This window comes from Streptomyces sp. NPDC025833, from assembly GCF_055558055.1.
On sequence record NZ_JBVHNF010000027.1, the window covers coordinates 1 to 55,555 of the forward strand.

Annotated in this window: 49 protein-coding genes and 1 pseudogene (1 of these 50 cut by a window edge); 21 read left to right on the plus strand and 29 right to left on the minus strand. The window is 73.8% G+C overall.

Translation table 11 applies throughout. The annotated features are described in order from the left end of the window. Nucleotides 1–612 precede the first annotated feature (612 nt). On the plus strand, nt 613–1,641 hold the full coding sequence (gene trpS, locus ACZ4K2_RS34075) for a tryptophan--tRNA ligase (protein WP_467467771.1): 1,029 nt from the start codon (nt 613–615) through the stop codon (nt 1,639–1,641). Between the two features lie 109 nt (nt 1,642–1,750). Here trpS and proC read toward each other — a convergent pair whose 3' ends face one another. The 4 genes from proC to ACZ4K2_RS34095 all read right to left on the minus strand — a co-directional run bounded on the left by proC (nt 1,751) and on the right by ACZ4K2_RS34095 (nt 5,011). Then, nucleotides 1,751–2,563: a pyrroline-5-carboxylate reductase gene (gene proC, locus ACZ4K2_RS34080; RefSeq protein ID WP_467467773.1), complete on the minus strand. Its 813-nt coding sequence runs from the start codon at nt 2,561–2,563 to the stop codon at nt 1,751–1,753. Between the two features lie 109 nt (nt 2,564–2,672). Then, nucleotides 2,673–3,467, minus strand: a complete 795-nt coding sequence (locus ACZ4K2_RS34085) for a class I SAM-dependent methyltransferase (protein ID WP_467467775.1) — start codon at nt 3,465–3,467, stop codon at nt 2,673–2,675. A gap of 584 nt (nt 3,468–4,051) precedes the next feature. Continuing rightward, the gene (locus tag ACZ4K2_RS34090) at nt 4,052–4,576 is read right to left on the minus strand and encodes an EamA/RhaT family transporter (protein WP_467467777.1); all 525 of its coding nucleotides are present in this window, start codon (nt 4,574–4,576) and stop codon (nt 4,052–4,054) included. 96 nt (nt 4,577–4,672) lie between these two features. Beyond that, nucleotides 4,673–5,011 carry an SH3 domain-containing protein gene (locus ACZ4K2_RS34095; RefSeq protein WP_467467779.1) on the minus strand — a complete coding sequence of 113 codons (339 nt, stop codon included), beginning with the start codon at nt 5,009–5,011 and terminating at the stop codon, nt 4,673–4,675. 165 nt (nt 5,012–5,176) lie between these two features. Here ACZ4K2_RS34095 and ACZ4K2_RS34100 point away from each other — a divergent pair, with 165 nt between their 5' ends. Continuing rightward, nucleotides 5,177–7,378, plus strand: a complete 2,202-nt coding sequence (locus ACZ4K2_RS34100; RefSeq protein ID WP_467467781.1) for a protein kinase domain-containing protein — start codon at nt 5,177–5,179, stop codon at nt 7,376–7,378. Nucleotides 7,379–7,439: 61 nt separating this feature from the next. Here ACZ4K2_RS34100 and ilvD read toward each other — a convergent pair whose 3' ends face one another. The 4 genes from ilvD to ACZ4K2_RS34120 all read right to left on the minus strand — a co-directional run bounded on the left by ilvD (nt 7,440) and on the right by ACZ4K2_RS34120 (nt 12,213). Then, entirely contained in the window at nt 7,440–9,293 is a 1,854-nt protein-coding gene (gene ilvD / locus ACZ4K2_RS34105; RefSeq protein ID WP_467467783.1) for a dihydroxy-acid dehydratase, read from the minus strand. Nucleotides 9,294–9,430: 137 nt separating this feature from the next. After that, the gene (locus tag ACZ4K2_RS34110; RefSeq protein WP_467468793.1) at nt 9,431–10,132 is read right to left on the minus strand and encodes a TetR/AcrR family transcriptional regulator; all 702 of its coding nucleotides are present in this window, start codon (nt 10,130–10,132) and stop codon (nt 9,431–9,433) included. A gap of 218 nt (nt 10,133–10,350) precedes the next feature. Next, a complete protein-coding gene (locus tag ACZ4K2_RS34115) occupies nt 10,351–11,175 on the minus strand; it encodes a sugar phosphate isomerase/epimerase family protein (RefSeq protein WP_467467785.1) in 825 nt (274 codons plus the stop codon). Between the two features lie 96 nt (nt 11,176–11,271). Next, on the minus strand, nt 11,272–12,213 hold the full coding sequence (locus ACZ4K2_RS34120) for a Ppx/GppA family phosphatase (protein ID WP_467467787.1): 942 nt from the start codon (nt 12,211–12,213) through the stop codon (nt 11,272–11,274). Nucleotides 12,214–12,284: 71 nt separating this feature from the next. Here ACZ4K2_RS34120 and ACZ4K2_RS34125 point away from each other — a divergent pair, with 71 nt between their 5' ends. Continuing rightward, complete coding sequence (locus ACZ4K2_RS34125) at nt 12,285–13,115, plus strand: DUF3109 family protein (RefSeq protein WP_467467789.1); 831 nt, start codon at nt 12,285–12,287, stop codon at nt 13,113–13,115. 90 nt (nt 13,116–13,205) lie between these two features. Here the strand turns inward: ACZ4K2_RS34125 and ACZ4K2_RS34130 are convergent, their stop codons facing one another. Next, nucleotides 13,206–14,936 carry a hypothetical protein gene (locus ACZ4K2_RS34130; RefSeq protein WP_467467791.1) on the minus strand — a complete coding sequence of 577 codons (1,731 nt, stop codon included), beginning with the start codon at nt 14,934–14,936 and terminating at the stop codon, nt 13,206–13,208. A 220-nt stretch (nt 14,937–15,156) separates the two neighbouring features. Between ACZ4K2_RS34130 and radA the strand changes: the two genes are divergently transcribed. Both radA and disA read left to right on the plus strand, forming a co-directional pair. Beyond that, entirely contained in the window at nt 15,157–16,566 is a 1,410-nt protein-coding gene (radA, locus tag ACZ4K2_RS34135) for a DNA repair protein RadA (protein WP_467467793.1), read from the plus strand. An 80-nt stretch (nt 16,567–16,646) separates the two neighbouring features. Continuing rightward, complete coding sequence (gene disA / locus ACZ4K2_RS34140; protein ID WP_467467795.1) at nt 16,647–17,771, plus strand: DNA integrity scanning diadenylate cyclase DisA; 1,125 nt, start codon at nt 16,647–16,649, stop codon at nt 17,769–17,771. Between the two features lie 154 nt (nt 17,772–17,925). Here the strand turns inward: disA and ACZ4K2_RS34145 are convergent, their stop codons facing one another. Next, on the minus strand, nt 17,926–18,792 hold the full coding sequence (locus ACZ4K2_RS34145; RefSeq protein WP_467467797.1) for a hypothetical protein: 867 nt from the start codon (nt 18,790–18,792) through the stop codon (nt 17,926–17,928). Nucleotides 18,793–18,972: 180 nt separating this feature from the next. On the opposite strand from ACZ4K2_RS34145, the gene ACZ4K2_RS34150 reads away from it, so the two are divergent. From ACZ4K2_RS34150 to cseC, 5 genes are all read left to right on the plus strand, one after another. Next, nucleotides 18,973–19,848, plus strand: a complete 876-nt coding sequence (locus tag ACZ4K2_RS34150; RefSeq protein WP_467467799.1) for an HhH-GPD family protein — start codon at nt 18,973–18,975, stop codon at nt 19,846–19,848. Between the two features lie 273 nt (nt 19,849–20,121). Next, the gene (locus ACZ4K2_RS34155) at nt 20,122–20,661 is read left to right on the plus strand and encodes a SigE family RNA polymerase sigma factor (protein ID WP_030781607.1); all 540 of its coding nucleotides are present in this window, start codon (nt 20,122–20,124) and stop codon (nt 20,659–20,661) included. Beyond that, the gene (locus ACZ4K2_RS34160) at nt 20,649–21,302 is read left to right on the plus strand and encodes a hypothetical protein (RefSeq protein ID WP_467467802.1); all 654 of its coding nucleotides are present in this window, start codon (nt 20,649–20,651) and stop codon (nt 21,300–21,302) included. The genes ACZ4K2_RS34155 and ACZ4K2_RS34160 overlap by 13 nt, the downstream gene beginning before the upstream one ends. A 39-nt stretch (nt 21,303–21,341) precedes the next feature. Beyond that, on the plus strand, nt 21,342–22,046 hold the full coding sequence (cseB, locus tag ACZ4K2_RS34165; protein ID WP_467467804.1) for a two-component system response regulator CseB: 705 nt from the start codon (nt 21,342–21,344) through the stop codon (nt 22,044–22,046). 13 nt (nt 22,047–22,059) lie between these two features. Then, nucleotides 22,060–23,412 carry a two-component system sensor histidine kinase CseC gene (gene cseC / locus ACZ4K2_RS34170; RefSeq protein ID WP_467467806.1) on the plus strand — a complete coding sequence of 451 codons (1,353 nt, stop codon included), beginning with the start codon at nt 22,060–22,062 and terminating at the stop codon, nt 23,410–23,412. Nucleotides 23,413–23,665: 253 nt separating this feature from the next. Here cseC and ACZ4K2_RS34175 read toward each other — a convergent pair whose 3' ends face one another. Further along, complete coding sequence (locus ACZ4K2_RS34175) at nt 23,666–25,237, minus strand: MDR family MFS transporter (protein WP_467467808.1); 1,572 nt, start codon at nt 25,235–25,237, stop codon at nt 23,666–23,668. Between the two features lie 126 nt (nt 25,238–25,363). Between ACZ4K2_RS34175 and ACZ4K2_RS34180 the strand changes: the two genes are divergently transcribed. Further along, complete coding sequence (locus ACZ4K2_RS34180) at nt 25,364–25,963, plus strand: TetR/AcrR family transcriptional regulator (RefSeq protein WP_467467810.1); 600 nt, start codon at nt 25,364–25,366, stop codon at nt 25,961–25,963. Nucleotides 25,964–26,009: 46 nt separating this feature from the next. Here the strand turns inward: ACZ4K2_RS34180 and ACZ4K2_RS34185 are convergent, their stop codons facing one another. After that, nucleotides 26,010–26,561, minus strand: a complete 552-nt coding sequence (locus ACZ4K2_RS34185; RefSeq protein WP_467467812.1) for a M23 family metallopeptidase — start codon at nt 26,559–26,561, stop codon at nt 26,010–26,012. 469 nt (nt 26,562–27,030) lie between these two features. Here ACZ4K2_RS34185 and ACZ4K2_RS34190 point away from each other — a divergent pair. Next, a pseudogene (locus ACZ4K2_RS34190) lies at nt 27,031–27,536 on the plus strand (HAD family acid phosphatase); the annotation flags it as partial. Nucleotides 27,537–27,725: 189 nt separating this feature from the next. On the opposite strand, the gene ACZ4K2_RS34195 reads toward ACZ4K2_RS34190, so the two are convergent. Beyond that, nucleotides 27,726–30,251: an ATP-dependent Clp protease ATP-binding subunit gene (locus tag ACZ4K2_RS34195; protein ID WP_467467814.1), complete on the minus strand. Its 2,526-nt coding sequence runs from the start codon at nt 30,249–30,251 to the stop codon at nt 27,726–27,728. Nucleotides 30,252–30,700: 449 nt separating this feature from the next. Here ACZ4K2_RS34195 and ACZ4K2_RS34200 point away from each other — a divergent pair, with 449 nt between their 5' ends. Continuing rightward, entirely contained in the window at nt 30,701–31,501 is an 801-nt protein-coding gene (locus ACZ4K2_RS34200; protein ID WP_467467816.1) for an SCO3374 family protein, read from the plus strand. Here ACZ4K2_RS34200 and ACZ4K2_RS34205 read toward each other — a convergent pair. The 10 genes from ACZ4K2_RS34205 to ACZ4K2_RS34250 form a co-directional block, all read right to left on the minus strand. Next, complete coding sequence (locus tag ACZ4K2_RS34205; protein WP_201820681.1) at nt 31,480–31,815, minus strand: histone-like nucleoid-structuring protein Lsr2; 336 nt, start codon at nt 31,813–31,815, stop codon at nt 31,480–31,482. The genes ACZ4K2_RS34200 and ACZ4K2_RS34205 overlap by 22 nt on opposite strands. A 204-nt stretch (nt 31,816–32,019) precedes the next feature. Further along, complete coding sequence (locus ACZ4K2_RS34210) at nt 32,020–32,553, minus strand: amino-acid N-acetyltransferase (RefSeq protein WP_467467819.1); 534 nt, start codon at nt 32,551–32,553, stop codon at nt 32,020–32,022. Nucleotides 32,554–32,562: 9 nt separating this feature from the next. Next, nucleotides 32,563–33,009 (minus strand): BlaI/MecI/CopY family transcriptional regulator, encoded by a 447-nt coding sequence (locus tag ACZ4K2_RS34215; protein WP_467468795.1) that lies wholly within the window; start codon nt 33,007–33,009, stop codon nt 32,563–32,565. Between the two features lie 194 nt (nt 33,010–33,203). After that, the gene (locus tag ACZ4K2_RS34220; RefSeq protein WP_467467821.1) at nt 33,204–33,380 is read right to left on the minus strand and encodes a hypothetical protein; all 177 of its coding nucleotides are present in this window, start codon (nt 33,378–33,380) and stop codon (nt 33,204–33,206) included. A gap of 235 nt (nt 33,381–33,615) precedes the next feature. Continuing rightward, on the minus strand, nt 33,616–34,266 hold the full coding sequence (locus ACZ4K2_RS34225) for a hypothetical protein (RefSeq protein ID WP_467468797.1): 651 nt from the start codon (nt 34,264–34,266) through the stop codon (nt 33,616–33,618). 131 nt (nt 34,267–34,397) lie between these two features. Next, nucleotides 34,398–35,195, minus strand: coding sequence for a type III pantothenate kinase (locus ACZ4K2_RS34230; protein WP_467467823.1), 798 nt, complete (start codon nt 35,193–35,195; stop codon nt 34,398–34,400). 5 nt (nt 35,196–35,200) lie between these two features. After that, entirely contained in the window at nt 35,201–36,178 is a 978-nt protein-coding gene (gene nadC, locus ACZ4K2_RS34235) for a carboxylating nicotinate-nucleotide diphosphorylase (RefSeq protein ID WP_467467825.1), read from the minus strand. Between the two features lie 29 nt (nt 36,179–36,207). Then, nucleotides 36,208–37,905, minus strand: coding sequence for an L-aspartate oxidase (locus ACZ4K2_RS34240; protein WP_467467827.1), 1,698 nt, complete (start codon nt 37,903–37,905; stop codon nt 36,208–36,210). Next, entirely contained in the window at nt 37,902–38,894 is a 993-nt protein-coding gene (panC, locus tag ACZ4K2_RS34245) for a pantoate--beta-alanine ligase (protein ID WP_467467829.1), read from the minus strand. The genes ACZ4K2_RS34240 and panC overlap by 4 nt, the downstream gene beginning before the upstream one ends. Then, entirely contained in the window at nt 38,891–39,952 is a 1,062-nt protein-coding gene (locus tag ACZ4K2_RS34250) for a Rossmann-like and DUF2520 domain-containing protein (protein WP_467467832.1), read from the minus strand. The genes panC and ACZ4K2_RS34250 overlap by 4 nt, the downstream gene beginning before the upstream one ends. Nucleotides 39,953–40,144: 192 nt before the next feature. Here ACZ4K2_RS34250 and ACZ4K2_RS34255 point away from each other — a divergent pair, with 192 nt between their 5' ends. Continuing rightward, on the plus strand, nt 40,145–41,410 hold the full coding sequence (locus tag ACZ4K2_RS34255) for a threonine aldolase family protein (RefSeq protein ID WP_467467834.1): 1,266 nt from the start codon (nt 40,145–40,147) through the stop codon (nt 41,408–41,410). Here ACZ4K2_RS34255 and ACZ4K2_RS34260 read toward each other — a convergent pair. Beyond that, nucleotides 41,407–41,634, minus strand: a complete 228-nt coding sequence (locus ACZ4K2_RS34260) for a hypothetical protein (RefSeq protein ID WP_467467836.1) — start codon at nt 41,632–41,634, stop codon at nt 41,407–41,409. The two genes, ACZ4K2_RS34255 and ACZ4K2_RS34260, sit on opposite strands and share 4 nt — an antisense overlap. A 327-nt stretch (nt 41,635–41,961) precedes the next feature. Here ACZ4K2_RS34260 and ACZ4K2_RS34265 point away from each other — a divergent pair, with 327 nt between their 5' ends. After that, entirely contained in the window at nt 41,962–43,068 is a 1,107-nt protein-coding gene (locus ACZ4K2_RS34265; protein WP_467467838.1) for a DUF5937 family protein, read from the plus strand. Nucleotides 43,069–43,088: 20 nt separating this feature from the next. On the opposite strand, the gene ACZ4K2_RS34270 is transcribed toward ACZ4K2_RS34265, so the two are convergent. Continuing rightward, on the minus strand, nt 43,089–43,760 hold the full coding sequence (locus ACZ4K2_RS34270; protein WP_467467840.1) for a response regulator: 672 nt from the start codon (nt 43,758–43,760) through the stop codon (nt 43,089–43,091). A gap of 116 nt (nt 43,761–43,876) precedes the next feature. After that, entirely contained in the window at nt 43,877–45,082 is a 1,206-nt protein-coding gene (locus ACZ4K2_RS34275; RefSeq protein WP_467467842.1) for a sensor histidine kinase, read from the minus strand. 118 nt (nt 45,083–45,200) lie between these two features. Between ACZ4K2_RS34275 and ACZ4K2_RS34280 the strand changes: the two genes are divergently transcribed. After that, entirely contained in the window at nt 45,201–46,418 is a 1,218-nt protein-coding gene (locus tag ACZ4K2_RS34280; protein ID WP_467467844.1) for an SAM-dependent methyltransferase, read from the plus strand. A 40-nt stretch (nt 46,419–46,458) separates the two neighbouring features. Here the strand turns inward: ACZ4K2_RS34280 and ACZ4K2_RS34285 are convergent, their stop codons facing one another. Then, the gene (locus ACZ4K2_RS34285; RefSeq protein ID WP_467467846.1) at nt 46,459–47,610 is read right to left on the minus strand and encodes an NADH-quinone oxidoreductase subunit D; all 1,152 of its coding nucleotides are present in this window, start codon (nt 47,608–47,610) and stop codon (nt 46,459–46,461) included. A 31-nt stretch (nt 47,611–47,641) separates the two neighbouring features. Here ACZ4K2_RS34285 and ACZ4K2_RS34290 point away from each other — a divergent pair, with 31 nt between their 5' ends. Next, the gene (locus ACZ4K2_RS34290; RefSeq protein ID WP_467467848.1) at nt 47,642–48,145 is read left to right on the plus strand and encodes a PH domain-containing protein; all 504 of its coding nucleotides are present in this window, start codon (nt 47,642–47,644) and stop codon (nt 48,143–48,145) included. Between the two features lie 107 nt (nt 48,146–48,252). Next, nucleotides 48,253–49,560 (plus strand): PH domain-containing protein, encoded by a 1,308-nt coding sequence (locus ACZ4K2_RS34295; RefSeq protein ID WP_467468799.1) that lies wholly within the window; start codon nt 48,253–48,255, stop codon nt 49,558–49,560. A 138-nt stretch (nt 49,561–49,698) separates the two neighbouring features. Here the strand turns inward: ACZ4K2_RS34295 and ACZ4K2_RS34300 are convergent, their stop codons facing one another. Both ACZ4K2_RS34300 and ACZ4K2_RS34305 read right to left on the minus strand, forming a co-directional pair. Beyond that, nucleotides 49,699–51,147 (minus strand): hypothetical protein, encoded by a 1,449-nt coding sequence (locus ACZ4K2_RS34300; protein ID WP_467467850.1) that lies wholly within the window; start codon nt 51,145–51,147, stop codon nt 49,699–49,701. Between the two features lie 97 nt (nt 51,148–51,244). Then, nucleotides 51,245–52,372 (minus strand): alpha/beta hydrolase, encoded by a 1,128-nt coding sequence (locus ACZ4K2_RS34305; protein ID WP_467467852.1) that lies wholly within the window; start codon nt 52,370–52,372, stop codon nt 51,245–51,247. A gap of 225 nt (nt 52,373–52,597) precedes the next feature. Between ACZ4K2_RS34305 and ACZ4K2_RS34310 the strand changes: the two genes are divergently transcribed. From ACZ4K2_RS34310 to ACZ4K2_RS34320, 3 genes are all read left to right on the plus strand, one after another. Beyond that, entirely contained in the window at nt 52,598–54,412 is a 1,815-nt protein-coding gene (locus tag ACZ4K2_RS34310) for a phosphatidylglycerol lysyltransferase domain-containing protein (RefSeq protein WP_467467854.1), read from the plus strand. Nucleotides 54,413–54,630: 218 nt separating this feature from the next. Beyond that, on the plus strand, nt 54,631–55,545 hold the full coding sequence (gene folP, locus ACZ4K2_RS34315; protein WP_467467856.1) for a dihydropteroate synthase: 915 nt from the start codon (nt 54,631–54,633) through the stop codon (nt 55,543–55,545). Further along, nucleotides 55,542–55,555: the start of a nuclear transport factor 2 family protein gene (locus tag ACZ4K2_RS34320; protein ID WP_467467858.1), read on the plus strand. The gene runs 523 nt beyond the window's last position; 14 of the gene's 537 nt are visible here — the first part of the coding sequence; it begins with the start codon at nt 55,542–55,544; its stop codon lies off the right edge, out of view. Before folP ends, ACZ4K2_RS34320 begins: the two co-directional genes overlap by 4 nt.

A 55,555-nucleotide genomic window follows, 5' to 3' on the forward strand; every position in this document is an offset into this window, starting at 1 on the left:
CTTTCCTCCGGGCTTCCCTTCGGTGTTTCCGACTCTATCAGATCTTTTTCCGATCCGATTTCCTCGGCGCTTTCCAGGTTCCCGCTTTCGCGTTTCCCCTTCCGGCGGTTCCGACTCTATCAGATCCTTTCGGCGTCCGATCCCCGGTCGGCGGGATTTGTCTGCCCGGCCGCTGGGCCGTTCCGACGAGTGAGACTTTAGCGGATTCCCGGCCCCCGAGCTAATCGGCGGTCCGTCGCTCTTTCGAACGTGGATTCCTCATTTCGCAAATACGCGCGCCAAAGCAGTCGACACCGGAGTGTCGAATGAGTTCGCGGTACTTGCGGAATGGCTGTCCGGGGACCGACCGGGGTCGGCGCTCACGTCGGACAACTCGGAGAACAGTACGGACGGGCCCGGGGTGTGTCAACTCCCGCCCCGGGAGCACCCCGGAGGCGTACTGTGGACGGCGTGATGACGCGTACGTGCACCCAGTACTGGTGGGCCGCCTGACGGCGGCCGGCTCACGTATGCACTCGACGGCCGCCGCTTCGGCGGCCGTTCTCGTATCTCCCTCCACCTGAGGGGGCCGGCCGCAGGGGCGGCGGCCCCCGACCGGAAGGTGGAGTGGAAATGACTCGGGTCTTCAGTGGGATCCAGCCGACGGGGCACCTGACCCTGGGCAACTACCTGGGAGCCATGCGGCGCTGGGCCGAGGTGGACCAGCACCGGGCAGACTCGCTGTTCTGCGTGGTGGATCTGCACGCGCTGACCGTGGACCACGATCCGGCGCGGGTCCGCAGGCTCAGCAGGCAGACGGCGTCGCTGCTGCTGGCGGCCGGCCTCGACCCCGACGTGTGCACGGTGTTCCTCCAGAGCCACGTGGACGAGCACACGCGGCTGTCGTACCTGCTGGAGTGCGTGGCCTCCGACGGCGAGATGCGGCGGATGATCCAGTACAAGGAGAAGGCCGCGAAGGAGCAGGAGCGCGGGGGCGGTGTGCGCCTGTCCCTGCTGACGTACCCGGTCCTGATGGCGGCCGACATCCTCGCGTACGGCACCGACGAGGTGCCGGTCGGCGAGGACCAGGCGCAGCACGTGGAGCTGACCCGGGATCTGGCGGTGCGGTTCAACCAGCGCTACGGGCACGCGTTCGTGGTGCCGAAGGCGACGCTCCCGCAGGTGGGGGCGCGGGTGATGAACCTCCAGGACCCGACGAGGAAGATGGGGAAGTCCGACGAGTCGGGGGCCGGGGTCGTCTATTTGCTGGACGAGCCGGACGTGGTACGGAAGAAGGTGATGCGGGCGGTCACCGACAGCGGCCGGGACGTCGTGTACGACCCGGCGGCCCGGACGGGGGTCACGAACCTGCTCGACATCCTCGCCGCGTGCACCGGCGGGAAGCCGGAGGAGCTGGCCGGCGGCTACGACTCGTACGGCTCGTTGAAGAAGGACACCGCGGAGGCGGTGGTGGAGGTGCTGCGCCCGCTCCAGGCCAGGCACCGCGAACTGTGCGCCGACCCGGCCCAGGTGGAGGGGGTGCTGCGGGACGGCGCCGAGAAGGCGCGGGCGCTGGCCCGGCCGACGGTGGACGGGGCCTACCGGGCGATCGGGCTGCTGCCACCCGTGGCGCAGCCCGCGCTGACCGCTGCTGCTCCCTAGCGGCCGGCCTGCCCTGCCGGCGGCGGTGGGCCGCCGGCAGGGTGGCGCGGGGCGGGCGGGTCGGCGCCTTCCTGCGCCGGTCCCCTTGCTGAGGTCCGTCCCTTTCGGGTCAGTCCTTCTTGCCGGAGGCGAGTTCGCGGCTGCGGTCGCGGGCGGCTTCGAGGGCGGCGATGAGGGCGGCCCGTACGCCGTGGTTCTCCAGCTCGCGGATGGCGTTGATCGTGGTGCCGGCCGGGGAGGTCACGTTCTCCCGGAGCTTCACGGGGTGCTCGCCGCTGTCGCGGAGCATCACGGCGGCGCCGATCGCCGACTGGACGATGAGGTCGTGGGCCTTGTCGCGCGGCAGGCCGAGCAGGATGCCCGCGTCGGTCATGGCCTCGACCAGGTAGAAGAAGTAAGCCGGGCCCGAGCCGGACAGGGCGGTGCAGGCGTCCTGCTGGCTCTCGGGGACACGGAGGGTCTTGCCGACGCCGCCGAAGATCTCCTCGGCGTGCGCGAGGTGCTGCTCGGTGGCGTGGCTGCCCGCGGAGATGACCGACATGGCCTCGTCGACGAGGGCGGGGGTGTTGGTCATGACCCGGACGACCGGGGTGCCGGCGGCCAGGCGCTCCTCGAAGAAGGAGGTGGGGATACCGGCCGCACCGCTGATGATCAGGCGGTCGGCGGGCACGTGCGGGGCGAGTTCGTCCAGGAGGGTGCCCATGTCCTGCGGCTTGACCGTGAGGATCAGGGTGTCGGCGGTCTTGGCGGCCTCGGTGTTGGTGACCGCGCTGACTCCGTGGCGGGTGCGGAGTTCTTCGGCGCGTTCCGGGCGGCGTGCGGTGACCAGGAGGTCGGCGGGGGCCCAGCCGGCCCGGATCATTCCGCTGAGCAGGGCTTCGCCGATCTTGCCGGTGCCGAGGACTGCGACTTTCTGGCTCATGCGGATCAGTCTCGCACCGGGGTGGGGTGTGCGGGGTGGTTGTCCGCTGGGCGGAACAGGGCCGCGGCGGCTCCGGTGCGGGGCCGGGCCGCCACGGGCGGGGACGGGGTCAGGACTTGGCCGCGACGAGGAGGAGCACGTCGTACGTCTCCTCGACGACACCGTCCGGGAAGACCTCCCGCAGGTGGTCGCGCTCCGCCTCCAGGAAGGCGTTCGTGCGCTCCGCGGGCGTGACCAGGAAGCCCGAGTGGCTGCCGATGTTGGCGAGGTGGGTGTCGATGGGGACGCGGCGGCTCCAGCGGACCTCGCGGCGGGTGAAGCGGAGGCGGCCGGTGGGGTCGGCCAGGTCCGTGCGGTCCGCGACCTTGCGCTTCTCCGCGGCGTCGATGCCGAAGAAGCGGTTGATGCGGCCGGCGGCCGCGGCGATCCACTCGACGTCGAGTGCGTCGGCGTTCCACCACAGGGCCAGCGCGCCGCCCGGCCGCAGCACGCGCAGCACCTCCGGCACGGAGCGCGCGGAGTCGGTCCAGTGCCACGCCTGGGCGTAGGTGACGAGGTCGGCGTGGGCGTCGGCCACGGGGAGGGCGTTGCCGTCGCCGCGGACGATCGGGACGTGGGGCAGGGCGCGGCGGAACTCGGCGGCCATGCCCTCTCCGGGTTCGACCGCGAGGACGTCGGCGCCCCGGGCCGCCAGCAGCGCGGTGGCGATTCCGGTCCCGGCGCCGACGTCCACGACCCGGGCGCCGGTGAGCGGCCGGCCGGCCAGTTCCTCGACGGTGTCGAGGAGGGCGGGCGGGTAGGAGGGGCGGTTCGCGGCGTACTGGGCGGCGGCGGCGTCGAAGGAGCGGGCGCGGAGGGCGGCCGTCGGCGGGGGCGGCTCCGGCGAGGCTGAGGTCGTGGTCATGCCGCCATGGTGCCCATGCCGCGCCGGCGGACGGAACGGCGCGGGTGGCGGCGGCGAGCCGCGGCCGATGACGGCCCGCGGCGCCACTCGTCCTCCGGACGCGCGGGCCTTCCCGCACGGGGCGCCCTGGTGGCCGTACCCGCCCTCGCCCCGCAGACCCGCCCCGGCCCGCGGTTCGGCCGCTCCGCGATCCCCGAAGCGCAGGGCTCCGTGCCCGGGGGCCCGGGGCGCGGGCCTCCGCGCCCTGTCTCCCGCCGCGGCCGGGTGCGGCCGGTGCCCGGCCATCAGGGCGTGGGACTCGGCGCCCGGCCTCCGTGGCACAGGGCCCGGACCGGTAGCGGGTGCCGGCCTGGAGCGGACGCCTCGCAAGGGCGGCACCGAGCACGGCCGGTCCGCAGGTCACGGGCGGGTTCGCGGGGAGCGGCCGACCGCGGCCTTCGACGAGGTGCGGGCCCTCGTGGCCGCGGCTCCGGGCACGAGCCTCCGGCCGGACGGGGCATCACGGCCGGCGCCGGCCCCCGGGCCGGAGCGAGCGCTGCCGCCGGTCACGGCCGGGTGCGCCGCGAGGGGGCGGGGCGGGGTGGTCAGCGGTGGTGTCTGCGCTTCGACGGGTTGCCCGTGCGGCGGGCGGTGCGGCGCGTGTGCTCCTGGCGTGCCCGCTCGTACTCCTCGCGGTGCAGCTTCTCGCCCGGGGCCTCGGTGAAGGAGCGGACGAAGTAGGCGAGGAGGGAGCCGACGAAGCCGATGGCGAGCAGGCCGCGCAGGGACGCCTGGCGCTGCGGGTCGGGCCGGCTGCCGAACCCCTCCCAGGTGTTGCGGAAGGCGAGCGCGCTGCAGATCGCGAACATGGCGACGACCAGGACGGTTACGAAGGAGCCGGTGCCGGCGATCCGGATGCCGTCGAAGGCGAAGCGGAGCACCAGACAGGAGGCGGCGGCAGCGGCGAGGGAGCCGACGGCCACACCGGCCCGGCGGGCCGCGTAGCCGCTGTCGTGGTCCACCCAGGACGTGCCGAAGAAGCGCAGGGGCTCGGGGCGGGGGCCGTCGCTCCGGGCCGTGCCGCCGGTGGAGCCCGCCGGGGTGTCCGGGGTGCCGGTTTCGTCGCTCACGGGACGATTATGGCTCCGGGGCCGGGCGGGCTCCCCGGCGGGCCGGTGTCCGGGGGCGCCGTGGCCCCCGGGACGCCGTCGCGGGGCGGTGCCGGATCAGCCGCAGCGGGCGGCGATGTAGCCGTCGCTGCCCGTGTGGACGTACGCGTCCGAGACGTACTCGCCGTTGTCGATGAGGTCCCAGATGCTGGACGTGCCGTAGGTGCCGGACACCGTGGTGCCGGGCGACTGGCAGTAGATCGGTACGCGGACGTCCTCCGGCAGGACGCGGACCAGGTTGTACCCGGTGCCCGGGCCGCTGCGGACGTTCAGCCGGACGCCCGGGGCGACGGCGTAGGTGCGGATGGCCGCGGCCGCCCGCGCCGTGCCGCCGTCGGCGCCGCCCTCCTGTGCGAGGTCTGCACGATCTGTGTGGTCTGCACGGTCAATGGACATGAACGTGGTCCTCCCCCGTCGGTTGCCTGGAACTCGGCGAAACTCGGCGCGAAACGCATGCGCGCGACTCGCCCCCAGACGCTAGCAAGCCGCCTCCGTCCCGTTCGAGTCATCGACTAGGCTCCGTGCGTCGCGCGCGCGGACGAACAGCACGGGGGTGGGTCCATGGCGCCACAGCGCAGCACCGGGGCGGGCGCGGAAGCGGAGCTTCCCGCCTACGCCGGTCACTATCGGCTGGAGTCCCGCCTGGGTTCCGGTGGCATGGGGGTCGTGCACCTCGCCCGGAGCACCTCGGGGATGAAGCTCGCGGTGAAGGTCGTCCATGCCGAGTTCGCCAGGGATCCCGAGTTCAGGGGTCGGTTCCGGCAGGAGGTGGCCGCGGCCCGCAGGGTCAGCGGTGCCTTCACGGCGTCCGTCGTCGACGCCGATCCCGAGGCCGGACGGCCGTGGATGGCCACCCTGTTCATCCCCGGCCCGACCCTGTCCGAGGAGGTGAAGCGGAAGGGCGCACTGGCTCCCGAGCAACTGCGCCGGCTGATGGCCGGGCTCGCCGAGGCGCTGCGGGACATCCACCGGGTGGGCGTGGTGCACCGGGATCTCAAGCCGGGCAACGTGCTGCTCGCCGAGGACGGTCCGAAGGTCATCGACTTCGGCATCTCCCGGCCGAAGGACAGCGAACTGCGCACCGAGACCGGTAAGCTGATCGGCACACCGCCGTTCATGGCGCCCGAGCAGTTCCGCCGGCCCCGGGAGGTGGGGCCGGCCGCCGACGTCTTCGCGCTCGGCTCGGTCATGGTGCACGCGGCCACCGGGCGCGGGCCGTTCGACTCCGACAGCCCGTACGTCGTCGCCTACCAGGTGGTCCACGACGAGCCGGACCTGACCGGTGTCCCGGCCGGCCTCGTGCCGCTGGTGCGCCGGTGCCTGGCCAAGGAGCCCGCGGACCGGCCCACGCCGGACGAGCTGATGCGGGAGCTGCGCTCGGTCGCCGCGTCGTACGACACCCAGGCGTTCATACCGGCGCAGCGCGCGAGCGCGGAGGCACCCGCGGCCGCCCCCGCCTGCGCACCCGAGCCCGTGGCTCCCGGCCCCGCGGAGGCATCCGCCTGCGCACCCGAGCCCGTGGCTCCCGGCCCCGCGGAGGCGTCCGGTCCGCGGCCCGCGGGGCGCCCGCGCCGCGGGCGGCGGGTGGTGCTGACGGTCGCGGCGGTGGGACTGGCGCTGGCCGGCGTCCTCGTCCCGGCGGCGCTGGGCGGGCTGCCGGGGCTGTCCGGCGTGTTCGGCGGGGACGCGGCGGGGAAGGGGAGCGTGCCGGCCCTGGCGGCGGCGGCCGGCGGCTGGACGGCCCGGCCGCCGGCCGCCGGCCCGGGCATGCCGCAATGCGCCTACGGCACGGGGAAGTTGTTCTGCGCGCGGCCCGGCACCGTCTACGCGCTCTCCGCGTCCGACGGCCGGCTGCTGTGGCGGCGCGCGGTGGACACCCGGTCCGCGAGCGGGCCCCCGGTCCTCTCCGGCGGGCTGGTGCAGCCGTACACGGACGGCGGCTCGCGGCTGGCGGGGCTCGACCCGGCCACGGGCGAGGAGGTGTGGGGGCGCCGGCTGCCCGCGGGCACGACGGTGCGGTACGCCGGCGGTACGGCCCTGCTCGCCGCCGCCGACGGCACGGTCACCGGGGTGGACGGCGCGACGGGAGCCGCCCGGTGGCGGCGGCCGGTCCCCGGGCAGGGGGTGCCGTCGCTCGCCGCGTTCCCCGGCGCCGACGGGACCGCGTACGCGACGCGCACGTCGGCCGACGGGGCGAGCACCCGGGTGAGCGCGGTGGATCCGCGTACCGGCGGGGTGCGGTGGGAGGTCCGGCTGCGGGGCTGGCTGAAGCCGTTCGCCGCGCGGGGCGACGGTTCGGTGTTCTTCCTGGCCGTGGACAGCGGCTACGGCGCGAAGGAGGTCGTCCGCTACTCCCCGGGGACGGGGGCCACGCGGCGGGTCGCGCTGCCCGGCGTCCTGGACGGCGCGCACGCCACCGTGCGGGGCGAGGTCGTCTACGTGCTGGCCACCGGCGGTTCCCTGGACGCCGTGGACCTGGGGTCCGGCCGGCACCTGTGGCATCTGGAGACGTCGGTGAGCCGCGGTTCGCTCCCCGTCGCGCGGGGCGGGCGGGTGTACTTCACCGCGAGCGACGGCAGGCTGCTCGCCGTCGACGCCCGCGCGGGGCGGCTCGTCGGGCAGACGCCGGCCCGTCTGGGCGCCGCGTCGGCCCGGGTCATGAGCACACCGCCCGCTCCGGTGCCGGTCGGCGCGCGGGTCTACGCGACGGCGCCGGACGGCACCGTCTTCGCCGTGGACGCCGGCTCGCCCGGGACCTGGTGAGCGGGCGCGGACATGCGCGAGGGGCCGCCTCCACCCGGGAGGCGGCCCCTCGTGCGAAAGGTCAGCCGAGCAGGGACACGTCGCGGACGGCGCCCTTGTCCGCGCTCGTCGCCATCGCCGCGTAGGCGCGCAGGGCGGCGGAGACCTTGCGTTCGCGGTTCTTCGGGGCGTACACGCCGTCGAGGGCCCGCTCGCGCCGGGACAGCTCCGCCTCGTCGACCAGCAGTTCGATCGAGCGGCCCGGGATGTCGATGCGGATGCGGTCGCCGTCCCGGACGAGGGCGATGGTGCCGCCGGAGGCCGCCTCGGGGGAGGCGTGGCCGATGGACAGGCCCGAGGTGCCGCCGGAGAAGCGGCCGTCGGTGATCAGGGCGCAGGTCTTGCCGAGGCCGCGGCCCTTCAGGTACGAGGTCGGGTACAGCATCTCCTGCATGCCGGGCCCTCCCTTGGGGCCCTCGTAGCGGATGACGACGACGTCGCCGTCCTTGACCTCCTGGGTGAGGATGCGCTGGACGGCCTCCTCCTGGGACTCGCAGACGACCGCGGGGCCCTCGAAGGTCCAGATCGACTCGTCGACACCGGCCGTCTTCACCACGCAGCCGTCGACGGCGAGGTTGCCGCGCAGCACCGCGAGGCCGCCGTCCTCGGAGTACGCGTGCTCGGCGGAGCGGATGCAGCCGCCCTCGGCGTCGTCGTCGAGGGAGTCCCAGCGCTCGGACTGCGAGAAGGCCTCGGCGGAGCGGACGCAGCCCGGGGCCGCGTGCCACAGCTCGACGGCCTCGGGGGACGGGGAGCCGCCGCGCACGTCCCAGGTCTTGAGCCAGTCGGCGAGGGACGGGCTGTGGACGGCGTGCACGTCCTCGTTGAGCAGGCCGGCGCGGTGCAGCTCGCCCAGGAGGGCCGGGATGCCGCCGGCGCGGTGGACGTCCTCCATGTAGTACGTGCGGTTCCCGGCGACGTTCGGGGCCACCTTGGCCAGGCAGGGCACGCGGCGCGAGACGGCGTCGATCTCGTTCAGGCCGAACGGGACGCCCGCCTCCTGGGCGGCGGCCAGCAGGTGCAGGATCGTGTTGGTGGAGCCGCCCATCGCGATGTCCAGGGCCATGGCGTTCTCGAACGCCTGGAAGGTGGCGATGTTGCGGGGCAGGACCGTCTCGTCGTCCTGCTCGTAGTGGCGGCGGGTGATGTCCATGACCGTGCGGGCCGCGTTCTCGTACAGGGCGCGGCGGGCGGTGTGGGTGGCGAGGACCGAGCCGTTGCCGGGCAGGGAGAGGCCGATGGCCTCGGTCAGGCAGTTCATCGAGTTGGCGGTGAACATGCCGGAACAGCTGCCGCAGGTCGGGCAGGCGTTCTCCTCGATGCGGAGGATGTCCTCGTCGGAGATCTTGTCGTTGACGGCGTCGGAGATCGCGTCGACCAGGTCGAGCGTGCGGACCGTGCCGTCGACCAGGGTGGCCCGGCCGGACTCCATGGGGCCGCCGGAGACGAACACCGTGGGGATGTTCAGGCGCAGGGCCGCCATCAGCATGCCCGGGGTGATCTTGTCGCAGTTGGAGATGCAGACCAGGGCGTCGGCGCAGTGGGCCTCGACCATGTACTCGACCGAGTCCGCGATCAGGTCGCGGGAGGGCAGGGAGTACAGCATGCCGCCGTGGCCCATGGCGATGCCGTCGTCGACCGCGATCGTGTTGAACTCGCGCGGGATGCCGCCGGCCTCGGTGATCGCCTCGCTGACGATCCGGCCGACCGGCTGGAGGTGGGTGTGGCCCGGCACGAACTCGGTGAAGGAGTTCGCGACGGCGATGATCGGCTTCCGGCCGATGTCCGCACCGGGTACACCCGAAGCGCGCATAAGGGCGCGGGCGCCCGCCATGTTGCGGCCGTGGGTGACTGTGCGGGACCTCAGCTCGGGCATCGTCGCTCGCTCCTTCGAAAACCTGTCCGCCAGAGAGTTCTGACTCTGGGGTCGAGCCTACGCCGGTGCTCCAAGGACTGGACACGGTTGTCCGGTATGCGGGACGCGTGTTTCACGGGCGAGGCGGTCCGCGCAGGTCAGGGGCGGGTCAGATGAGCCTGCACCACCGGTGCCACCCGCGCGATGATCTGTTCGAGGTCCGCCGAGGCCAGTGGCTCCAGCTTGATCACGTAGCGCATCAGCGCGGTGCCCACGAGCTGCGCGGCGGCCAGCTCGGCGCGCAGCTCCGCGTCCGGCAGGTCGAGCCGGGCGGCGACGCGGCGCAGCAGCTGGGCGGCGACGAGGTCGCGGAAGACGGCGGCGGCGGTCTCGTTGTCGACGGCGGACCGGAAGATCGCGAGGAGGGGGGCGCGGGTCGCGGGGTCGTCCCAGATCCCGAGGACGAAACGGGTCAGCCGCTCCCCCACGCGGTCCGGCGGGCCGTCGGCCAGCGCCGCCGGGGCGCTCAGGGCGGGGGCGAAGGCGATCTCGACGGCCCGCTCGAAGACCTGCGCCTTGGTGCCGAAGTAGTGGTGGACGAGGGCGGAGTCCACTCCGGCGGCCTTGGCGATGCCGCGTACGGAGGTCTTCTCGTAGCCGCGCGCGGAGAACTCCTCGCGGGCGGCGGCGAGGATGCGGTCGCGGGTGTCCGCGGACTCGGCGCGCGACGGACGCCCACGACGGCGCCCGGCGGATCCGCGGGCGCCGGGGGGCGACCCGGCGTCCGGTTCGGGGGCCGTCCCGGCGTCCGGTTCGGGGGCTGCACCGGCGGCCGAAGTGGGAGATCCGGCACCGCCCACCCCGGGTGCCTCGGCGTCGCCCGCCACGGGGGGCGTTCCGCCGGCCGGCGCGGGCTCCGTCCCGCCGTCCGGCGCGGGAGCACCGTCGCCGCCCGGCGCGCAGGCCGCGTCGTGGTTCGCGGCGCGGGCCCTGTCGTCCCCCGCCGCGGGCTCCGTCCCGCCGTCCGCCGCGCGGGCCGTCCCGTCGTCCGGCGGCGGGGGTGGGGGGCCGGGCTCGGTCATCGCCGGGGGACCCGGACCGCCGCCGCCAGGTGCTTGCGCGTGAACGCCAGGGCCTCGGCGAGGTCGGCCTCGCGCTCGGCGCCGGACATCGCCCGCCGCGTGTTGACCTCGATCACGACGTGGCCGTCGAAGCCGGTACCCACCAGGTGCTCCAGCAGTTCGGCGCAGGGCTGGGTGCCGCGGCCGGGCACCAGGTGCTCGTCCTTGGCCGAGCCCCGGCCGTCGGCGAGGTGCACGTGCCCGAGCCGGTCCCCCATGCGGCCGACCATGTCCAGGGCCTCGGTACGGGCCGTCGCCGTGTGGCTGAGGTCGACCGTGAAGTGCCGGTAGTCGTGGCGGGTGACGTCCCAGTCGGGGGCGTAGGCGAGCATCTCGCGGTCGCGGTACCGCCAGGGGTACATGTTCTCGACGGCGAACCGCACGTCCGTCTCGTCCGCCATCCGCCAGATCCCGTCGACGAAGTCCCGGGCGTACTGCCGCTGCCAGCGGAACGGCGGGTGCACGACGACCGTGGACGCCCCGAGCTTCTCGGCCGCCGCGCGGGCCCGCTGGAGCTTCACCCAGGGGTCGGTGGACCAGACCCGCTGGGTGATCAGCAGGCAGGGGGCGTGGACGGCCAGGATCGGGACGCCGTGGTAGTCCGACAGGCGGCGCAGTGCCTCGATGTCCTGGCTGACCGGGTCGGTCCACACCATGACCTCGACGCCGTCGTAACCGAGGCGCGCGGCGATCTCGAAGGCCGTCGCCGTCGACTCCGGGTACACGGAGGCGGTCGACAGCGCGATGCGCACGTCAGTTGGTTCAGCCACGTCCGTCACCATACGGCGTCGGGTGGTTCGGGTGTCGGGTACCTGTTCGCCGGTGTGACGTTCGCCATTTGCGGGGGTACGGGCGGGCGCCGGGTCCCCGCCCGGACCCTAGGCGGTCCGCGGGGTCTCCATGTGGTCGAGGTGCCGCAGGATGACGCCCTCCCGCAGGGCCCACGGACATATCTCCAGGCTCTCCACGCCGAACAGGTCCATCGCGCCCTCGGCCACCAGGGCGCCGGCGAGGAGCTGGTTCGCCCTGCCCTCGGACACCCCGGGGAGTTCGGAGCGCTGCTCCGCGGTCATGGCGGAGAGCCGCGGGACCCACGCCTCCAGGGACTCGCGCTTCAGCTCGCGCTGGACGTAGAGGCCCTCGGCGCTGCGGGCGGCCCCGGCGATGCGGGCGAGCTGCTTGAAGGTCTTCGAGGTGGCGACCACGTGGTCGGGGGTGCCGGAGCGGCTGAACTCGCCGACGGTGCGGGCGATCTCCGCGCGGACGTGCCGGCGCAGGGCGCGGACGTCCTCCGGGAGGGGCGGGTCGCCGGGCAGCCAGCCGGCGGTGAGGCGGCCGGCGCCGAGCGGGAGGGAGGCGGCGGTGTCCGGCTCCTCGTCCATGCCGTAGGCGATCTCCAGGGAGCCGCCGCCGATGTCCAGGACCAGCAGCTTCCCGGCGGACCAGCCGAACCAGCGGCGCACGGCGAGGAAGGTCAGCCGGGCCTCCTCGGCGCCGCTGAGGACCTGGAGCCGTACGCCGGTCTCGTCGGCCACGCGCGCGAGGACGTCGTCGGCGTTGGTGGCCTCGCGCACGGCGGAGGTCGCGAACGGCAGCAGGTCCTCGACCCCCTTGTCCTCGGCGGCCTGGAGCGCGTCCCGTACGACGGCGACCAGTCGGTCCACGCCGTCGTCGCCGATGGCTCCGCCGCCGTCGAGGAGTTGGGCCAGCCGGAGGTCGACCTTGTGCGAATGCGCGGGCAGCGGGCGCGCACCGGGGTGGGCGTCCACCACCAGCAGATGCACCGTGTTCGAACCCACGTCCAGGACACCGAGTCTCATGTACGGCACGCTACTGCCAGAACGCCCCTCCACGGTCCCCTAAGCGGCTCCGGGCCACTTACCCTGGACGGGTGCCAAAGACGAAAAAGGCGAAGGCCGAAAAGGCGGGCAAAGTACGCAAGTCCGCCGAAACCTCCAAGGAGGCGACGATGGGCGACGAGAAGGGTCTCGACTTCGCCCGCGCCTGGGTGGAGTTTCCCGATCCGGCGGACGACGAGCAGGTCTTCCGCTGCGATCTGACCTGGCTGACCTCTCGCTGGAACTGCATCTTCGGCAGCGGCTGCCAGGGCATCCAGGCGGGCCGCGCGGCCGACGGGTGCTGCTCGCTGGGCGCGCACTTCTCCGACGAGGACGACGAGAAGCGGGTCGCCGGGCACGTGGCGCGGCTCACGCCGGAGATCTGGCAGCACCACGACGAGGGCACGCGGAACGGCTGGGTCTCCGAGGACGAGGAGGGTTCCCGGCAGACGCGGCCCTTCCAGGGGTCGTGCATCTTCCAGAACCGGCCCGGGTTCGCGGGCGGCGCGGGCTGCTCGCTGCACATCCTGGCGCTGCGCGAGGGACGGGAGCCGCTGGAGACCAAGCCGGACGTGTGCTGGCAGCTGCCGATCCGGCGGACCTACGACTGGATCGACCGGCCGGACGACACGCGCGTGCTCCAGGTCTCCATCGGGGAGTACGACCGCCGGGGCTGGGGGCCGGGCGGCCACGACCTGCACTGGTGGTGCACCTCGGCGACCTCGGCGCACGGCGCCGGGGACCCGGTGTACGTCTCCTACCGCGCCGAGCTGACGGAGCTGATGGGCAAGGCCGGCTACGACCGTCTTGTCGCCCTGTGCGAGCAGCGGCTGGCGTCGCAACTGCCGCTGGTGGCCCCGCACCCCGCCGATCCCGCGCCGTAGCCCCCGCCTGTTCCCGGCCCCGGCCCCGGCCGCGGACCCGGCGCCCGTATGCCCAGGAACGATCCTGCCCGGCACTCCGCCCGGGCTCCCTCAGCTCCCCTGGCTCTCCGTCGGGTCCGGTGTCCCGCTGTCGGTCGGGGCCGGGGTAGGCGTCGGGGAGTCGGTCGGTGAGGGCGGGTCGGTCGGGGTGGGCGTCGGGTCCGCGGGCGGCGGGGAGTGGGTGACGGGCGGCTCGGCGGGGGGCGTGCCGGCCGGACCGGGAGTGGTCGGGTCGGCGGACGGCGGCGGGGGCGTCGGACGGCTCGGCGCCGTGCCGTAGCCGTCGATGGTGACCACCGCGCCCGCCGGGGCCACCGCCACGCGTGCGGTCCAGTGTCCTGCCGGTTCGCGCAGGTGGTCGACGTACACCCGGATCGTCAACGTCCGGCCGGGGGCCAGGGTGCCCGCGGACCGGCTGAAGTACAGCCAGGCGGCCGGCGTGGAGAGCGACCAGCGGACCTCGGAGGCGCCGGACGCCGTGAGGGTGATCAGGGTCGTGTCGCCGTCGTTGGCCGCGCCGACGGTCAGCCGGCCCGCGCCCCGCTCGCCCGTCCCGCCGACGCTGACGACCTCCACGGAGACGTCCGCCTTGCCGTCCTCGCCGATCCGGGGCCCCGGCCGCGCGCTCGCGTTGCCCGCGTTCTCGTACCCGCCGGCCGTGTCGCCGCCGGGCGCGCCGGGGCCCCGCGCCTCGGGCGCGGTCGCGGACGGGCCGTCGTCCTCACCGGCGGGCCCGCCCCGGTAGGCGGCCCAGAGGGCGAGGACGGGTGCGGCGACGACCGTGGCGACGACGGTCGTCGTGACGGCACGCGCGCGCAGGCGGTCGCGGCGGGCCGCGCGGTCCTTGGGGTCCATCGGGAAGCCGCGCCGGTCGAAGCGGGGGGCGGCCCCGCCCCGCGCGCGCCGGTGCGCCGGGTCCGCGTGCAGGGCCGCGCGCGGGGCCCGGAGGACGGGCAGCTCGGCGGGGGTGACCGTGGCGCCGGGCCAGTGGCCGGTGGCGGTGCGCTCGGCGGTGCGGCGGCAGCGCGGGCAGTCGTCGACGTGCCGGACCAGCTCGCGGCGCAGGGCCGTGCTCAGGACCATCCGGCTGTCGCCGGTGAGGTGGGCCACGCCCGGGCAGCCGCCCGCCTCGACGACGGCGAGGGCCGCGCGGGTGCGCTCGACCTCGCAGGCGCCCGCCGCGAGCAGTTCGCGGGCGGCGGCCGGCTCCATGCCGAGGACGGCGGCGACCTCCGGCGGGGCGAGGTGGTGGCGGACGGCCAGCTCCAGGGCCTCGCGCTGCTCGGGGGTGGTGCCGGCCGCCTCGGGCCAGGCCAGCAGGGCGAGTTCGCGGCGCCGCCGGTCCTGGACGTCGGGGGTGTGGGCGGGGCCGGGGGCGGTCTTCCCGGTGTCCTGCCCGGGTCCGGACCGGCCCGCCGCGTGGGTGGCCTGACGTTTCTGCTTGGTCTCGGCCAGCTTGCGCAGGCAGGCCCAGCGGGTCAGCGCGTACAGCCAGGCCCGGTGGTCGGCGGCGGCCTGCGGGACCCGGTGGCCCCGGCGCTCGGCCAGGACCAGGGCGTCGCCGAGGGCGGCGGTGGCCGCGTCGTGGTCGCACAGCACCGACATGCAGTAGGTGAACAGGCCGTCCAGGTACGGCTCGTAGCGCGTCGGCGTGCGCTGGGCGAGGGCGCGTGCGGCGGCGCGGTCGCGTGCCTCCCGCGTCTCGCGTCGGGCGTCCCGCGGCTCGCGGTGCGTGCGGTGCGCCCCGGTCGTGCGGGTGGTCGTCTCCGGACTGCTGCTCATCACCCGTGCGACCGTAGGCGGCTCCGGAGTGCCCCTTCTGGAACCTTGAGCACTTTTAATCCGTACGGGTGAAACGATCCCTCATAAGGGGACAGGAACGCTTTGTTCCGTGGCCAGATGGCGGCGGCCGGTGGCCGGGAACGGTTCGCCCGCCCGCCTCCCGGGCCCCGCGGCGGCGGGCGCCGGGCCCGTTGTCGGTGCCGCGGGCTACGGTTTCCGCATGGCTGCGCGTACCAAGACCACCAAGGACCGTCCGTCCTACCGCTGCACCGAGTGCGGCTGGCAGACGGCCAAGTGGCTCGGCCGCTGCCCCGAGTGCCAGGCATGGGGCACGGTCGAGGAGTACGGCGCGCCCGCGGTCCGGACGACGGCGCCGGGCCGGGTGAGCACCGCCGCGCTGCCCATCGGCCAGGTCGACGGCCGGCAGGCCACCGCCCGCACGACCGGCGTACCCGAGCTGGACCGGGTGCTCGGCGGCGGTCTGGTCCCGGGCGCGGTCGTCCTGCTCGCGGGCGAGCCGGGCGTCGGCAAGTCCACCCTGCTGCTGGACGTCGCCGCGAAGTCCGCCAGTGCCGAGCACCGCACCCTCTACGTGACGGGTGAGGAGTCGGCGAGCCAGGTGCGGCTGCGCGCCGACCGCATCGGCGCCCTCGACGACAACCTGTACCTGGCCGCCGAGACCGACCTGTCCGCCGTCCTCGGCCACCTGGACGAGGTCAGGCCGTCCCTGCTGATCCTCGACTCGGTGCAGACGGTCGCCTCCCCGGAGATCGAGGGCGCGCCGGGCGGCATGGCCCAGGTCCGGGAGGTGGCCGGCGCCCTGATCCGCGCCTCCAAGGACCGCGGCATGTCCACGCTGCTGGTGGGCCACGTCACCAAGGACGGCGCCATCGCCGGCCCCCGCCTGCTGGAGCACCTGGTGGACGTCGTCCTGCACTTCGAGGGCGACCGGCACGCGCGCCTGCGCCTGGTCCGGGGCGTGAAGAACCGGTACGGGGCGACGGACGAGGTCGGCTGCTTCGAGCTGCACGACGAGGGCATCACGGGCCTCGCCGACCCCAGCGGCCTGTTCCTGACCCGCCGGGCCGAGCCGGTCCCGGGCACCTGCCTGACCGTCACCCTGGAGGGCCGCCGGCCGCTGGTGGCCGAGGTGCAGGCGCTGACCGTCGACTCGCAGATCCCCTCCCCGCGGCGCACCACGTCGGGCCTGGAGACCTCACGCGTGTCGATGATGCTGGCGGTCCTGGAGCAGCGCGGGCGGATCAGCGCCCTGGGCAAGCGGGACATCTACTCGGCGACGGTCGGCGGTGTGAAGCTGTCCGAGCCGGCCGCCGACCTCGCCGTGGCGCTCGCGCTCGCCTCGGCCGCCAGCGACACCCCGCTGCCGAAGAACCTGGTGGCGATCGGCGAGGTGGGCCTCGCGGGCGAGGTCAGACGGGTCACCGGCGTGCAGCGCAGGCTGGCGGAGGCGCACCGGCTGGGATTCACGCACGCGCTCGTGCCGACCGATCCGGGCAAGGTGCCGTCCGGCATGAAGGTCGTCGAAGTCGCCGACATGGGGGACGCGCTCCGGGTTCTGCCGCGCTCCCGTCGCCGGGAGGCCCCACGGGAGGCCGAAGAGCGCCGGTAGACTTTGCGCAGGTCTCGCCCGTCCGTGCGAACAGAGCGCGGGAACGGGAGCGCGGCAGAACCTGCGACCGGAGGAGTGCAGTGGCAGCCAACGACCGGGCAGCAGCTCCCGGAAAGTCCGGTGGAGGTGCCGGTCCCGATCGCCTGATGCGCGCCTCGCTCAGTGCCGTGGCACCCGGTACGGCACTGCGCGACGGCCTGGAGCGGGTCCTGCGCGGCAACACCGGCGGCCTCATCGTGCTCGGCTCCGACAAGACGGTCGAGGTGATGTGCACGGGCGGCTTCGTGCTGGATGTCGAGTTCACCGCGACCCGGCTGCGGGAGCTGTGCAAGCTGGACGGCGGCATCGTGCTGTCGTCGGACCTGTCGAAGATCCTGCGCGCGGGCGTCCAGCTGGTGCCCGACCCGACCATCCCCACGGAGGAGACGGGCACCCGGCACCGCACGGCGGACCGGGTGAGCAAGCAGGTCGGCTTCCCGGTCGTCTCGGTCTCCCAGTCGATGCGGCTGATCGCCCTGTACGTGGACGGTCAGCGCCGTGTGCTGGAGGACTCCGCGGCCATCCTGTCCCGCGCGAACCAGGCGCTGGCCACCCTGGAGCGGTACAAGCTCCGCCTGGACGAGGTCGCGGGCACGCTGTCGGCGCTGGAGATCGAGGACCTGGTGACGGTCCGGGACGTGTCGGCGGTCGCGCAGCGCCTGGAGATGGTGCGCCGCATCGCCACCGAGATCGCCGAGTACGTGGTCGAGCTGGGCACGGACGGCCGTCTCCTCTCCCTCCAGCTGGAGGAGCTGATCGCCGGGGTCGAGCCCGACCGTGAGCTGGTCGTCCGGGACTACGTGCCCGAGCCGACGGCGAAGCGCTCGCGCACGGTCGGCGAGGCGCTGTCCGAGCTGGACGCGCTGTCCCACGCGGAACTGCTCGAAATGGGCACGGTGGCGCGCGCGCTGGGCTACACCGGTTCCCCCGAGACGCTGGACTCCGCGGTGTCCCCGCGGGGCTTCCGGCTGCTGGCCAAGGTGCCGCGCCTGCCGGGCGCGATCATCGACCGTCTCGTGGAGCACTTCGGCGGCCTGCAGAAGCTCCTCGCCGCCAGCGTGGACGACCTCCAGACCGTGGACGGCGTGGGCGAGGCCCGGGCGCGGAGCGTGCGGGAGGGGCTGTCGCGCCTGGCGGAGTCGTCGATCCTGGAGCGCTACGTCTGAGTTCTGGCGCGGACGCCGGCGTGCTCGGGCCGTGCGCCGCCCGGAGCCCAGCGTCCCGGAGGCCCGCCGGCTCGGAGGCCCGCCGCCCCGGAGGCCCGCTGCTCCACCGGCCCGCCGGCCCGCTCGTCCGCCGGCCTGCTAGTCCGCTAGTCCGCTAGTCCGCGGACAGTACGAACGACGTCTGCAACTTCCCCTGTCCGGGGGCCTTGGCCTCCAGCAGGTACGTGCCCGTCCTCGCCGACCCGGCGGGGGGCGTCGCGCACTGCGGGGTGCTCGGCTTGCGGTCCCACTTCACGGTGTAGGTGATGCTCTCGCCCGCGGGCACCCGGAACACCAGGCCGCCCGGACCCGCCGGGCAGTCGGCCGACGACCAGTAGACGTCGTCGCCGTCCGCCGGCGTGATCGTCAACACCGCGCTCTTCGGCCCGAGATCCACCTTGCAGTCGGCCGACGAGCGGTTCCTCGCGGTGAGTTCGAAGACGGGTGTCTGGTCCGGCGAGTAGGAGTTGCGCACGCTGCGCAGGTCCAACTCCACCGCTCCTGCAGCGCATTCGGGCACCGTGGAGGACGCGGGGAGCACATCGCCCGTGCCGACCGCGCTGCCGCCGGAGGCAGCACCCGGACCGCCGCCGGAACCGCCGGAACCGGCACCGCCCGACGAGCCGGACGAACCGGCGGAACCCGAGGAGCCGTTGGAGCCGTCCGCCGACCCCTGCGACCCGCCCCCACCGGAGCCCGACCCGGAGCCGGAACCGCTGCCGGTGTCCTCGCCGCCCGACTCGTCGCGCCCGCCCGGGTGTCGGCTGACCGCGGAACCGGACGGGTTCGGTCCCGGCGTGATGGTGTGTGTGGGATTCTTGCCGTCGGCCCCGTCGGCGTTCTTCTTGCCGCCCCCGCCGCCGGCGGTGACGATCCAGGTGATCACCAGCGCCAGCACGGCGAGCAGGGACAGCAGAACCACCCTCCGGCGCCAGTAGATGGTGGAGGGAAGCGGCCCGATCGGATTGCGCAGAGATCCCACGGCCCAAACTGTACGAGAGATCGGCGCGCGGGCTTGCTTCACCCGCCGCGCCACCACCAACTTTTCCGGATCATCATCCCGGTAACTGCCCCGAGTGGGACGGTTCTTCACACTTCGCCACCCTCGGTGACCGCGCCGTCACCCACCACGCCCGCCAACCCGTGGCAGGATCGGAAGGCCATGACTGAGAAGCTCCACGCCCCCGTGATCGCCTGGTTCGACATCCACGCCCGCGACCTCCCCTGGCGCCGCCCGGAGGCGGGCCCGTGGGGCGTGATGGTCAGCGAGTTCATGCTCCAGCAGACGCCGGTGAACCGGGTGCTGCCCGTGTACGAGGAGTGGCTGGCCCGCTGGCCGCGCCCCGCCGACCTGGCGAAGGAGGCGCCGGGCGAGGCGGTGCGCGCCTGGGGCCGGCTCGGCTACCCGCGCCGCGCCCTGCGCCTGCACGGCGCCGCGGTGGCCATAACGGAGCGGCACGGCGGGGACGTGCCGACGGACCACGGGCAACTGCTGGCGCTGCCCGGCATCGGCGAGTACACGGCCGCCGCGGTGGCCTCGTTCGCCTACGGGCAGCGGCACGCGGTCCTGGACACGAACGTGCGCCGGGTGTTCGCGCGGGCGGTGACGGGCGTGCAGTACCCGCCGAACGCGACCACGGCCGCCGAGCGGCGCCTGGCGCGGGAGCTGCTGCCGGAGGACGACGGGACCGCCGCCCGGTGGGCCGCCGCCTCGATGGAACTGGGCGCGCTGGTGTGCACCGCGAAGAACGAGGCGTGCGCGCGGTGCCCGATCGCCGCGCAGTGCGCCTGGCGGCTCGCGGGCAAGCCGGAGCACACGGGCCCCGCGCGGCGCGGGCAGACGTACGCCGGTACGGACCGGCAGGTGCGCGGCAAGCTGCTCGCCGTGCTGCGGGAGGCGCACACCCCCGTCCCCCAGGCGGCGCTGGACCGGGTGTGGCACGAGCCGGTGCAGCGGGCCCGTGCGCTCGACGGGCTGGTCGCGGACGGTCTGGTGGAGCCGCTGCCGGGCGCCCTGTACCGGCTGCCGCTGGGCTGACGCACAGCCAGGTCACAGTCCCCGGGCGTTCGTCACGAAGGAACAGGACGGGCAAATCACCCCGCACTGGGGCATAACTTCCCCCGGCTGTACCCCTCTTCGGCTTCTGTTACACAACCGACGGACAGCCGATTGCCAGCCGCAGGCTGGTCCGCACAGCCCCGTGACAACCACTCCGTAGCTTCTTCCTCGTGCCCGGCGGACCACCGGGCGCACACGGAGCGGGACTTCCGGCAGGAGCCGGGGGACAACGGGGAACGGAGGCGGTTGATCATGGCGCAGGGCGAGGTGCTCGAATTCGAGGAGTACGTCCGCACCCGGCAGGACGCGCTGCTGCGCAGCGCCCGCCGGCTGGTCCCCGACCCGGTCGACGCCCAGGACCTGCTCCAGACCGCGCTCGTGCGGACGTACGGCCGCTGGGAGGGCATCGCCGACAAGCGGCTCGCCGACGCCTACCTGCGCCGGGTCATGATCAACACCAGGACCGAGTGGTGGCGGGCGCGCAAGCTGGAGGAGGTCCCGACCGAGCAGCTGCCCGACGCCTCCGTGGACGACTCCACCGAGCAGCACGCCGACCGGGCCCTGCTGATGGACGTCCTGAAGGTGCTCGCACCGAAGCAGCGCAGCGTCGTGGTGCTGCGACACTGGGAGCAGATGTCCACGGAGGAGACGGCCGCGGCCCTCGGCATGTCGGCCGGTACGGTCAAGAGCACGCTGCACCGGGCGCTCGCCCGGCTCCGCGAGGAGCTGGAGGCCCGCGATCTGGACGCACGCGCGCTGGAGCGTGAGGAGCGGGAGCGTTGCGCGGCCTGACCGGCGCCGGACCCGACCGGGTCCCGGGCAGTACACAGGCGGTGATCGCGGCGGGGGCCGCGCTCGCCGCCCTCGCCCTTTTCCTCGCCGCCTGCGGCAGCGGGGGCACGGGTGCCCGGGACGAGGGCCCGGCCCACGGCTCGGCGGTGGCGGGCTCCGTCACCTCCCCCGCCCCCAAGCCCTCCGACCGCTACCGGCGGGTGGACGCGGTGGCGCTGCTCCGGAAAGACCCCCAGGTGTCGGAGACGGTGAAACGGGAGCTGAAGCCCTGCGACGGCGACAAGTACCAGGTCGACGTCTCCTACGGCGACCTCACCGACGCCACGGTCGACGACGTCGTCGTCAACGTGATGACCTGCGCGGACTGGGTGGGGATCGCCTCGTACGTGTACCGGGACGAGGACGGCAGGTTCACGAACGTCTTCAAGAGCGAGGACTCCCCGGTCTACGCGGAGATCGACCGGGGCAACCTGTCGGTCTTCCGGCAGTACTACGAGCAGGACGACCCGATCTCCAGCCCGTCCGGTGACGTCGTGACGCCGTACACCTGGAAGGGCGGCCGGTTCGTCGCGGGCAAGCCCATCCGGAACGAGTACAGCCATGCCGGCGGCGGGGTCTCGCGGCCCGCGGCGGACAATTGACCCCCCACACGCACACCCACGAGGACTGAGAGCACCGGGATGGCAGACCAGACCCACGTCCTGTTCGTCGAGGACGACGACGTCATCCGCGAGGCCACCCAGCTCGCGCTGGAGCGGGACGGCTTCGCGGTGACCGCCATGCCCGACGGCCTGTCGGGCCTGGAGGCGTTCCGGGCGAGGCGTCCCGACATCGCGCTGCTGGACGTCATGGTGCCGGGCCTGGACGGGGTCAGTCTGTGCCGCCGGATCCGGGACGAGTCGACCGTGCCGGTGATCATGCTGTCGGCACGTGCCGACTCCATCGACGTCGTGCTCGGCCTGGAGGCGGGCGCCGACGACTACGTGACCAAGCCGTTCGACGGCGCCGTGCTGGTGGCCCGGATCCGCGCCGTGCTGCGCCGCTTCGGGCACGCGGGCGGGACGTCCGCGCAGGCGGAGGAGACCGCGTCCGCGGTCACCGGCACGCTGGTCTTCGGGGAACTGGAGATCGACACCGACGGCATGGAGGTGCGCCGGGCCGGCCGGCCGGTGGCGCTCACCCCGACCGAGATGCGGCTGCTGCTGGAGTTCTCCTCCGCGCCGGGCACCGTGCTCTCCCGCGACAAGCTGCTGGAGCGCGTGTGGGACTACGGCTGGGGCGGGGACACCCGGGTCGTGGACGTGCACGTCCAGCGGCTGCGGCAGAAGATCGGCCAGGACCGGATCGAGACGGTCCGCGGCTTCGGCTACAAGCTGAAGGCCTGAGCGGAGCGGCGGCATGCGGGGGATTCTCCGGCACCCGGTCCGGCGGGTGGAGCGCGCGGGTCTGCGCACGGGGCTGAGGTGGAAGCTCAGCGCGGCGATCGCGCTGGTGGCCGGCCTGGTGGCGATCGTGCTCAGCCTGGTCGTGCACAACGCGGCCCGGGTCTCGATGCTGGACAACGCGCGCGAGCTGGCCAACGACCGCCTCCTGCTGGCCCAGCGCAACTACGAACTCAACCGGGGACCGGTCTTCCCGTACATCAAGGTCGACGACCCGCAGTTGCCGGCCGTGCTGCGCGAACGCGTCGGGCGGGGCCGGCGGGTCAGCGACGTCTCCGAGCGCGGCGGGCAGGCGGACATCTGGGCGGCGGTGCCGGTGAAGGACGGGCACGTGCTGTCCGTGCACATCCACCTCCCGGACCGCAGCGCCGGCATGCTGAAGGACCTCGACCAGGCCCTGGTGATCGGCTCGGTCGCGGTGGTGCTCGGCGGCAGCGCGCTCGGCGTGCTCATCGGCGGCCAGCTCTCCCGCCGGCTGCGCAAGGCGGCGGCCGCGGCCAACCAGGTCGCCATGGGCGAACCGGACGTCCGGGTGCGGGAGGCCATCGGCGGGGTCGTACGGGACGAGACCGACGACCTCGCACGGGCGGTGGACGCCATGGCGGACGCGCTTCAGCAGCGCCTGGAGGCGGAGCGGCGGGTCACCGCCGACATCGCGCACGAACTGCGTACCCCGGTGACGGGCCTGCTGACGGCCGCCGAACTGCTGCCGCCCGGGCGCCCCACGGAACTGGTCCTGGACCGGGCCAAGGCGATGCGCACGCTGGTCGAGGACGTCCTGGAGGTGGCCCGGCTCGACGGCGCCTCGGAACGGGCGGAGTTGCAGGACATCATGCTGGGCGGGTTCGTCGCGCGGCGGGTGGCGGCCAAGGACCCGGACATCGTCGTACGGGTGGTGCACGAGTCGGAGGTCACCACCGACCCGCGGCGGCTGGAGCGGGTGCTGTTCAACCTGCTGGCCAACGCCGCCCGGCACGGCCGGCCGCCGATCGAGGTCACCGTGGAGGGCCGGGTCATCCGGGTCCGCGACCACGGGCCCGGCTTCCCCGAGGACCTCCTCGCCGAGGGGCCGAGCCGGTTCCGCACCGGCAGCAGGGACCGGGCCGGGAAGGGCCACGGGCTGGGGCTGACCATCGCGGCGGGCCAGGCGCGCGTGCTCGGCGCCCGGCTGACGTTCCGCAACGTACGGCCCGCCGGCGCGCCGGCCCACGTTCCCGCGGAGGGCGCGGTGGCCGTCCTGTGGCTGCCGGAGCACGCCCCGACCAACACCGGCAGCTACGCGACGCTGCCGCTGCCCGGCGAGGAGTAGGGGCCGCTCCCGGCGGAGGGCCGGGACCGTACGGGCCCGCGTCCGCCGCGGGCCGCCGGCGGCCCCGTCCACCGGCCGGCCCGCTGCGGTGCCGTGCCCGCCGACCGCGCCACTCCGGTGCGGTGGCCGCCGGCCGGGCCCCGAACGGCGCGTGCCCGCGCGCGGTCCGGGGACCGCGGGCGGGCACGGGTGGACAGGCCGAAGGCCCCGGGGCGGACACCCACCGGGGCCTTCGGTACCTGGCCGGAAAGGGTCAGAGGGCCTCGACCACGGCCGCCGGCGCCGCCTCGGCGCCGTCGGTGGAGGGCTTCTGCGGCCCGCCCTTGAGCGGCACCTCCTTGACGAACAGCGCGGCGACGAGCGCCAGGACCGCGATCACGGCACCGAGCACGAACGCCGAGTGCGTGCCCGACGAGACCGCGTGCTGGTAGGCCTCCCGGGCCGCGGCCGGCAGCTTCGCGAGGCTCGCCGCGTCGAGCTGCGCCGACTTCTCGGTGATGTTCGCGCCCAGCGACCCGGCCCGCTCGGACATGACGTCCTGCACCCGGTGGTTGAACAGCGCGCCCATGATGGCCACGCCGAAGGAGGAGCCGAGCGTGCGGAACAGGGTGGTGGACGAGGACGCCACACCCATGTCCTTCATCTCCACGCTGTTCTGCGCGACCAGCATGGTGATCTGCATCAGGCAGCCCATGCCGGCGCCGAGCACGGCCATGTAGAGGCCGGAGGTGAAGCGGGTCGTGCCCGTGTCCATGAGGGACAGCAGGTACAGCCCGACGATCATCAGCGCGCCGCCCACGATCGGGAAGAGCTTGTAGCGGCCGCTGTTGGTGGTGATCCGCCCGGCGATCATCGAGGTCACGAGCATCGCGCCGAGCATCGGGAGCAGCAGCAGACCGGAGTTGGTCGCGGAGGCACCCTGCACGGCCTGCTGGTACAGCGGCAGGAACAGCGTCGCCCCGAACATCACGAAGCCGGTGATGAAGCCGATGAGGGACATCAGGGTGAAGTTGCGGCTGCGGAAGATGTGCAGCGGCACGACCGGCTCGGCGGCCCGGGTCTGCCAGAACACGAACCCGGCCAGCGAGGCCACGCCGATGCCGATCAGCTCCATGATCCGGGCGGAGGTCCAGGCGTACTCGGTGCCGCCCCAGGTGGTGACCAGCACGATCGAGGTGATGCCGACGGTCAGCAGCAGCACGCCGAGGTAGTCGATGCCCGCCTTGGAGCGCTTCCGCGGCAGGTGCAGCACGGCGGTGACCAGCGCGAGCGCGACCGCGCCGAGCGGCAGGTTGATGTAGAAGGCCCAGCGCCAGCCCCAGTTGTCGGTGATGGTGCCGCCGACCAGCGGGCCGCCGATCATGGCGAGCGCCATCACACCGGCCATCATGCCCTGGTACTTGCCGCGCTCCCGCGGCGGGATCAGGTCGCCGATGATCGCCATGACACCGACCATCAGACCGCCGGCGCCGAGGCCCTGGACGGCCCGGAACCCGATGAGCTGCCCCATGTCCTGGGCCATGCCGCTCAGCACCGAACCGATCAGGAAGATCACGATCGAGCTGAGGAAGGCGCCCTTGCGCCCGTACATGTCACCGATCTTGCCCCAGACCGGGGTGGAGGCCGCGGTCGCCAGGGTGTAGCCGGTGACGACCCAGGAGAGGTGCTCCAGGCCGCCCAGATCGCCCACGATCGTCGGCATCGCGGTGCCCACGATCATGTTGTCGAGCATCGCGAGCATCATCGCGATCATGAGTGCGAGCAGCACTACTCGCACACTTTTGGGCTGTTTTCCTTGCCCGTCGGTCTTTGCGGTGTCCGCCATGCCTTCCCACTCCCCCTGCGGCGGCTACTTACTTGCCGCCCGGCTAGTTCTCACTACACTGGGGAAGGTAGACGCGTAACTAGCCGGTCGTCAAGTAAGTTTCGGCGGAGCGCGAGGAGTACGAGGATGGACGTCACGATGGACGGCACCAAGCAGCAGCGCCGCGGCAACACCCGCCAGCGCATCCAGGACGTGGCACTCGGACTCTTCGCGGAGCAGGGCTACGAGAAGACCTCCCTGCGGGAGATCGCCGAGCACCTCGACGTGACCAAGGCGGCCCTGTACTACCACTTCAAGACCAAGGAAGAGATCATCGTCAGCCTCTTCGAGGACCTGACGAAGCCGATCGACGACCTGGTCGAGTGGGGCGGGCGGCAGCCGCACACCCTGGAGACCAAGCAGGAGATCATCCGCCGCTACAGCGAGGCGCTCGCGGGCGCGGAACCGCTGTTCCGCTTCATGCAGGAGAACCAGGCGACGGTGCGGGAACTGCGCATCGGCGACACCTTCAAGGACCGGATGCGCGGCCTGCGGGACACCCTCATCGACCCCGACGCGCAGCTCGTGGACCAGGTGCGCTCGGTCAGCGCGATGTTCACGCTGCACGCCGGCATGTTCGTGATGCGGGACCTCGAAGGCGACCCCGAGAAGAAGCGCGCGGCCGTTCTCGAGGTCGCCCTGGACCTGGTCACCCAGGCGCACGAACGCGCCCGGGAGACGGACTAGCCCCCGCCCGGCCACCCGTGGTGAGGAGGGCCGGACGGGGTCCGGGTCAGACCTTCACGCCCTGGGCGCGCAGGAACGTGACCGGGTTGACGGCGGAGCCGTAGTTCGGCGTGGTGCGGATCTCGAAGTGCAGGTGCGGGCCGGTGGAGTTGCCGGTGGAGCCGGACAGCGCGATGTGCTGGCCGGTGGCCACCGCCTGGCCGACCCGGACGTCGATCCGGGACAGGTGCGCGTACTGCGAGTAGGTGCCGTTGGCGTGCTTGATGACGATGGCGTTGCCGTACGCCGGGCCGTCACCGGCGCCGTTCCCGCCGGCCTTGACGACGGTGCCGCCGTGCGCGGCGAGCACCTCGGTGCCGGTCGGCACGGCGAAGTCCTGGCCGCTGTGCTTGGCGACCCAGTGGCTGCCGGACTGCATGAAGCTGGCGGAGAGCGTGTACTGCTTCACCGGGTCGACCCAGGAGGTGGTGGACGCGGTGGCGGCGCTCGCGACCCCGGTCCCCAGCACGGCCGTGGCGCCGATGCCGGCAGCCAGGACGGCCACGCGGTTGCGGTGCGAGGACGTACGGGTGGAACGGGACATGAAGCGTCGGAACATCGTGACCTCGTGAACTCGGAGACGGGTGGGCCACCCGGTGGACAGACGTTCGTCCGGAGCGGCCATCCCTTGGTAACCGAGCGGGGCATCAAGCCCAAAACGGGCCATCTACGGCAAGGAGTAGTAGATGCCCGCGAAACTAACCCCGTTCTTGACAGTCACGCGCCGCACCCGACCGGGCCCTGACCCCGGCTTTCCCCGTTGTGCGCTTACTGGTTAAACCTTCACTTTTAGTCCGTTTTGCCCGGTAGGCTGATCCCACTATCAGGGGTAGTACCGGACATTTCACCTGTGCCCCTTATCACCGGTCGGGCGGGCGGAGGGGCCCGGAAATGTGACGCAGGCCCCTAGGCGCCTACCGTCCGGTAACCCTACGGTTCCCCCTCGCGCCACCCCACCCGAAGATCATGCCCCTGTCATTCAGGCCGCGTACGGATCCGGCGTACGGACGTGAGAGGACCCCCCACCGATCACCACGCCGGCCGCGGCGGCCGCGCGCGCGTCCGCGAAGGTCGATCACGCCACCCGGCAGCAGGACTGCCGGGCGGTCATGGACCAGGCCCTGCCGTACCTGAGGGACCCCATCGCCGCCGCATCGACAACACCGCGCTGGAGACGGACTCCGGCTTCCGCTACCCCCAGCCGGCCAACGGGCCCGTCCTCGACGCCGCCCGCTACGCCCAGGACCACGGCGTGTCGCCCTCTTCTTCGTCACGGCCCGCCCCGGCATCCTGTACGGCCCCACCGAGTACAACCTCGGACACGACGGCCACGCGGTCTCCGGCCTCCGGCCTCCGCGTCCGCGGCCTGCTCGACCTCTTCGAGGACGTCGCCGCCTACAAGACCGCACAGCGCGCCGGCATCGAGAGGGACGGCTACACGATCATCGCGAACATCGGCGACAACACCACGGACCTGTCGGGCGGCCACGCCGAGAGGACGTTCAAACTCCCCGACTACGACGGCCAGTTGTCGAAACCCGGAGCCGCGTCCCCCGGCGGCCCGCTCGGTGTGGCTCCGGACGCGGGCGCGCGACCGGCTCCCCGCCGCGCGGTACGCCGCCTCTTCCCCGGGGCCGCGGTCACCCCGTACCGACCCCGGGAACGCCGGAAGGGGCCGGTGCCCGAAGGCACCGGCCCCTCCACTCGGTCGATCCGCGGACGCCTACGCGTCCTTGCTCAGGTTCGGTCCGGCGCCGCCGGCCGCCTGCTCGATCGGCGGGACGTCGGGCAGGGCCGACTTCTCCTCGCCGCGGAAGGTGAAGGTCTGGGACTCGCCCTCGCCCTCGGTGTCCACGACCACGATGTGACCGGGGCGCAGCTCGCCGAAGAGGATCTTCTCCGACAGCGTGTCCTCGACCTCGCGCTGGATCGTGCGGCGCAGCGGACGCGCGCCCAGCACCGGGTCGTAACCCTTCTTGGCCAGCAGCTCCTTGGCGGACTGGGAGAGCTCGAGGCCCATGTCCCGGTCCTTCAGGCGCTCGTCGACCTTGCCGACCATCAGGTCGACGATCCGCAGGATGTCCGCCTGCGTGAGCTGCGGGAAGACCACCACGTCGTCGACGCGGTTGAGGAACTCGGGACGGAAGTGCTGCTTCAGCTCGTCCGACACCTTGTTCTTCATGCGCTCGTAGTTGGTCTTCGTGTCACCCGCGGCGGCGAAGCCGAGGTTGAAGCCCTTGGAGATGTCCCGGGTGCCGAGGTTGGTCGTCATGATGATGACCGTGTTCTTGAAGTCCACGACCCGGCCCTGGGAGTCGGTCAGGCGACCGTCCTCCAGGATCTGCAGCAGCGAGTTGAAGATGTCCGGGTGGGCCTTCTCGACCTCGTCGAAGAGGACGACGGAGAACGGCTTGCGGCGGACCTTCTCGGTCAGCTGGCCGCCCTCCTCGTAGCCCACGTAACCGGGGGGCGAACCGAAGAGACGCGACACCGTGTGCTTCTCGCTGAACTCCGACATGTCGAGGGAGATCAGCGCGTCCTCGTCACCGAAGAGGAACTCGGCGAGCGCCTTGGACAGCTCGGTCTTACCGACACCGGACGGGCCGGCGAAGATGAACGAACCACCCGGACGCTTCGGGTCCTTCAGACCGGCGCGCGTACGGCGGATCGCCTTCGACAGCGCCTTGACGGCGTCGTTCTGGCCGATGACCCGCTTGTGCAGCTCGTCCTCCATGCGGAGCAGACGGCTGGACTCCTCCTCGGTCAGCTTGAAGACCGGGATGCCGGTGGCCGTGGCGAGGACCTCGGCGATCAGCTCGCCGTCGACCTCGGCGACGACGTCCATGTCGCCGGCCTTCCACTCCTTCTCGCGCTTGGCCTTGGCGGCCAGGAGCTGCTTCTCCTTGTCGCGCAGGGAGGCGGCCTTCTCGAAGTCCTGCGAGTCGATCGCGGACTCCTTGTCCCGGCGGACACCGGCGATCTTCTCGTCGAACTCGCGCAGGTCCGGCGGAGCGGTCATCCGGCGGATGCGCATCCGGGAACCGGCCTCGTCGATCAGGTCGATGGCCTTGTCCGGCAGGAAGCGGTCCGAGATGTACCGGTCGGCCAGGGTGGCGGCCTGGACCAGGGCCTCGTCCGTGATGGAGACGCGGTGGTGCGCCTCGTACCGGTCGCGCAGGCCCTTGAGGATCTCGATCGTGTGCGGCAGGGACGGCTCGGCGACCTGGATGGGCTGGAAGCGGCGCTCCAGGGCCGCGTCCTTCTCCAGGTGCTTGCGGTACTCGTCCAGCGTGGTCGCACCGATGGTCTGCAGCTCACCACGGGCCAGCATCGGCTTGAGGATGCTCGCGGCGTCGATGGCGCCCTCGGCGGCACCCGCACCGACCAGCGTGTGCAGCTCGTCGATGAAGAGGATGATGTCGCCGCGGGTGCGGATCTCCTTGAGCACCTTCTTCAGGCGCTCCTCGAAGTCACCGCGGTAGCGGGAGCCGGCGACCAGGGCACCGAGGTCGAGGGTGTAGAGGTGCTTGTCCTTGAGGGTCTCGGGCACCTCGCCCTTGACGATGGCCTGGGCGAGTCCCTCGACGACGGCGGTCTTGCCGACGCCGGGCTCACCGATCAGCACCGGGTTGTTCTTGGTGCGGCGGGACAGCACCTGCATGACCCGCTCGATCTCCTTCTCGCGCCCGATGACCGGGTCGAGCTTGGACTCACGAGCGGCCTGGGTCAGGTTCCGGCCGAACTGGTCCAGGACCAGGGAGGTCGAGGGGGTGCCCTCGGCCGGGCCGCCGGCGGTGGCCGTCTCCTTGCCCTGGTAACCGGAGAGCAGCTGGATGACCTGCTGCCGCACCCGGTTGAGGTCTGCACCCAGCTTGACCAGGACCTGGGCGGCGACGCCCTCGCCCTCGCGGATCAGGCCGAGCAGGATGTGCTCCGTGCCGATGTAGTTGTGGCCCAGCTGAAGGGCCTCGCGGAGCGACAGCTCCAGGACCTTCTTGGCACGGGGGGTGAAGGGGATGTGGCCGGACGGGGCCTGCTGCCCCTGACCGATGATCTCCTCCACCTGCTGGCGGACCGCCTCAAGCGAAATGCCGAGGCTCTCCAGGGCCTTAGCGGCGACACCTTCGCCCTCGTGGATGAGACCCAGGAGGATGTGCTCGGTGCCGATGTAGTTGTGGTTGAGCATCCGGGCTTCTTCCTGAGCCAGGACGACAACCCGCCGCGCGCGGTCGGTGAACCTCTCGAACATCGTTAATCGCTCCTCAGAGCGGTCAGGCAGTGGGGGGGAACTTCCCCTCCCTGTCCTTCCGCAGCTTAGTCCCGCAAGCGGGGACCGCTCATTCCGACTGCCGACACCATCGATGGCCTCCTGACCCCGAACGCCGACATCTGCTCCAACCCGATGGTGCGAGACGATGTTCCCGCAGGCCAGGCAGTTACCCCACTCGCCAGTACGCCGTTGGCGAACGTGAGACGGCCCGTCCTGCGTGTCGCCCCCTCCCACTAGGCATGTCTTACCCGCGGGGACTGACACTCCATGCGGCGCACACCGGTTCCCTCCGCTATGGGCGAACAACCTCGTGCCCCTCCGAGCCCCCGCACGCCCCCTCTGCCCGCACTCAGTGCGTCCGGCAGGGCACCCAGCGTAACTCCCGCGCCTTTCCGGCGGTTGCGCTTGGCATGGTTGGCTCGGTCCCCATGACACCCACGGTCCCCCATCCCCGCCGGCCCCACGACCCGGAGGCGCCGGCCGCCGGTCCTCACGGCCCGGGCGCGGCCCCGGACACCCGGGCCCGGCACTGGTACGAGCACGAGCTGGGCTGGCCGACGGCGCCCGGTCCGCCGCTGCGGCTGCTCACGGGCGTGCGGTTCGACGTGCTGGACGTGCCGGCCGAGGCGGGCGCGGGGGCGCTGCGGCACCTCGCGCCGGGCTCTCCGGTCGCCCTGCGGGGCGAGAGGATGCGGCTGCTGGTGGCCCCGGGCGGCGCGGAGGAGCTGCCGGGCCTGCTGGAGTGGCTGGAGTGGGGGGCGGTGCCGCTGGATCTGCGGGCGCTGGGGCCCGGCGGCACGCTGGAGGCACCGCCACCGCCCACGTGGTCCGCCGCCGCGGGGGCCGGCCCGGCACCGCGTGCGGGCGAGTCCTGGGGGGACGGATCCGGCGGCGGCTTCCCGGGGCGATGGGCCGCCGGGGACGCGGCCCCGGGCGGCGGGACCCCGCGGGCGGGCTCATCGCGTGCCGCGTCCGCGCCCGTCGTGACCGTCCAGGGGGCCGAGGCCGCTGTGTGGCTGCGACCCCCCGGGCCGGGACCCGACGCCGGGAACGCGCTGCCGGCCATGCCGGGCATGCCCGCCCGGTCGGGCGTGGGGCGCGAGGGGAGCGCCCCCGATCTCGTGCGACTGGTGGACACGCTGGCAGCGCACTGCCACCGGGTCCGGCTGCGGCGCGTGCGCGCCGGGCAGACCGCCGACGGGCGGAATCAGCCGTTGGCCTTCTCGTAGGCTTCGCGAATCGACGCGGGAACGCGGCCGCGGTCGTTGACCTCGTAACCGTTCTCCTTCGCCCAGGCGCGGATCGCCGCGGTGTCCTGGTTGCCGCCGGAAGCGGCCCGCGCCTTTCCACGCCCGCCCGAGGCACGACCGCCGGTACGGCGTCCGCCCTTCACATAGGGATCAAGAAGGCTGCGCAGCTTGTCCGCATTGCCAGTCGTGAGATCGATCTCGTAGGTCTTGCCGTCCAGAGCGAACGTCACCGTCTCGTCCGCCTCGCCGCCGTCGAGGTCGTCGACAAGAAGGACCTGAACCTTCTGTGCCACCGCATTTCCTTTCATCGATAACGTTGAGGGTCAGGGGGTGTTGCGGCTCCGCCGTTTCGCCGCCCCTGTTATATGCAGTACTGCAGTACGTCGGAAAGCAAACCGCTTTTGCCGGAAAAACACAAACCCTCGGCAGAGACTCAGTGGCCCGCCCACGTCCGGAAACATGCGCGTTTCGGACATAGTGAACCGGGGCAATGGCGATCACAGATGCAGAAGCATCCGGCTGTTGCCCAAGGTGTTCGGCTTCACGCGTTCGAGGCCGAGGAACTCCGCGACGCCCTCGTCATAGGAACGCAACAGCTCCGCGTACACATCGGTGTCGACCGGCGTCTCACCGATCTCCACGAAGCCGTGCTTCCCGAAGAAGTCGACTTCGAAGGTCAGGCAGAAAACCCGTCGAACACCGAGCCAGCGCGCGGTCTGGAGCAGCTTCTCCAGCACCCGGTGACCGACGCCGGCGCCCTTGAGGCCGGGCTTCACCGCCAGCGTGCGGACTTCCGCGAGGTCCTCCCACATGACGTGCAGCGCACCGCAGCCGACCACCTCGGCGTTGTCGTCGCGTTCCGCGACCCAGAACTCCTGGATGTCCTCGTAAAGCGTGACCATGGCTTTGTCGAGCAGGATGCGGTCGCGGACGTAGGCGTCGAGGAGCCGGCGCACGGCCGGTACATCGCTGGTCCGGGCCCGGCGGACGGTGATGGCTTTTGCGGGGACTTCGGGACGCTCTGCTGACATGAGCGGACGCTATCGCCCGTCCGCGTCCCGCGCCGAGCCGGGGTTCTCCTCTTCCGGGGCTCCGGGGGCTTCGCGTTCCCGCGGTTCGGGGGCTTCCCGTTGCCGGGCCGCGGGTGCTTCCCGGGTTTCTTCCGGGCCCTGCACGATGCGTACGGCGTCCCTCAGGGCCTGGCGCTGTTCCTCGCTCATCATCCCGAAGAAGGCCACCAGAGCGGCGGCCGGGTTGTCGCTCTGCGACCAGGCGTCGTTCATCAGCGCGGCGGCGTACGCGGCCCGTGTCGACACGGCCTCATATCGATAGGCCCGGCCTTCCGCCTCCCGGCGCACCCAGCCCTTCTGATGGAGATTGTCCAAAACGGTCATCACGGTGGTGTACGCGATGGAGCGTTCCCGCTGGAGGTCTTCCAGGACTTCTCGAACGGTCACCGGGCGGTTCCACTTCCACACCCGCGTCATGACCGCGTCTTCGAGTTCTCCCAAGGGGCGAGGCACAGCTCAGAACAATAGTAGGAGATCCCGGCATTGGCGTGCCGGACGTGCGCTAAGGCTGCAAACGCGAACAAAAAGGACGTACGACTCGCGAAGCGGGGGGTCGCGGCGAGTCGTACGCGGGGCCGGCCGGGGGCCCGCCGGGCGCGGGGCGCGGGCGCTCAGGCGTCGGCGGCGGGGGCCTTGCCGGAGTTCTCCATGCGCGCGAGGGCGGCGTCGACGGCCGCGTCCTCCTTGGCCTTGGCGGCACCGCCCTGGGTCTTCACGATCACCCTGACCACACCGATGAAGAAGGCGGCCATGACGACCGGGGGCACGAGCGCGGAGACGTAGTCCATGACTCCAGAGTATCCACGGTGGAACGGGCGAAAGGGGCGGGGTACACGAACCGCCCACGCCCGGACGGGGGGCACACGGGGGCCGCCCGGCGGCGCGCCCGGCGCACGCGACACGGGCCCGCCGGGCGCACACGGACGCCCCGGCCGACCTACCGGGGGCAGGGCCGGGCGGGCCCGCGGGCCGGAGCAGGCGCGCGAGACGCGCGGGCGGAGGCCGGCCGGGCGGCGGGCGGGGTCAGCCCGCGGCGAGACGGCGGGAATCCGCGGGCTCGGAGGGCGGGGCCGGCTTGCGGCGCGGGAAGACCTCGCCCGGCGTCGGGATGGGCCGCTTCGGCGCGGCGGGGTCCGGCTCGGCCGCGCCCGGCGGGGGCTGCGGCGCGGGCTTCCGCGGGGGCCTGGACGGCTCCCGGGCCTGCCGGTCACCCTGCTGGGCCCCCGGGCCGCCGGCGCCGCCCGCGAGCGCCAGCAGGCGCGTCCGGGCGGGCGGCACTCCGGGCGCGGGCACCTTGCGGGCGCCCTGCGCGAAGCGTGCGCGCACGTCCCGCTCGGCCAGTTCCCGGCAGCGGTCCAGGAGGGCCGCCGCCGTGCGGTTCCCGCGCAGCGCCCGGAGTGCGGCGAGATCGTCCGGGGTCGGCCGGTGCCCGGCGCCGAGCGCCTCCTCCAGGAGGTCCAGGTAACCGGCGGCGGTACCCGGCAGTGCGGCCCGGTAGCGGCCCAGGTCGGCCACCAGGAAGGCGCGCAGCCGGGCCGCCTCGCACACCGCCTCGTCGAGCGACTCGGCGAGGCGGAGGCAGTCCTGCACGTCCTCGGCGGAGACGGGACCAGGGTGGAGGGCGAGGGCGAGGGCGCGGCGGAGCACGCGCAGCTCCTCCGCGCCGAACGCCATGCCGCCGCGGGATCCGTATGGCGTGGGCATGCGGCGACGCTACCGCTAATCGGACAAATAGTGACGAATGCGGGCGTGATTTCGGTGCGTGTCGCTCCGGGGTTCCCCCGTCCGGGGCCACCGGCCGGTGCTCACAACCGCGACACGTTCCGCTCGTACACCAGGCGCAGCCCGATCAGCGTCAGCCACGGCTGGTGCTCGTCGATCACCGAGGACTCCCCCAGCACCATCGGCGCGAGCCCGCCCGTGGCGATCACCGTCACGTCGTCCGGGTCGGCGGCCAGTTCCCGTGCCATCCGGCCGACCACCCCGTCGACCTGGCCGGCGAACCCGTACACGATGCCCGACTGCATGGCCTCCACCGTGTTCTTGCCGATCACGCTGCGCGGCCGGGCCACCTCGATCTTGCGGAGCTGCGCGCCCTTGACGCCCAGCGCCTCCACGGAGATCTCGATGCCGGGCGCGATCACCCCGCCCACGTACTCCCCGCGCGCGGAGACCGCGTCGAACGTGGTCGCCGTGCCGAAGTCCACGACGATCGCCGGGCCGCCGTACAGCTCGACGGCCGCGACCGCGTTGATGATCCGGTCCGCGCCGACCTCCTTGGGGTTGTCGGTGAGGATCGGCACCCCCGTCTTGACGCCCGGCTCCACGAGGACGGCGGGTACGTCGCCGTAGTAGCGCCGGGTGACCTCGCGCAGCTCGTGCAGCACCGAGGGGACGGTCGCGCAGATGGCGATGCCGTCGATGCCGTCGCCCAGTTCCTCGCCGAGCAGCGGGTGCATGCCCATCAGGCCCTGGAGCAGCACCGCCAGCTCGTCCGCGGTGCGGCGCGCGTCCGTGGAGATGCGCCAGTGCTCGACGATGTCCTCGCCGTCGAAGAGGCCGAGGACGGTGTGCGTGTTGCCGACGTCGATCGTGAGCAGCATGGCCGTTACTCCGCCTCGCGCAGGTCCAGGCCGATGTCCAGGATCGGCGAGGAGTGGGTGAGCGCGCCGACGGCCAGGAAGTCCACGCCCGTGTCCGCGTACGCGCGCGCGTTGCCGAGCGTCAGCCGGCCTGAGGCCTCCAGCAGCGCCCGGCCGGCGACGACGCCGACGGCCTCCGCGCACTCGCCGGGCGTGAAGTTGTCCAGCAGGATCAGGTCGGCGCCCGCGTCCACGACCTCGCGCAACTGGTGCAGGGTGTCGACCTCGACCTCGATCGGCACCTCCGGGAAGGTCTCGCGCACCGCCTCGAACGCCCGCGCGACACCGCCCGCGGCGACCACGTGGTTGTCCTTCACCAGGGCCGCGTCGGACAGCGACATGCGGTGGTTGACGCCCCCGCCGCAGCGGACGGCGAACTTCTCCAGCGAGCGCAGGCCCGGCGTCGTCTTCCGGGTGTCGCGGACCTTCGCCCCGGTGCCCTCCAGCGCGTCCGCCCACGCGCGCGTGGCGGTCGCGATGCCGGACAGCCGGCACAGGATGTTCAGCGCGCTGCGCTCGCCGGTGAGCAGGTCACGCGTGCGCGTGGTGACCGAGAGCAGCTTCTGCCCGGCCTCGATCCGGTCGCCGTCCTCGACGTGCCGCTCGACCTCGAACTCGTCCGTGCAGACCACGGAGAGCACGGCCTCGGCGACCCGCAGCCCGGCCACGACGCCCGCCTCGCGCGCGGTGAAGTCACCGGTGGCGACGGCGTCCTCGGGGATGGTCGACACGGTCGTCACGTCCACGCCGCCGGCCAGGTCCTCCTGGAGGGCGACGTTGGCGATGTCCTCGACCTCGACGGGGTCGAGCCCGGCGGCGGCCAGCAGCTCGGCGAGCGCGGGGTCGAGCCCGCACTCCAGGTACTCCTCGTCGCCCTCCGCGCCGCAGGCGCAGCCGTCGCCGCAGCCGCCGGTGGGGGCGAGGGGAAGGTCGTCGGTGCTCACGTTCGTCACTGCTCCTGGGCGCTGGGGTGTTACCGGGTAGGGGGGAAGTCTGCGGTGTCCGTGGTGCCGACGGCCAGCGAGCGGTCGGGATCGAGCCGTACGACGATGTGGCGGCGCCAGCCGGCGTCGTCGCGGTCGGCCCGGTCCTCGCGCCAGTGGCAGCCGCGGGTCTCCTCGCGCAGCCGGGCCGCGGCGACCAGGGCGCGGCCCACGCACAGGAGGTTGGTGGCCTCCCAGGTGTCGACGCCGGGCTCGGCGGTCTTGCCGTTCTCGTCCAGGGCGTCGCGGGCCTCGTCGTGCAGCCGCTGGAGCTCCTCGGCGGCCCGTGCGAGGGACCGCTCCGAGCGCAGCACGCCGGCGCCCTCGGACATGATCCGCTGGACGGCGAACCGGGTCTCGGGGGCCAGCAAGGGCTGCGCGGGCGTCCCGGGGTGCGGTACCGGTGCGGGCACGCGCGCGTGCAGGCCGTCCGCGGCCCGGGCCGCGACGATGTCGGCGGCGATCCGCTCGGCGTAGACGAGCCCCTCCAGCAGGGAGTTGGAGGCGAGCCGGTTGGCTCCGTGCACGCCGGTGCAGGCGACCTCGCCGCACGCGTACAGGCCCGGGACCGTCGTGCGGCCGCGCGTGTCGGTGCGGACGCCGCCGGAGGCGTAGTGCGCGGCCGGGGCGATCGGGATGGGCTCGGTGACCGGGTCGATGCCGTGGGCGCGGCAGGCGGCCAGGATGGTCGGGAACCGGTGCTCCCACATGTCGGCGCCGAAGTGCCGGGCGTCGAGGTACATGTGCTCGGCGCCCTGCTCCAGCATCCGCCGCATGATGCCCTTGGCGACGATGTCCCGGGGCGCCAGCTCGGCGAGTTCGTGCCGGCCCAGCATGAAGCGCACACCGTCCCCGTCGACCAGGTGGGCGCCCTCGCCGCGCACGGCCTCCGAGACGAGCGGCTGCTGGCCCTCCGCGTCCGCGCCGAGGAACAGCACCGTCGGATGGAACTGCACGAACTCCAGGTCGCTGACCTCGGCGCCCGCGCGCAGCGCCAGCGCCACGCCGTCGCCGGTCGACACGGACGGGTTGGTGGTCGCCGAGAACACCTGGCCCATGCCGCCGGTCGCGAGCACCACCGCGGGGGCGTGCACGGCGCCGACGCCGTCGTGCTGGCCCTCGCCCATCACGTGCAGCGTGACACCGGCCGTACGGCCGTCGGCGTCGGTGAGCAGGTCCAGCACGAGCGCGTTCTCGACGGTGCGCAGGCCCCGCGCGCGTACGGCCTCCACGAGCGCGCGGGAGACCTCCGCCCCGGTCGCGTCGCCGCCCGCGTGCACGATCCGGCGCCGGTGGTGGCCGCCCTCGCGGGTGAGCTGGATGCCGCCCTCGTCGTCGGTGTCGAAGTGGGCGCCGGTGGAGATCAGCCGCCGTACGGCGTCGGGGCCCTCGGTGACCAGGAGGCGTACGGCCTCCTCGTCGCACAGGCCCGCGCCGGCCACCAGGGTGTCGTCCAGGTGCTGCTCGGGGGTGTCGCCCTCGCCGAGGGCCGCGGCGATGCCGCCCTGCGCCCAGCGCGTGGAGCCGTCGTCCAGGCGGGCCTTGGTGACGACGACCGTCCGCAGCCCGGCGGCCTCGCAGCGCAGCGCCGCGGTCAGGCCGGCCACCCCGGAGCCGACGACGACCACGTCGGCGGCGATGTTCCACCCGGGGGCGGGCGCGTGCAGTCGTATGCCTGTGGTGGTCACGAGGCGGCTCCGAAGGTCAGAGGGAGGTTGTCGATCAGCCGGGTCGTGCCGACCCGGGCCGCGACGGCGAGGACGGCCTCGCCGATGAAGTCGGCGCCGATCTCGGTGAAGTCGGCCGGGTCGACCAGGGCGAGGTAGTCCAGCCGCAGCGGCGGGTCGAAGCGGGCCGCCTCGTCCAGGACCTGGCCGGCGGCGGCGCGGACGGCCGCCGGACCGCCGGGCGCGGCGGTGGCCACCGCGTGCGCGTCGGCCGCCGCGCGGGACTCCCCTATGGCGCTGAGCGCCTCGGCACGCGCGTGCGTGGAGGGCACTTCCCGGGCGCGGGCGCGCAGCGCCTCCTGCGCGGCGTGCCGGTCGCGGCCGGCGAACAGCGCGCGGGACAGCGCGAGCGCGGTGCGGCGCTCGTCGGGCGAGAGGTAGCGGTTGCGGCTGGACCGGGCGAGCCCGTCCTCCTCGCGCGCGGTCGGCACGGCGACGATCTCGATGCCGAAGTTCAGGTCCCGCACCATGCGCCGGATCAGGGCGAGCTGCTGGGCGTCCTTCTGCCCGAACAGGGCGGCGTCGGGGCGGGTGAGGTGCAGCAGCTTGGCGACGACGGTGAGCATGCCGTCGAAGTGGCCGGGCCGCGAGGCACCCTCCAGGCGCTCGCCCATGGGCCCCGCGGAGACCCGCACCTGGGGTTCGCCGCCCGGGTACACCTCGTCCACCGAGGGCGCGAAGACGGCGTCCGCGCCCGCCCGGCCGGCGAGCTCCAGGTCCGCCTCCAGGGTGCGCGGGTAGCGGTCCAGGTCCTCCCCCGCGCCGAACTGCAGCGGATTGACGAAGACCGTGACGACGACCTCGCCGTCGGGGCCGGCGAGCCGCCGCGCGGAGCGGACGAGGCTCGCGTGGCCCTCGTGCAGGGCGCCCATGGTCATCACGACGGCGCGGCGGCCGTGTCGCACGCGCGCGTGCAGCTCTTCCGCGGTGCGCAGCAGGGCGGTGGTCATCGGTCGTTCCCCTCGGTGCCGTTCGGGCCATCGGTGCCGTCGTCGCCGTCCGGCCCGTCGCCGCCGTGCGGGCGGCCGGTGGCGTTCGGGCCGTCGGCCGGGCGGCCGGTGCCGTTCGGGCCGTCGGCCGGGCGGCCGGTCGTGTCGCCCGCGGCGCGTCCGTCGGCGAGCACGCCGAGGAGGTCCTCGGCCAGTTCCGGCTTCAGCAGGCCGTGGGCGAGCGCGCGGTCGGCGGTCGCGCGGGCCATCGCCAGGTAGCCCGCCACGGTTTGCGGGGCGTGCTTGCGCAACTCGGTGACGTGCGCGGCGACCGTGCCGGCGTCCCCGCGCGCGACCGGCCCGGTCAGGGCGGCGTCACCGGAGCGCAGCGCGTTGTCCAGGGCGGCGCCGAGCAGCGGGCCGAGCATCCGGTCGGGTGCCCCGACACCGGCCGCGCGCAGCAGTTCCATGGACTGGGCGACCAGGGTGACCAGGTGGTTGGCGCCGAGGGCGAGGGCCGCGTGGTACAGCGGGCGGTCCTGCTCGCTGATCCACTCCGGCTCGCCGCCCATCTCGATCACCAGTGCCTCGGCGGCCAGCCGCAGCTCCTCGGGCGCGGTGACACCGAAGGAGCAGCCGGCGAGGCGCTGGACGTCCACGGGGGTGCCGGTGAAGGTCATCGCCGGGTGCAGGGCCAGGGGCAGCGCGCCCGCGCGCAGGGCGGGGTCCAGGACGCGCGCGCCGTACCGGCCGGAGGTGTGCACCAGCAGGTGCCCGGGCCGTACCGCGCCGGTCTCGGCGAGGCCCGCGACCAGGCCGGGCAGGGCGTCGTCGGGGACCGTGAGCAGCACCAGGTCGGCGCGCCTGAGGACCTCGGCGGGCGACACCAGCGGGACGCCCGGGAGCATGGCCTCGGCACGCCTGCGGGAGGCGTCGGAGACCCCGGAGACGGCCACCGGACGGTGCCCGGCGAGTTGGAGGGACGCGGCGAGCGCGGGGCCCACCCGGCCGGCGCCGACGACACCGACGGTGAGCCGCGCGGGGCGGTCCTTGGGGTCTGGCTGGTGGACAGTACTCACGCGAGGGTGACCTTCCCGTTCCAGTCCGCTCTGGGTACCGGACGATTTCTCGTCATGTTAACGCTATCTCGGTCCGGTGCCGACCGGTTGTCCACAGGCTGTGGGCCGTCCCACGTCCGCGCGTCACCGCCGCGCCGGGTCGGCCCGGAATCCGGATGCCCCGGCCGGTTCCGCGGGGGCATGATCCACGGCATGACGGAGACAGCGGGACAGGGCACGCGGCGGGACGACGAGCGGGAGGCCGGGCAGCACACCGGGCGGGGCGACGGACAGGGCACCGGACGGGACACCGGGCCGGACGCGGAAGCACCGGCGGCGGAGCGGTTGCGTGACCGGCGCGCGGCGGCGCAGCGGTGCGCGCGGCGCACCCTGTCCCGCGCGGGCTGGGGCGGCACGATCCGCGAACGCCTCGCGCGCCTGGCGGAGGCCGCCGAGGGGGTCCACGACCTGGACGAGCCGGCCGACGTCTACGGCAACCGGGTCGTGGCCGCCCTGGAGGAGCGGGTCGCCGCGCTGCTGGGCACGGAGTCCGCCGCGTTCTTCCCGACGGGCACCATGGCCCAGCAGGTGGTCCTGCGCTGCTGGGCGGCCCGCACCCGCGACCCGGTGGTGGCCCTGCACCCGCTGGCGCACCCGGAGGTGCACGAGCGGCACGCGCTGAGCCAGGTCAGCGGCCTGCGGCCGGTCAGGGTGGGCGGGGGCACCCGGTTTCCCACGGCGGCCGAGATACGCGACGCCGAGGAGCCCTTCGGGACGCTGATGCTGGAGCTGCCCCTCCGGGACGCCGGTTTCGTGCTGCCCTCGTGGGAGGAGCTGACCGAGGTCGTCGAGGCGGCGCGGGAGCGTGACGCGGTGGTGCACTTCGACGGCGCGCGGCTGTGGGAGTGCACGGACCACTTCGGGCGCTCCCTGGAGGAGATCGCGGACCTGGCCGACAGCGTCTACGTGTCGTTCTACAAGTCCCTCGACGGCTTCGGCGGTGCCGCGCTGGCCGGCCCGAGGACGCTGGTCGACGAGGCGCGGACCTGGCGGCACCGGTACGGCGGCATGATCTTCCAGCAGTTCCCGACCGCCCTGTCCGCGCTCGTCGGGCTGGACCGCGAGCTGCCCCGGCTGCCCCGGTACGTGCGGCACGCGCGCGTGGTGGCGGAGGCGTTGCGCGAGGGCTTCGCCGCGGCGGGGGTGCCCTGGGCCCGCGTCCACCCGGAGGTGCCGCACACCCATGAGTTCCAGGTCTGGCTGCCGTACCCGCCCGAGGTGGCGGCCGAGGCGGCCGTGCGGCAGGGCGAGGAGACCTCGGTGCTGCTCTTCGGGAACGCCTGGGACGCCGGGGGCCCCGGCCTCGCCGTGACGGAGGTCGCCGTCCGGGCCGCCGGCCTGGAGTGGTCGGCGGACGACGTCCGCGCGGCCGTACGGGACTTCGTGGACCGGCTGCCGGACGGGGCCGGCCGGGGCTAGAGACCGCGCACGCCCCGGCCGAGTGCGCGGGGGCGCGGCCGGCGGGCCAGGGCGTGCCGGAGCCGACCGCGCGCCGGGCGTCCGGCGATCACCGCGCGGAAGCGGCGGTGGTCGCGCAGCGCCCTCACCAGGCCGACGTCGTGACGGCCCGGCGCGGGCGGCTCCGGCTCGCCGTGCAGACGGGCGCGGTGGCTGTCGAGGAGGTACTGCTGGGTGACGCTCATGACGGACGGCCCCTTTCCCCGGGCGGGTGGTGATCGCTGACGGGTGGGTGATCGCTGACGGGTGGGTGGTCATCGGCGGGTGCGTGCTCGCCCGCGGAGGAGTGCTCACCGGCGGAGGAGACGGCTGACTGCGGGCCGGTCGCCGATCGCGCGGCGGCCTGCCGTTCGGTGGCCTACCGCTCGGCGACCGGCCGCACTGGTGGCGATCGGGCCCCGCGACCGCCGCGGTGCTCCACCTTGCGCCGCCGCGCGGCGGCGCGTCGCCCCGATTGACGTCCGCCGTCAATCGGGAACCCGGCTGTCGGTGGTGGCGGGCACCATGGGGGCATGAGCGTGCGCATCGACATCACGGGGCTGCGGCCGGAGAGGATCTCCGTCGTCACCTCGCCCCTGGCCGAACTCGGCATGGCGCTGCACGCGCTCTCGGAGCCCGGCCACCACCCCGGCCTCCAGGGCTGGGTGACCGCTGTCACGGCCCGGCTGGACTCGCACCTGGCCGACCGGATGTGCGAGGCCGACTTCCTGTGGCGCTCGACCTTCTCGGACCTGTTCCTGCCGTTCGCGGGCGTCGCCGGCCGCGGCACCCTGCCCGGTGCCACGCTCGCCGAGGACCTCGACCTGCTGGACAAGCTGACGGACGAGCAGTTCGTGGACGCCGCGATGGAGTTCACCTGCGCGCTGCCGTACAGCACGCGGGGGCCCTCCGCGCTCACCGACGCCGGGGTGCGCCGCCGGGCGCTGGACCTGGCCGCCTCGCGCGGACCCCGGCAGGTGCGGTTCGCCGAGCGGCTGCTGGCCGACCCGCCGTGGGTCCGGGCCTGGCTGCGGCAGTTCGTGCGCGACTGCGACGAGGCGTTCTTCGCGGACACCTGGACCAGGCTGCGGCACCAGCTCGCGGCGGACGCCCGCCACAAGACGGACCTCCTGCTGCGCCGGGGCCTGACCGAAGCGCTGGCGGCGGTGTCGCCCACCGTGACGCTCGACCGGGAGGCCGACACGATCACGGTCGACAAACTGGGCGACGGCCACTCGGCGACGGCGGACGGCGGTCTCCTGCTCGTCCCGACGAGCCTGGGCTGGCCGCACCTGAGCGTCCTGCACCGGTACGGCTGGCAGCCGGTGCTGCACTACCCGGTCGGCTCACCCGAGCTGGCCGCCCCGCCCTCCGTGGAGCAGCTCGCGCTGCGCATGTCCGCGCTGTCCCACCCGGTGCGGATGCGGCTCTGCCGTCACCTGGCGCGCAGCGCCTACACCACCAGCGAACTGGCGCAGGTGCACGGGATGACGGCGCCCGAGATATCCCGCCACCTGGGCGTCCTGAAGAAGGCCGGCCTGGTCTCCACCCGCCGCCGCGGCCGGTACGCGCTGCACCAGCTGGACGTCACCGTCGTGGCCAGGCTGGGCAGCGACTTCCTGGAGGGCATCCTCCGCTGACGGGCCGCGGCCTTCCCCGGTCAGCCGTGGCCGCCCGCGCGCACCAGCCCCGTCTCGTACGCCAGCACCACCACCTGCACCCGGTCGCGCAGGCCGAGCTTGGTCAGGATGCGGCCGACGTGCGTCTTCACCGTCGCCTCGCTCAGCACCAGCCGGGCCGCGATCTCCCCGTTGGACAGGCCCTGCGCCACCAGCACCATCACCTCGCGCTCCCGCTCGGTGAGCCGCTCCAGCTCCTTGTACTGGGGCTGCCGGCCGGCGGCGGGCAGCATCGGCGCGAAGCGGTCCAGGAGGCGCCGCGTGGTGGACGGCGCCACGACCGCGTCCCCGCTGTGCACGGCCCGGATCGCGGCCAGCAGGTCACCGGGCGGGACGTCCTTGAGCATGAACCCGGAGGCACCCGCCTTCAGCCCGGAGAAGGCGTACTCGTCCAGGTCGAACGTGGTCAGGATGAGCACCTTCGGCGCGTCCGGCTCCGCGCAGATCCGCCGGGTGGTCTCCACGCCGTCCAGCTTCGGCATGCGCACGTCCATCAGGATGACGTCGACGTCGGCGGACCGCAGCACCTGGAGGGCCTCCACGCCGTCCCCCGCCTCCGCGACGACGTCCATGTCCGGCTGGGCGGCGAGCACCATCCGGAATCCGGTGCGCAGCAGCACCTGGTCGTCGACGAGCATCACGCGGATCGTCATCGGGTCCTCTTCCGTGTCTTCGGTTGCCGTCCCCGCCGTCGTGCGCCGTCTCCGGCCGCCGCGGAGGGAAGTGGTGCGGGGAGTGATCAGGGGGGAACAGGGGGCGTGCGGCGGTGTCAGGGCGCCGGTTTGAGCGGGAGCAGGGCGCTGATGCGGAATCCTCCGCCCGGCCTGGGGCCGGCGTCCAGGGTGCCACCGACCATGCCGATCCGCTCGCGCATGCCGATCAGGCCGTGCCCGCGCCCGTCGGCGCCGCCCTCCTCGTACAGCTCGTGCGGCGCGCCCTTGCCGTCGTCCTCGACCAGCAGTCCGAGGCCGTCGTCGAAGTAGACTAGGCGTACGCTCGCGCCCGCGTCGGGCCCGCCGTGCTTGCGCGTGTTGGTGAGCGCCTCCTGCACGATCCGGTAGGCGGTCAGCTCCACGCCGCTGGGCAGCGGGCGCGGGGTGCCCTCCACCCTGAAGTCGACCGGGAGGCCGGAGCTGCGGCACTGCTCGACGAGGTCGTCGATCTGCTCGACGTCGGGCTGCGGGACGTACTCCCCGCCCTCCTGGTGCTCCCCGGTGCGCAGCACGCCCAGCAGACGGCGCATCTCGGCCAGCGCCTGGCGGCCGGTGGAGGAGATCGTCTCCAGGGCCTTCTTCGCCTGGTCGGGCGCGGCGTCCATGACGTAGGCGGCGCCGTCGGCCTGCACCACCATCACCGACACGTTGTGCGCGACGACGTCGTGCAGCTCCCGCGCGATCCGGGCGCGCTCGGCGGCCACCGCCACCTTCGACTGCGCCTCGCGCTCCTTCTCCAGGCGGGACGCGCGCTCCTCCAGCTCGGCGAAGTAGGCGCGCCGGGTGCGCATCGAGTCGCCGAGCACCCACGCGAGGGCGAAGGGCACCGTCTGGAAGACGGCTATCGCGACCTGCCCGAGGAAGCTGCTCTGCTCGGCCGGCCAGCGGACCTGGGCCACGGTCGCCGCGCAGAGGCTGACGGCGAGGGCGAGCCGGGAGGCCCAGCGCGCGCCGACCGTCGCGACCGTGTAGGTGATCACCAGCATGGCGAAGTCGGCGACGGTCGTCTGGACGTCCAGCACCACCTGGGCCAGACCGGTGACGAGGGCGACCAGCAGCATCTGCTCCGGGTACCTGCGGCGCAGCGCCACGACGACGCACAGGACTGCGGACACCGCCATCCCCCGGGCGACCGTCCCGTGGTGGCCCTGGACCCCGTCGAGATTGACCACGCTCACGCCGGACAGCCCGAACAGGAGGACCGCCCAGAAGGCGTCGACCCAGGTCGGGTGGCGGTGGAGGAAGTCGTAGAGGCGCTGCACGTAACCCAGGGTAGGGAAACCCGGCAGGTGGAGGGGTCAACCGGAGGGCCGATCCGCGCCCGGCGCGCGTACTCCGGAAGGTGGAGGCGGTGATCGTCTGTGCGCCTAGTCTGTCCCGGTGACGGACGAGAAGACGGCGGACGGACCTCGCGGGAACTCCGGCCCACGCGGCTGGCGCGCGGCCACCGAGGCGGCGCTGTACGGGCCCGGCGGCTTCTACCGGCGCCCGGAGGGGCCGGCCGGGCACTTCCGCACCTCCGTGCACGCCTCACCGCTCTTCGCGCGGGCCGTGGCCCGGCTGCTGTGCCGGGTCGACGCGGCGCTCGAGCGGCCCGCGGCGCTGGACTTCGTCGACCTGGGCGCCGGGCGGGGTGAACTGGCCACGGGGGTGCTCGCCGCCCTGCCTGCCGGCGTGGCCGCACGCGCGCGTGTCCACGCCGTCGAGATCGCGGACCGGCCGGCCGGCCTGGACGGCCGGATCGCCTGGCTCGGCGAACCCCCGGAGGCGGTCACCGGGCTGCTGTTCGCCAACGAGTGGCTGGACAACGTCCCCGTGGACGTCGCGGAGGTGGACGCCGCGGGCGTGCCCCGGCTGGTGCTCGTCGCCGGGGACGGCACCGAGCGGCTCGGGGCGCCCGTGACGGGAGCGGAGGCCGCCTGGCTCGCGCGCTGGTGGCCGCTGCCGGCCGAGGAGGGACTGCGGGCGGAGATCGGGCTGCCCCGGGACCGGGCCTGGGCGTCGGCCGTCGGGCGGCTCGCCCGGGGGCTCGCGGTGGCCGTGGACTACGCGCACACCGCCGGCGCGCGCCCGCCCTTCGGGACGCTCACCGGCTTCCGGGAGGGACGCGAGACGGCGCCCGTGCCGGACGGCTCGTGCGACATCACGGCGCACGTGGCACTGGACGCGTGCGCGGCGGCGCCGGGCGCGGTGGGTCCGGGTTCGGTGGGCTCGGGCGCGGTGGGTCCGGGTTCGGCGACCGCTGAGGGGGCGCACTCCGGGTTCCGCACGCCGTCGGACACGGCGCGCGCGCCCTCCGGCGCAGCTCCCGGCCCCGGCGAAACGGCGGGCGAGTCGTCGGGAGCACGGCTGCTCACGCAACGCACCGCCCTGCACGCCCTGGGTCTCACCGGCGCGCGCCCCCCGCTCGCGCTGGCCTCCACGGACCCCTCCGCCTACGTGCGCGCCCTCGCGAGCGCCGGCGAGGCGGCCGAACTCACGGCCCCGGGCGGCCTGGGCGACTTCGGCTGGCTGATCCAGCCGGTCGGCGTCCCGGACCCGTTCGAGCCGGACCCGTCCGAGCCGGATGCAGCCCCCGGGGACCCGTCCGACCGGTGAGCCGCGCCCCCGCCGGCCCCGCTCGGCGGGTCCGCGCGGCCTACTTGTCGATGTCGCCCACCACGAAGAACAGCGACCCCAGGATGGCCACCATGTCCGCCACCAGCGTCCCCGGCAGCAGCTCGGTCAGCGCCTGGATGTTGTTGTACGAGGCCGACCGCAGCTTCAGCCGGTACGGGGTCTTCTCCCCCTTGCTGACCAGGTAGTAGCCGTTGATGCCGAGCGGGTTCTCGGTCCACGCGTACGTGTGCCCCTCGGGCGCCTTCAGCACCTTCGGCAGCCGCTGGTTGATCGGGCCGGGCGGCAGCTCCGCGAGCCGGTCCAGGCAGGCGTCGGCCAGGTCCAGGGCGTTGTGGGTCTGCTCCAGCAGGACCTCGAAGCGGGCGAGGCAGTCGCCCTCGGACCGGGTGACCACCTTCAGGACGTCCTGGAGGTCGCCGTACGCCAGGTACGGCTCGTCGCGGCGCAGGTCGAAGTCGACGCCGGAGGCGCGTGCGATCGGCCCGCTCACGCCGTACGCGTGCACCGCGGACGCGGCGAGCGCCCCGACCCCGCGCGTGCGCCCCCGGAAGATCTCGTTGCCGAGCACCAGGTCGTCGAAGACGTCCATGCGCGAGCGCACGGCGGCGACGGCCTCCCGCGCGCGCCCGGTCCAGCCGGCCGGCAGGTCCTCCTTGAGGCCGCCGACCCGGTTGAACATGTAGTGCATGCGCCCGCCGGAGACTTCCTCCATGACGTTCTGGAGCACCTCGCGCTCCCGGAACGCGTAGAACACCGGCGTGATCCCGCCCAGCTCCAGCGGGTACGAGCCGAGGAACATCAGGTGGTTCAGGACCCGGTTCAGCTCGGCGAGCAGGGTGCGCGTCCACACCGCCCGCACGGGCACCTCCATGCCGAGCATCCGCTCCACGGCGAGGACCACGCCCAGCTCGTTCGAGAACGCGGACAGCCAGTCGTGCCGGTTGGCGAGCACGATGATCTGCCGGTAGTCGCGGGCCTCGAAGAGCTTCTCGGCGCCCCGGTGCATGTAGCCGATCACCGGCTCCGCGCGCACGATGCGCTCGCCGTCCAGCACCAGCCTCAGGCGCAGGACGCCGTGCGTGGACGGGTGCTGGGGACCGATGTTGAGCACCATGTCGGTGCTCTCCGCCGCACCGCCGATGCCGACCGTGGTCTCCGTCGTGGGAGTCATGGCCCCAGTTTCCCCTACGTACGCTGTCCTCATGGAGACGGGGAGGCCGGAAGGGACCGGAACGCCGGCGGACCGACCGGTCTGGCGGGGGCTGCGGCCCGGGCTGCTGCGGGTGCGCCGGCTGCTGCTGGTGGTGTGGACGGGGGTGCTCACGGTCGCCGCGGGGCTGCTGCCCGGGCTGTTCGCGGGGCCCGCCTGGGCGGCCTGCGCGCTGCTGCCGCCGGTGTGCGCCGCCTGGTGCTGGCGGCTGCTGGGGCGCAACTGGCACTCGTGGCGGTACACCGAGCGCGCCGACGACCTGCTGATCAGCCGGGGTGTCCTGTGGCGCGAGGAGACGGTGGTGCCGTACGGGCGGATGCAACTGGTGGAGGTGACCTCCGGCCCCCTGGAACGGCGGTTCGGGCTGGCCACCGTGCAGCTGCACACGGCGGCCGCCGCGACCGACGCGACCATCCCCGGCCTGGACCCGGCCGAGGCGGAGCGGCTGCGCGACCGCCTCACCGAACTGGGCGAGGCCCGATCGGCGGGCCTGTGACACCCCCGGACCGCGCGGACGCCCCGGACCGCGCGGACGCCCCGGACGGCGCGGACACCACGGACGCGGCGGGCCGCGCGGACGGCCCGGACAGTCCGGACGGTGGCATACCGGGGCGCCCGCCCGTCACCGAGCGCCGGCTGCACCCGGTCACGCCCTTCCGCCGGGCGTGGGCGCCGCTCGCCGTACTGGCCGGCTGGGCGGTGCACGACCCGAACGCCGCGCAGCGGCACGCCGCCCGGCTGACCGGTACGGCGGTCCTGCCGGTGCTCGCGGCGCTGGTGGCGGCGGCCGGTCTCTACGGCTTCCTGTCCTGGTGGTTCACGCACTACGCGGTCACGGACACCGAACTGCGCATACGCACCGGCCTGCTGTTCCGGCGCACCGCGCACATCCGGCTGGAGCGCGTGCAGGCCGTGGACGTCTCCCGGCCGCTCCTCGCGCGCGTGGCGGGCGTCGCCCGGCTGCGGATCGACGTCGTCGGCGCCGACGACAAGGACGAACTGGCCTTCCTCGGCGAACGGGAGGCCCGCGAGCTGCGCGCGGAACTGCTCGCGCGCGCGGCCGGATTCACGCCGGAGGCGGCGCGGGAGGTCGGGGAGGCGCCGGCGCGGGCGCTGCTGCGCGTGCCCCCGGGCGTGCTGGCCCGCTCCCTGCTGCTGACGGGCGCCACCTGGGGCTCGCTGTGCGCCGCGCTGGTCGTCCCCACCCTGCTCTGGTTCGCCACCGGGAACGTGTGGACGGTCCTCGTGAGCGCCCTGCCCCTGTTCGGCGCGGCCGGTGCGAGCAGCGTGGGCCGGTTCGTCACCGAGTTCGACTGGACGGTGGGCGAGTCCCCGGACGGGCTGCGCATCGACCACGGGCTGCTGGACCGCGGCCACGAGACGGTGCCGCCGGGCCGGGTGCAGACGGTGCGGTTCGTGGAACCGCTGCTGTGGCGGTGGGCCGGCTGGGTGCGGGTGGAGCTCGACGTGGCCGGGTCCGCCAACTCGGTGCTGATACCGGTCGCCCCGCGCGCGGTGGCCGAGTCGGTCGTCGCGCGCGTGCTGCCGGGGGTGACGGTCCCGGCGGAGCTGTCGCCCGCACCGCGCCGGGCCCGCTGGTGCCTGCCGGTGTGGTGGCGCGGGCACCGGCTCGCGGTCACCGCTACGGTGTTCGCCACCCGCAGCGGCCTGCTGCGCCGCCGGCTCTCGCTGGTCCCGCACGCCAAGGTGCAGAGCGTGCGCCTCACCCAGGGACCCTGGGAGCGCCGCTGGGGGCTCGCCGACGTGCACGTGGACACCGGGGCCGACAAGACCGTGACGGCCCGGGTGCGGGGCGCCGAGGAGGCCGCGCGGCTCCTCGGCGAGCAGGCGGAGCGGTCCCGCACGGGCCGCCGGGACGCCCGCCCGGACCGCTGGATGACCCCGGGCTGACCTCCGAACGCCCTGAACGCCCTTAACGCCCCGGCGCCGTGCGCCGGTTCACGCCCGTGCGGGCCGGTGCACGCGTCGGGCCCGGCCTCCTCGCGGGAGGGCCGGGCCCGAGGTGCGGTGCGTACGGCTGACGGCGGCTCAGGAGGCCGCGCTGCGCAGCCCCTGGACGTCGATCTGCTCGGTCTCGTCGTGCGCCGTCAGGTCGATGACCTGGCCGGCCCCCCGGGACCGCTCGTCGGCGGGCTTGAACCCGGCCTCGGCCTCGGCCTTGTGCACGGCGAGGGCCTCGGGGCCGACGACGTCGGCGAGGTCCTCGTTCTGCACGGAGTCCAGCGCGGCCTTCGGCTCGCTCTTGTGGGTGCCGAAGAAGTCGAAGCCGCCCTGGACGCGCGGGCGCCGCGCGGGCGCGGCCGGTACGACGGCGACCGCGGCCGGCACGGTGAAGTGCCCGGCGGGCGGCTGCCCCGGGGAGCGGGCCGGTTCGAGCGCCGACGAGGCGGCGGCGCCGGGCGGGGCCTGCGCGGGGCGCTCCTCCCCGGCGGCCGGCCGGGCACCGGCCTCGGCCCCTTCCGGGGTGCCGGCCGGGCTCTCGGTCAGGGGGCGCTCGGCGGGCTCGGCGGGCTCGGAGGCCGCGTCGGCCTCCGAGCCGGACGCCTCCGCGGCGTCCGCCGAAGGCTCGTCCTGCTCCATCGCCCCGGACCGGACGGCCTCGGACTTCACGGCACCGGTCTCCACGGCCTCGGGCTCCACGGCCCCGGCCTCCGCCGCCTCGGGCTCGTCCTGCTCCGGTCCGGCCCCGGTCACGGAGCCGGCCTCGGTCACCGCCTCGGACCCGGCCGGTGCCTCGGTCCCGGCGGGCGTCTCCGCCCCGGCCGGCGTCTCGGTCCCGGCCGGTGCCTCGCGGTCGAACCGGGCCAGGGCCGTCAGGGCCCGCCGGTACAGCGTCGCGCCCTCGGCCGAGAACACCGCGGGCGTCACCGACTTGCTCCCGGACACCCCGGAGTCCCCGCCCGAACCGGTGGTGCCGGTGGTGCCGGGGGCACCGGCGGCCGGGCCGGCCGTCGCGGCCGCGTCTCCGCGCGCGGGCGGCAGGGCGGCCACCGGCGGGGCCGCGGGCTCCGGCGCGGGCGGTACCGCCTCGATCTCCAGCAGCCGCCGCCCCTCCAGGGCGCTGGCGCGCTCGGTCTCCGCGGTGGCGTACCGGCGCAGCAGGGCGGCGTGTTCGTTGCGCAGTCCGGCCAGTTCGGCGCGCTTGGCGCGCAGCCGCTGCTCCAGCTTCGTCCGCAGTGCGCGGGACTCCTCCAGGTCGGTCTCCAGTTCGGCGACCCGCTCCTCGAACCGCCACTCGTCGCCCGCACGCGCGCGCGTGAGTTCGGCGACCTGCCGGCCCGCCTGGGTGTCCCAGCGGCGCAGGACGAACGCCCCGGCGACCGCCGTCGCCGCGGCCGCGGCGGCCAGCGCGCGCAGGACCGTGGCTTCGGAGAACGCCCAGGGGCCCAGCGCGCAGACGACGGACACGCCGGCGATCGCCGAGGGAGGCAACAGCCGGTGCAGAGGGGCGGAATGGCGGTGGCGTCCACGTGGCATGGCCAGAAACTTACCGCGCGTAGGCGGTTCATGTGCCCCCGCCCCGTAAAAACCCGGCCACGGCACGGGGTTCACGGGGCGTCGGGCCGGGGGTGGCTCAGTGGTCGACGACCCGTCCGCTCAGCCACTGGAGCGCCGGCGGGATCTCCCGGTTCCAGGTGTTGAAGTTGTGCCCGCCGCTCTCCAGGATGATCGACGAGATCCGGGTGCGGTTGGTGGCCTCGACGCGGTCGATGAACTTCATCGTGTCCTGGTAGTTCTTCTCACCGACCTTGCTGCTGGTGACGAGCAGCGAGGTGTCCGGCGCGGGCTCGTGCTTCAGGAGCCACCACAGGTTGGCGCGGTTCTTCAGCTTCTCGTCGCCGTGGAAGAGGTCGCCGGTGGTGGGGTCGATCGGCGCGTCGTAGTACGCCGACAGGCCCACGGCGGCGGTGTACACGTCGGGGTGGTGCATGGCGAGCTTGAGCGCGCAGTAGCCGCCCGTGGAGTCGCCGATGACGCCCCAGCTGCCCGCCTGCCGGCCGACCCGGTACTGCGACGCGACCGCGTCCGGCAGGTCCTTGGCGAAGAACGTCTCCGCCTGCGGGCCGTCCGGCACGTCCACGCACTCGGTGTCCCGCGGCGGTGCCACGGTCGGCCGCAGCATCACCAGGATCATCGGCTGCATCCGCCCGTCCTTGGCCAGCCGCTGCGCCGTGCTCGGGTAGGACAGCTTGGTCACCAGGGACTTGGCGGTGCCCGGGTACCCCGACAGGACGACCGAGACCGGGAACGTCCGCCTGCGGTACTGCGGCTGGAAGTACTCTGGCGGCAGGTACACGTAGGCCGGCGTGCCGATGTGCGTCGTACGGCCGACGATGTCCACCTTCTGCACCTGCCCGCCCAGTTCGGGGCGGGTGGCCCGCACCCCCGGCACGTTGGAGGTGGAGACCACCTGGAGCGGGCCGCCGGTGCTGCCGTTGACCGAGTGGTCGACCACGATGCCCTGGTCGGTCTCCTTGCCGAACAGGTCGGCCCAGCTGGCGTAGAAACCGAACGCCTGGTTGGCGGCGAGCCCCACGGAGGCGAAGATCGCCACCTGGGTGAACAGCATCAGACCGATCCGTCCGCCGATGGTCCGCCAGCTCTGCCGGGCCAGGCGCGGCCACAGCCACACCGTGCCGATGAACAGCACGGCGGCGATGACTATCGCCAGCACCAGCACATTGTTGCTCGTGAGACCCATGGCTGTTTCCTGCCTGCGCTTTCCGCCCGTTCCCGTCCGCGCGTTCCGCGAGGACTTGGCCGGGGCTTTCCTTGGCCTTTGACCCGACTTTCCGGTGCGGAGTGAACCTCTCCCGCCGGGACACCGTCCTAGAGGGAGCAATGTCGCCGGATGCCCCGATCGGCACCGGGTTCAAGGTCTCTCGCAGAACTACGGGATGCGATGTCTGTCAGGATAGATGGGGAAATGTCGGGCGAGGTTCCGGGCCGGGCAAGTCGAGTGCGGCGCGTACTGCGCGGCCCTCGCCCCGAAACCGTTCCCGCTCTGGTCGGCCGGGCGGCCACCGTCGTGGGCCTCCTGGACATCGCCGCGGGCGTCTTCCCGCGCTTCCGCCACAGCCGCATGCACGCGCTGGCCGAGGTACTGCCGGGCTCCTTCGGGCCGTTCGCGGCGGCGCTCTCGCTCAGCGCGGGCGTGCTGCTGCTGCTGCTCGCACACGGGCTCAAGCGGCGCAAGCGCCGGGCCTGGCGCGCCGCGGTGGCGCTGCTCCCGGCGGGCGCGGTGGCCCAGTTCGGTTACCGGCACTCCCTCATCGGCGTGGTCATCGCGGTCGCGCTGCTGGTACCGCTGCTGCGGCACCGGGACCAGTTCGCCGCCCTGCCCGATCCCCGCAGCAGGTGGCGCGCGCTCGCCAACTTCGTTCTGATGAGCGCCGGATCCCTCGTTCTCGGACTGGTCATCGTAAACGTCCACCCGAACCGGACCATCGGTGACCCCAGCCTCGCCGACCGGCTGACGCACGTGATCTACGGCCTGTTCGGCTTCGAGGGGCCCGTCGACTACCAGGGCAGCACCTCCTGGACCGTCGCCTTCTCCCTCGGCGCCCTCGGCTGGATCACCGCGGTCACCACCATCTACCTCGCCTTCCGCCCGGAGCACCCGGCCGCCCGGCTCACCGAGGAGGACGAGTCCAGGCTGCGCGCCCTGCTGGCGAAGCACGGCGGGCGCGACTCGCTCGGCCACTTCGCGCTGCGCCGCGACAAGGCGGTGGTGTTCTCGCCGAGCGGCAAGGCCGCCGTCACCTACCGGGTCGTCTCCGGTGTGATGCTCGCCAGCGGCGACCCCATCGGGGACGTCGAGGCGTGGCCCGGCGCCATCGAGCGGTTCATGGACGAGGCCAAGGCCCACTCCTGGACGCCCGCCGTGATGGGCTGCTCCGAGACGGGCGGCGAGGTGTGGACCCGCGAAACCGGCCTGGACGCCCTCGAACTGGGCGACGAGGCGGTGGTCGACGTCGCGGATTTCTCGCTCGCCGGACGCGCGATGCGGAACGTGCGCCAGATGGTCAAGCGCATCGAGCGGGCCGGCTACGAGACCCGGGTACGGCGCGTGCGTGACCTCGGCGACGCCGAGCTGGAGCGGATCCGCCGGGCGGCCGAGGACTGGCGCGGCACGGACACCGAGCGCGGCTTCTCCATGGCGCTCGGCCGGATCGGCGACCCGGCCGACGGCGACTGCCTGATCGCCACGGCCCACAAGTCCGACGACGAACACGGCGAGTACGGGGACCTCAAGGCCGTCCTGCACTTCGTCCCCTGGGGCCGGGACGGCGTGTCGCTGGACCTCATGCGCCGCGACCGCGGCGCCGACCCGGGCATGAACGAACTGCTCATCGTCGCCGCCCTCCAGGCCGCCCCGAAGCTCGGAATCAACCGCGTCTCGCTGAACTTCGCGATGTTCCGCTCCGCCCTCGCGCGCGGCGAGAAGATCGGCGCCGGTCCCGTGCTGCGCGCCTGGCGCGGACTGCTCGTGTTCCTCTCGCGCTGGTTCCAGATCGAGTCGCTGTACAAGTTCAACGCCAAGTTCCAGCCGCGCTGGGAACCGCGCTTCGTCGTCTACCGGGCCTCCGGCGACCTGCCCCGCATCGGCTTCGCCGCCATGCAGGCGGAGGGTTTCGTCGACTTCGCCCTGCCGCTGCCGCGCTTCCTGCGCCGGCGCCGGGCCGCCGCGAGCCGCCCGTGCGCGCACTCGGTCGCCGAACACGACGTCCGGGCGGCCTGACGCGCACCCGTGGGCGGCCCCGGCCCCCACACGCGGCGGCACGGCACCGGAACCGGCAGCGGCGCCGCACCCGCGCGACCCGGGCCCCCCGCACCCACGCGCTCCCGGCCGCCCGCGACCGCGTGGCCCGGGCGGAAGCCCTCCGCCGTCTCCCGCGCCCCGGCCGCCACCGGGGTCGCCGCGCGTTCCCGGCTCCGTCCTGGGCCTACGCTGAACGTATGAACAACATCAGCGGGCGCGGCCGCGTGGCCGGCCTTCCCGAATGGGACCGGTGCGCGGTCATGGGGGTCGTGAACGTCACCCCCGACTCCTTCTCCGACGGCGGCCGCTGGTTCGACACGACCGTCGCCGTCAAGCACGGCCTCGACCTGGTCGCCGAGGGCGCGGACCTGGTCGACGTGGGCGGCGAGTCCACCCGCCCCGGCGCCCCGCGCGTGGACGAGGCCGAGGAACTGCGCCGGGTCATCCCGGTGGTGCGCGGTCTCGCCTCCGAGGGCGTCGTCGTCTCCGTCGACACCATGCGCGCCTCCGTCGCCGAGCAGTCCCTCGCGGCCGGCGCCGCCCTCGTCAACGACGTCAGCGGCGGCCTCGCCGATCCCGCGATGATCCCGGTGGTCGCCGCGGCCGGCGCCCCCTTCGTCGTCATGCACTGGCGCGGCTTCCTCCAGGGCGGCAACGTCAAGGGCGCCTACGCGGACGTCGTCGGCGAGGTCGCCGACGAACTGCGCACGCGCGTGGAGGCCGTCCTGGCCGGCGGTGTCGCCCCCGACCGCGTCGTCGTCGACCCCGGCCTCGGCTTCTCCAAGCAGGCCGAGCACGACCTCGCCCTCATCGCCCACCTCGACCGCCTGCGCGCCCTCGGCCACCCCCTGCTGGTGGCCGCCTCCCGCAAGCGGTTCCTCGGCCGCGTCCTCGCCGGGCCCGAGGGCGCGCCCCCGCCGGCCCGGGAGCGCGACGCGGCCACGGCCGCCGTCTCCGCGCTCGCCGCGCACGCCGGCGCCTGGGCGGTCCGCGTCCACGAGGTACGCGCCACGGCGGACGCCGTACGGGTCGCACGCGCCGTCGAGGGAGCGCGCGCGGCGGTTCCCGCGCCGGGCGCACCCGGCACTCCCGGAGCGGAAGGAGACCGGTGAGCACCGCCCA

What these genes read in the sequence shown, in the direction of transcription:
- trpS (WP_467467771.1), top strand. Translation starts at nt 613, where the DNA reads ATGACTCGGGTCTTCAGTGGGATCCAGCCGACGGGGCACCTGACCCTG.
- proC (WP_467467773.1), bottom strand. Translation starts at nt 2,563, where the DNA reads ATGAGCCAGAAAGTCGCAGTCCTCGGCACCGGCAAGATCGGCGAAGCC.
- ACZ4K2_RS34085 (WP_467467775.1), bottom strand. Translation starts at nt 3,467, where the DNA reads ATGACCACGACCTCAGCCTCGCCGGAGCCGCCCCCGCCGACGGCCGCC.
- ACZ4K2_RS34095 (WP_467467779.1), bottom strand. Translation starts at nt 5,011, where the DNA reads ATGTCCATTGACCGTGCAGACCACACAGATCGTGCAGACCTCGCACAG.
- ACZ4K2_RS34100 (WP_467467781.1), top strand. Translation starts at nt 5,177, where the DNA reads ATGGCGCCACAGCGCAGCACCGGGGCGGGCGCGGAAGCGGAGCTTCCC.
- ilvD (WP_467467783.1), bottom strand. Translation starts at nt 9,293, where the DNA reads ATGCCCGAGCTGAGGTCCCGCACAGTCACCCACGGCCGCAACATGGCG.
- ACZ4K2_RS34115 (WP_467467785.1), bottom strand. Translation starts at nt 11,175, where the DNA reads ATGGTGACGGACGTGGCTGAACCAACTGACGTGCGCATCGCGCTGTCG.
- ACZ4K2_RS34120 (WP_467467787.1), bottom strand. Translation starts at nt 12,213, where the DNA reads ATGAGACTCGGTGTCCTGGACGTGGGTTCGAACACGGTGCATCTGCTG.
- ACZ4K2_RS34130 (WP_467467791.1), bottom strand. Translation starts at nt 14,936, where the DNA reads ATGAGCAGCAGTCCGGAGACGACCACCCGCACGACCGGGGCGCACCGC.
- radA (WP_467467793.1), top strand. Translation starts at nt 15,157, where the DNA reads ATGGCTGCGCGTACCAAGACCACCAAGGACCGTCCGTCCTACCGCTGC.
- ACZ4K2_RS34150 (WP_467467799.1), top strand. Translation starts at nt 18,973, where the DNA reads ATGACTGAGAAGCTCCACGCCCCCGTGATCGCCTGGTTCGACATCCAC.
- ACZ4K2_RS34155 (WP_030781607.1), top strand. Translation starts at nt 20,122, where the DNA reads ATGGCGCAGGGCGAGGTGCTCGAATTCGAGGAGTACGTCCGCACCCGG.
- cseB (WP_467467804.1), top strand. Translation starts at nt 21,342, where the DNA reads ATGGCAGACCAGACCCACGTCCTGTTCGTCGAGGACGACGACGTCATC.
- cseC (WP_467467806.1), top strand. Translation starts at nt 22,060, where the DNA reads ATGCGGGGGATTCTCCGGCACCCGGTCCGGCGGGTGGAGCGCGCGGGT.
- ACZ4K2_RS34175 (WP_467467808.1), bottom strand. Translation starts at nt 25,237, where the DNA reads ATGGCGGACACCGCAAAGACCGACGGGCAAGGAAAACAGCCCAAAAGT.
- ACZ4K2_RS34180 (WP_467467810.1), top strand. Translation starts at nt 25,364, where the DNA reads ATGGACGTCACGATGGACGGCACCAAGCAGCAGCGCCGCGGCAACACC.
- ACZ4K2_RS34185 (WP_467467812.1), bottom strand. Translation starts at nt 26,561, where the DNA reads ATGTTCCGACGCTTCATGTCCCGTTCCACCCGTACGTCCTCGCACCGC.
- ACZ4K2_RS34195 (WP_467467814.1), bottom strand. Translation starts at nt 30,251, where the DNA reads ATGTTCGAGAGGTTCACCGACCGCGCGCGGCGGGTTGTCGTCCTGGCT.
- ACZ4K2_RS34200 (WP_467467816.1), top strand. Translation starts at nt 30,701, where the DNA reads ATGACACCCACGGTCCCCCATCCCCGCCGGCCCCACGACCCGGAGGCG.
- ACZ4K2_RS34210 (WP_467467819.1), bottom strand. Translation starts at nt 32,553, where the DNA reads ATGTCAGCAGAGCGTCCCGAAGTCCCCGCAAAAGCCATCACCGTCCGC.
- ACZ4K2_RS34215 (WP_467468795.1), bottom strand. Translation starts at nt 33,009, where the DNA reads ATGACGCGGGTGTGGAAGTGGAACCGCCCGGTGACCGTTCGAGAAGTC.
- ACZ4K2_RS34220 (WP_467467821.1), bottom strand. Translation starts at nt 33,380, where the DNA reads ATGGACTACGTCTCCGCGCTCGTGCCCCCGGTCGTCATGGCCGCCTTC.
- ACZ4K2_RS34225 (WP_467468797.1), bottom strand. Translation starts at nt 34,266, where the DNA reads ATGGCGTTCGGCGCGGAGGAGCTGCGCGTGCTCCGCCGCGCCCTCGCC.
- ACZ4K2_RS34230 (WP_467467823.1), bottom strand. Translation starts at nt 35,195, where the DNA reads ATGCTGCTCACGATCGACGTCGGCAACACGCACACCGTCCTCGGCCTC.
- panC (WP_467467829.1), bottom strand. Translation starts at nt 38,894, where the DNA reads ATGACCACCGCCCTGCTGCGCACCGCGGAAGAGCTGCACGCGCGCGTG.
- ACZ4K2_RS34255 (WP_467467834.1), top strand. Translation starts at nt 40,145, where the DNA reads ATGACGGAGACAGCGGGACAGGGCACGCGGCGGGACGACGAGCGGGAG.
- ACZ4K2_RS34260 (WP_467467836.1), bottom strand. Translation starts at nt 41,634, where the DNA reads ATGAGCGTCACCCAGCAGTACCTCCTCGACAGCCACCGCGCCCGTCTG.
- ACZ4K2_RS34265 (WP_467467838.1), top strand. Translation starts at nt 41,962, where the DNA reads ATGAGCGTGCGCATCGACATCACGGGGCTGCGGCCGGAGAGGATCTCC.
- ACZ4K2_RS34270 (WP_467467840.1), bottom strand. Translation starts at nt 43,760, where the DNA reads ATGACGATCCGCGTGATGCTCGTCGACGACCAGGTGCTGCTGCGCACC.
- ACZ4K2_RS34285 (WP_467467846.1), bottom strand. Translation starts at nt 47,610, where the DNA reads ATGACTCCCACGACGGAGACCACGGTCGGCATCGGCGGTGCGGCGGAG.
- ACZ4K2_RS34290 (WP_467467848.1), top strand. Translation starts at nt 47,642, where the DNA reads ATGGAGACGGGGAGGCCGGAAGGGACCGGAACGCCGGCGGACCGACCG.
- ACZ4K2_RS34300 (WP_467467850.1), bottom strand. Translation starts at nt 51,147, where the DNA reads ATGCCACGTGGACGCCACCGCCATTCCGCCCCTCTGCACCGGCTGTTG.
- ACZ4K2_RS34305 (WP_467467852.1), bottom strand. Translation starts at nt 52,372, where the DNA reads ATGGGTCTCACGAGCAACAATGTGCTGGTGCTGGCGATAGTCATCGCC.
- ACZ4K2_RS34310 (WP_467467854.1), top strand. Translation starts at nt 52,598, where the DNA reads ATGTCGGGCGAGGTTCCGGGCCGGGCAAGTCGAGTGCGGCGCGTACTG.
- folP (WP_467467856.1), top strand. Translation starts at nt 54,631, where the DNA reads ATGAACAACATCAGCGGGCGCGGCCGCGTGGCCGGCCTTCCCGAATGG.